Source organism: Janthinobacterium fluminis, from assembly GCF_028595325.1.
Taxonomy (GTDB): Bacteria; Pseudomonadota; Gammaproteobacteria; order Burkholderiales; family Burkholderiaceae_D; genus Janthinobacterium; species Janthinobacterium fluminis.
The window spans coordinates 281,498-326,809 of sequence record NZ_JAQQXR010000007.1 but is presented as its reverse complement, the minus strand read 5'-3'; the positions used below and the strand labels follow the sequence as shown (position 1 = coordinate 326,809).

The following is a 45,312-nucleotide window of genomic DNA, read 5'->3' as shown; positions in this document are numbered from 1 at the left end:
CTGGCCGCGGCCGAGGCGGGCCTGCTGGCCGCCTCCGCCCAGGCCGAGGCGGCCGCCGACGCCGCCCCCGGCGCCTGGGCCTGGCGCCGCGGCGGCGCGCCGCAGCTGTCCGGGCGCTGCCTGCAGATGCTCGGCTACGCCGACGCGGCGGCCGCGCCGGCGCCGTCCCAATGGGCCGAGCAGATCCATCCGGACGACCGCGAGCGGGTGCTCCAGGCCATCGCCGCGGCCGCCGGCCCGGGCGGCGCCGTGCCGGGCGGCGAGTTCCGCCTGCGCCGCGGCGATGGCGACTGGGCCTGGGTGATGGCGCGCGGCGGCGTCGCCGAGCGCGACGCCGCCGGCCTGGCGCTGCGCGCCGCCGGCACGCTCGACGACATCAGCGCCCGCAAGGCCGACGAGCAGGCGCGCGTCTGCGCCATCCTCGAAGCGGCGCCGGAGGCCATGCTGCTGGCCGACCAGGACGGCCACATCCACTACGCCAACCAGATCGGCGCGCGCTGCTTCGCCTACCCGGCCGACGCCCTGCCCGGCCTGTCGATGGAGCAGCTGGTGCCCGACACGATGCGCGGCCCGCCCGGCCAGCGCGAGCTGTTCTCGCGCGCCAGCATGCCGGGCCGGGTGCTGACGGCGCGGCGCCGCGACGGCTCGCACTTCCCGGCCAAGGTCAACCTGTCGCCGCTGCGCCTGGCCGGGCAGAATTTCTCCATCGTCGCCCTGCGCGACATGACGCAGCGCCAGCGCGCCGAGGAAGCCCTGCACGCCAGCAGCGAGCGCTACCGGCTGATCGTGCAGACGGCCGCCGAGGGCATCTGGATGACGGACGCGGACGGCAAGACCACCTTCGCCAACCCGAAGATGGCGCGCATGCTCGGCTACACGGTGCAGGAAATGCTCGGTCGCGCCATGCAGGAATTCATGGACGCGGACGGCCACCTGCAGCTCGAACAGCACCTGCAGCGGCGCCACGCCGGCCAGCCCGAGCAGGGCGACTTCCGCTTCTTCCGCAAGGACCGCTCCAGCCTGTGGGGCCTGCTGTCGACGACGCCCATCCTGGCCGACCACGGCGGCCACGGCGGCACGCTGGCCATGATCACCGACATCACCGAGCGGCGCCTGGCCGCCGTCGCGCTGCGCCTCTCGAACCAGCGCATGGCCTCCGTGTTCAACGCCGTCACCAACGGCCTGGTGGTGCAGGACAGCGCCGGCCGCATCCTCGAAAGCAACGCGGCGGCGGCCCGCCTGCTCGCCGCCAGCGCCGGCAACGGCCGGCTGTGGCCGGCCGTGCGCGAGGACGGCAGCGCCTTCGACGAGGCCAGCCACCCGGTGCACCTGGCGCTGACGACGGGCCGGGCCGTGCGCGACGTCGTCATGGGCGTGGCCCAGCTCGACGCCAGCCTGTGCTGGCTGTCCGTGAACACGGAAGCCATCGCCGACGAGCACGGCAAAATCGGCCTGGTGGTCTCCAGCCTGACCGACATCACCCACCACAAGCGCAGCGAGGCGGCCCTGCGCGAGCTCAACGAACACCTGGAGGAGCGCGTCGCCCAGCGCACCGAGCAGCTCGACCAGGCCAAGCAGGTGGCCGAGGAGGCCAGCCAGGCCAAGGGCCAGTTCCTCGCCAACATGAGCCACGAAATCCGCACGCCGATGAACGGCGTCATCGGCATGGCCTACCTGGCGCTGAAGACGGAGCTGGAGCCGCGCCAGCGCGACTACCTGGAAAAAATCCGCTTCGCCGGCGAGCACCTGCTGGGCATCATCGACGACATCCTCGACATCTCGAAGATCGAGGCGGGCAAGCTGGAGATCGAGCGCGTCGACTTCAGCCTCGACCATGTCATGCAGACCCTGACGACGGTGGTCGCGCCCAAGGCGGCCGGCAAGAACCTGCGCCTGGTCTTCGAGCTGGACCCGCTGCTGCCGCCGGTGCTGCGCGGCGACCCGCTGCGCCTGGGCCAGGTGCTGATCAACTACACCAACAACGCCATCAAGTTCAGCGAGCAGGGCAACATCACCGTCACCGTCACCCGCGTCGTCGGCGACGAGCACGACTGCCTGGTGCGCTTCGCCGTGCGCGACCACGGCATCGGCCTGTCCGAGCTGGAGATGGGCAAGCTGTTCCAGTCCTTCCAGCAGGCCGACACCTCGACCACGCGGGCCTACGGCGGCACCGGCCTGGGCCTGGCCATCTGCAAGCAACTGGCCCAGTTGATGGGCGGCGAGGTGGGCGTCGACAGCCGCCCCGGCGAGGGCAGCAATTTCTGGTTCACGGCGCGCCTGGGCGTGTCGAGCGCGCCCGTGCCGGCCGTGCTCGACCACGTCAAGCAGGCCGCCGCCGCGCTGCTGGCCAGCGCCAACACGGCCGCCGTGATGGCGGCCCTGAAGCACGCCCGCATCCTGCTCGTCGAGGACAACACCTTCAACCAGCAAATCGCCCTGGAGATGCTGGAGGAGGCCGGCGCCTCCGTCTGCCTGGCCAACAACGGCGCCGAGGCCCTCGACCTGCTGCGCCAGGCCCAGTTCGACTGCGTGCTGATGGACGTGCAGATGCCGCTGATGGACGGGCTGGAGGCGACCCGGCGCATCCGCGCCGACCCGGCGCTGGCGGCCCTGCGGGTGCTGGCGATGACGGCCACGGCCACCAGCGAGGACCGGGTGCGCTGCGTCGAGGCCGGCATGGACGACTTCATTTCCAAGCCGATCCAGCCCGGCATGATGTACCAGACCATCGCCAACTGGCTGCCCGAGCGCGAGCCGCTGGTGGCGGCGCCGCCGCCGCGCCCGCCCGTTTTCAAAGCCACCCTGGCCGGCGACCCGGACGTGATCGACCTGTCCATCCTCGCCAAGCTGCTCGGCTACAACCCGCAGAAAGTGCGCAAGTTCGCCTTCAAGTTCCTCCAGACCACCCAGGAGGGCTTCGCCGACATCGAGACGGCGCTGGCGCGCGGCGACGTCAAGCAGGCGCGCGAGCTGGGCCACCGCATCAAGTCCTCGGCGCGCACCGTCGGCGCGCTCGGCATGGCCGAACTGTGCCAGAGCCTGGAAACGCTGCCGGTGTCCAGCCCGGCCCAGGAGGCGGCCCAGGCCGGCGCCATCGTCGGCCAGTTGTGGCCATTGCTGGAACGGGTCACCGAGCAGATAATGCAGAATACCAGTTTTGCCAACGATGACTAAATGGTATGATCAAACCAGACCAATTTGAGGGTGCACGATGAATGACACTAGCCTGACCCCCGCCGCGCCGCTGCGCGTGCTGCTGCTCGACGACGACACCTTCACGCTCGCGCTGCTGGCCGACATGCTGGGCCAGCTGGGGCAATGCGACGTCGTCAGCGAGTCGCACGGCGCGCCGGCGCTGGAGGCGCTGCGCCGGCACCGGCCGCAGCTGCTGATCTGCGATTTGTCGATGCCGGACATGGACGGCATCGAATTCCTCGACCGGGCCGCGGCGGCCGGCTTCGACGGCGGCGTCGTGCTGCTGTCGGGCATGCACGCGGCCGTGCGCAAGGCGGCCGAGCGCCTGGCCCTGGCCCACGGCCTGCGCATCCTCGGCGCCTACCGGAAACCGATGCAGCCGGACGACCTGCTGCACATGGTCGCGCTGCAACGGCAGGCCGAGGCGGCCGCTTGCCAGGCCCAGGCGGCCTGAGATGGCCGCCCCGTCGCGCCTGCGCGTGCTGCTCGTCGACGACGACGCCTTCATGCTGGCCACCATAGGCGAACAGCTGCGCCAGCTGGGCGTGAGCGACATCCGCGACGCCGCCGACGGCAGCGCCGGCATCGCCGCCTACGACGCCGCCGAGCCGAAGCCGGACCTGGTCATCGCCGACCTGCACATGCCCGGCCTGGACGGCTTCCAGCTGCTCGCCGGCCTGGCCGAGCGGCGCTACGGCGGCGGCGTCATCCTGCTGTCGGGCCAGGAAGACCGGGTCTTGAACTCGGCCAAGCTGATGACCCAGTTCCACCAGCTGCGCCTGCTGGCGGCCCTGCCCAAGCCGCCCGAGGCGCAGGCGCTGGCGCTGGCCATCGCCCGCCTGGGCTGAGGGCGGCGGGGGCGCCGGGCTTGCGGCGGCGCGGGCCAGATCAAGTTTTTCCGCAATAATCGCCACACCGGCGGAAAATGGGTTATTATTTCAGCCATCCCCGCCTGCACCCCCTCTGGTCGCACCTTCCAAGAATATTGAATTTGCGCACCTCGCCCCCACCTGCAGCCAGCACCCCAGGACGCGTGGAAGGCGAAACCAGATCGAACATGGCTGAATCTCCAGGCATTATTGTTGACCCCACACCCTCGATTGAGGAAAATATGAGCGAAAATATCAAACACATTACCGATGCATCCTTCGAAGCCGACGTCCTCAAGGCGGACCGTCCCGTGCTGGTCGATTTCTGGGCGGAGTGGTGCGGCCCGTGCAAGGCCATCGCGCCCATCCTGGAAGAAGTGGCCAAGGAATACGACGGCAAGATCCTGATCGCCAAAATGGACGTCGACAGCAACCAGGCCGTGCCGGCCAAGCACGGCATCCGCGGCATCCCGACGCTGATCCTGTTCAAGAACGGCGTGGCGGCGGCGCAAAAAGTGGGCGCGATGGCAAAGGGCCAATTGACCTCTTTCATCGACAGCAATATTTAAGTATCATAGGCGGCGGTGCGCCCGCAGCGCCGCCTGACAATCCGGGAACCGGGCCCATTCAGCCCGCCCCCATGTGATCAACACCACGCAGCTCCCTCCCCTACCTTTACTTCCCGTCTCGGGACACTCAACACACTATGCATTTATCTGAATTAAAGGCCCTACACGTATCCGCCCTCCTGGAGATGGCGATCGGTCTTGATATCGACAACGCGGCCCGCCTGCGCAAACAGGAACTGATGTTTGCCATTCTGAAGAAACGCGCGAAATCAGGAGAACAGATTTTTGGCGACGGCGCCCTGGAAGTGCTGCCGGACGGCTTCGGCTTCCTGCGCTCGCCCGACGCCAGCTACATGGCGTCGACGGACGACATCTACATCTCGCCGTCGCAGATCCGCCGCTTCAACCTGCACACCGGCGACTCCATCGAGGGCGAGGTGCGCACGCCGAAGGACGGCGAGCGCTACTTCGCGCTGGTCAAGGTCGACAAGGTCAACGGCGAATCGCCGGAGATGTCGAAGCACCGCATCCTGTTCGAGAACCTGACGCCGCTGCACCCGAACGAGCCGCTGCGCCTGGAGCGCGAGATGAACGGCCAGGAAAACATCACCGGCCGCATCATCGACCTGATCGCGCCCATCGGCAAGGGCCAGCGCGGCCTGCTGGTGGCCTCGCCTAAGTCGGGCAAGTCGGTGATCCTGCAGCACATCGCCCACGCCATCACGGCGAACCACCCGGACATCACCCTGATCGTGCTGCTGATCGACGAGCGGCCCGAGGAAGTGACGGAGATGCAGCGCTCGGTGCGCGGCGAAGTGGTGGCCTCGACCTTCGACGAGCCGGCCACGCGCCACGTGCAAGTGGCCGAGATGGTGCTGGAAAAAGCCAAGCGCCTGGTGGAAATGAAAAAAGACGTGGTCATCCTGCTGGACTCGATCACCCGCCTGGCGCGCGCCTACAACACGGTGATCCCGGCCTCCGGCAAGGTGCTCACCGGCGGCGTCGACGCCAACGCCCTGCAACGCCCGAAACGCTTCTTCGGCGCCGCCCGCAACATCGAGGAAGGCGGCTCGCTGACCATCATCGCCACGGCGCTGATCGAGACGGGTTCGCGCATGGACGACGTGATCTTCGAGGAATTCAAGGGCACCGGCAACATGGAAGTGCACCTGGAGCGCCGCCTGGCCGAGAAGCGCGTCTACCCGGCGATCAACCTGAACAAATCGGGCACCCGCCGCGAGGAACTGCTGATCAAGCCGGACCAGCTGCAGAAGATCTGGATCCTGCGCAAACTGCTGTACTCGATGGACGAGATCGAGGCGATGGAGTTCATCCTCGACAAGATGAAGGCGACCAAAAACAACGCCGAATTCTTCGACATGATGCGCCGCGGCGGCTAAACGCCGCGGCACAGCCGGGGACAGACCACCATTTTCGAGAAATGTTTTCTTGAAAATCGTGGTCTGTCCCCGGCTGCTTTCCATCGGCGCGAAAGGGCTGTATAATCTGCGGTTGCATTATTTAACCCTGGCAAGTGATCGGCAATCGGGTCAAGGAGTTTGACGACCGACGAAGTGCTGTTTGGCTACCAATCTATTAGAGGCACACATGAAACTCGATACCCATCCAGAATACCGCGAAGTTGTTTTCCACGACCTGTCGTGCGATTTCAAATTCGTCACCCGCTCGACGATCCAGACCCGCGAAACGATCAACCACGAAGGTAAAGACTACCCTCTGGTCAAGATCGAGGTGTCTGCTGAATCGCATCCTTTCTTCACCGGCAAACACAAAATCGTCGACACGGCCGGCCGCGTCGAGAAGTTCCGCCAGAAGTTCGGTTCCGTGGGTTCGAAAACCCAAGTCGCAGCAGGCTGATTTTTTGCCGCTTTGCGAACAAAAAGGCAGCTGCGGCTGCCTTTTTTCGTTGATACTCCGTCCACTCCCACTTTTTCCCGCCCCCTGAACGATGAAGCCTGTCCGCCTTCCCGCCGCCGCCACCCTCGCGCTGCCACGTTGGGCCTTGTTCGCGCTCGGCTTGCTGTACATCCTGCCCGGCCTGATCGGCCGCGAACCGTGGAAGAATGACGACGCGGCCAGCTTCGGCATCATGTGGACGATGGCGCAGGGCGGCTGGCAGGATTACCTGTGGCCGAACATCGCCGGCCTGGCGATGCCGCAGGAGGGGCCGCTGGCGTTCTGGCTGGGCGCGCTGTGCATCAAGCTGTTCGGCTGGCTGGTCGGCGACGTCTTCGGCGCCCGCATCGCCACCATCGGCATCTTCGCCGCCGGCGTGCTGTCGGTCTGGTACACGGCCTTCAACCTGGGCCGGCGCCACGACGCCCAGCCGCTGCGCCTGGCCTTCGGCGGCCAACCCGAGCCGAACGACTTCGGCCGCACCCTGGCCGACGCCGCCGTGCTGATCTACCTGGGCTGCCTGGGCCTGCTCAACGAGAGCCACCAGAACACCGCCGAGTCGCTGCAGGTGACGCTGCTGGCCTTCATGCTGTACCGCGCCGTGCGCTATGTGGAACTGCCGTCGCTGCGCAACGCCGCCCTGGTCGGCCTGGCCCTGGGCGCGCTGACGCTGGGCCGCGGCTGGGTCACGCCGCTGGCGCTGACGCTGGCGCTGTTCCTGTGCACCCGCTTCCTGCGCCTGCCGGCCCTGCGCGTGGCGCGCGACCTGGCGCTGGCGCTGGCGCTGGCCGCCGCGCTCACCCTGCTGTGGCTGCTGCCGGCCCAGTTGCTGCAACCGTTCGGCAGCTCGCCGCTGGCGCCGTGGCTGGCCTGGAACCAGGCCCAGTTGGGCGCCCCCGGCCTGCCCGCGCTGAAATTCTTTTACCGCGTCGGCATGTGGTTCTTCTGGCCCGCCTGGCCCTTCGCCGCCTGGGCCGTGTACGCCTGGCGCCGCCAGCACCACGTGCTGCACGTGGTCGTGCCGGTCAGCTTCGTCAGCATGCTGGCCTTGCTGGTGCTGTGCCACCCGGCCGCCGAACAAAGCCAGTTGCTGCCGCTGCTGCCGCCGCTGGCCGTGATGGCCGCCTTCGGCCTGCTGACGATGAAGCGGGGCGCCATCAACGCCATCGACTGGTTCTCGGTGATGGTGCTGACCGCCTGCGCCGCCGTGTTCTGGCTGTTCTGGCTCGCCAAGCTGAGCGGCTGGCCCGCGCAATTCGCCAAGAATGTGCTGAAACTGGTGCCCGGCTACAAGCCCGAACTGGACTTGCTGGCCTTCTTCGTCGCCGCCAGCGCGACGGCCGGCTGGATCGCGCTGGTGCACTGGCGCATCTCGCGCCAGCCGGCCGTGCTGTGGCGCGCCGTGGTGCTGTCGTCGGGCGGCCTGATCCTGCTGTGGGTCTTGCTGATGACGCTGTTCCTGCCCGAGCTGAACTACAGCAAGAGCTACGCCAGCGTGTCGCGCCAGATCGCCGAGCGCCTGCCGCCCGGACTCAATTGCATCGAGACGAATGCCGGGCCGGCCCAGCGCGCCTCCTTCGCCTACTATGGCAAGCTGCCCTTCACCGGCATGCGCGGCGGCCAGTGCGACATGCTGCTGCTGCAGGACAGCATCAAGCTGCGCGACGAGGTGGAAATTGCGCCCCGCTACCGCGGCAAACAGTGGAGCAAGGTGTGGGAGGGGCGCCGCCCGTCCGACGATTCCGAGCGCTTCCGCCTGTACCGCCGCGCCGACTAACGCGCCCGCCGATACTCGGGGCTGTGATACGGCAGCCGTATCACAGCCCCTGATTGATTCTTTTTACTCTTTTTTACAAATTTTTTTATTATCAAATAGGAATATAAGTTGTTTTGTAGATATAATGTTGTTTTCTTGATTTCGGTGACCGTGTTCTGACGCCCGAAGCCCACTACTTCATCTATGAGCCAGCCTATGACATCGATTTCCTTTGCTACCCGTCTTTTCCCCGCCGTCGCCGCAGCCCTGTTCAGCGCCGGCGCCGCCAATGCCGCCGCCACGGTCGTCGACCTGGGCCCCGCCAACGGCTACTCCGCCTTCATTTTCGGTAACGTCGGCAGCGGCGGTTTCTCCGGTTTCCGCGACGTCGAAGGCCGCCTGGCAGCCGGCGGCAATGTCTTCCTGAGCGGTTTCTCGGTCGGCCAGAAGAGCCCGACGGGCGCGCCCGTCCTGGTGGCCGGCGGCAACCTGAAAATCGGCACCGGCAACATCCAGCACGGCAGCGCCGTCTACGGCAACACCGTCAAGGCCGACCAGTGGTTCCCTTCGGGCACCTTCGTGAAAGGCAAGCCGATCGACTTCGCCGCCGCCAAGACCCAGTTGACCAATCTGTCGAACACGGTTGCGCAGCTGAAGTCGACCGGCACCGTGGTCATGCAGAATAGCGGCTACACCCTGATCGGCGACAAGAACGCCGACGTCAACGTCTTCAACATCGATTCCTCGTCGCTGGGCAACCTGACGCTGGACCTCGGCTCGCTGAAAAGCACGGCCCACATCATCATCAACGACAGCGCCACCAGCGTGAACCTGTCGGGCGGCTTCAACGGCTTCCAGGGCTTCGGCGACCGCACGCTGTTCAATTTCTCGGCAGCCAAGAACGCCAGCCTGACCACCTACGCCTGGGGCAGCATCCTGGCGCCGCTGGCCCAGTTCTCCGGCAGCGGCCACCTTGAGGGCAGCCTGATCGCCAATTCCGTCATGGCCAGCGCGCGCGACCATTCGACCGTGGAAATCGGCGCCCTCGGCTTCAAGCCGATCTCCATCTCGCCGGTGCCGGAACCGCAAACCTACGCCATGCTGCTGGCCGGTCTGGGCCTGATGGGCTTCGTGCTGCGCCGCAAGGCAGCCTGAGCCGCCGCCACGGCAAACGTGGCGAACTGAACAATAACGCCCCGGCCGCGCCAGCGCCCGGGGCGTTGTTGCATGCGCGGCAAGCCGCTGTTGCGCAAGCCCGGTTTTTCTGATCGGCGCCAACACAAAGGCCGCGCATCGCGTTATAGTCGCCCTATTACGCATTGCCGCACGGCACTGAATTCTTGGCGAAAAGGCAGCGGCGCCGCCGCCCTGCCCGCCGCCCGCGCCCCGCCCCGCGCACCCCCGCCCGACAACTGCGTCCAAGCAGCGCCCGCACCCCGCCGCCCTGACTGCTGAACCATTGCCACGCCACCGTCGAGCCTTGCCATGCCCACACTCTACAAACTCCAGCTTGCCCTGAAGAACACCTATGTCCGCGTGGCCCTGGCCGTGCTGCTGGCCGCGGCCGCCGCGCTGGCCGCCTACTGGGGCGGCGACGTGGCGCAAGACGCCAGCCCCGTGCTGCGCTCGCAGAACATCGCCGCCATCACGGCCCTGCCGGGCCAGCGCGCCCGCCTCGACTACCTGCTGGTGGCGAAACCGCTGTCGGAGGCGCCGCGCTACATCTTCAAGTTCAAGGACGGGCCGCAGCTGCACGTGGTCAAGGTGCCGAGCACCTCGCACCTGAGCCTGGAGCGTGAAATCCTGCTGCGCCACGCCCTCCCCTACGGCATCGCCAGCGACGACTTCCTGGCCGCCCACAAGGCCGCGCTGCAGGACGACGCCGGCGGCCCGGCGGCGGCCGCCGCCTTCCTCAAGCGCCACGCCTTCGACATCGGCGTGCTCCTGCTGCTGCTGTTCGTGCTCAAGTTCGGCCTCCCCGGCATGGGCGTGAGCGCCACCGTGACGACGCCCGACCAGCTCAAGGGCAGCATGGACGACCTGGTCGGCATGGACGACATCAAGCAGGAGGTGCTGCACCTGGAAGACATGATCCGCCACCGCGCCGTGTATCGCTCGCACAATATCGACAAGCCCTTCAACGTCATGCTGACGGGGCCGGCCGGCACCGGCAAGACCAAGCTGGCCGGCTACCTGGCGAAGAAACTCAACCTGCCGCTGATCCAGGCCTCCGGCTCGGCGCTGGAATCGGGCTACATCGGCGGCGGCGCGAAAGCCTTGAACGCGCTGTACCGCAAGGCTTGCGCGCGCGGCAACTGCATCATCTTCCTCGACGAGGCGCAGACGCTGTTCATGCCGCGCGGCCGCGGCGAGAAAAAATGGGAGGACGACACGGCCAACACCCTGCTCGGCCTGCTCGACGGCGTCAAGAGCGAACAGGGCAGCGGCGTCATCTGGGTGGTCGCCTCCAACTTCGACGAGGCGTCCAGCCCGATGGACGAGGCGATGCTGCGGCGCTTCTCCGTGAAGATCAACTTCCGCCTGCCGAACCAGGCCGAGCGCACGGAACTGCTGCGGCGCTTCCTGGCGCGCAAGGCGGACGGCTGCGTCGCCTGGGACCGGCTGGCGCTGGACCAGGTGGCCGAGATCACGGCCAACCTCAGCCCGGCGCTGCTGGAAACGGTGGTCGACCGCGCCAGCATGCTCGCCATCCAGGAGCAGAGCGTGATCGACACCGAGCTGCTGTTCCGCGCCTTCGAGCGCGCCACCATCGGCCTGACCGACCGCGCCACCACGGCGGCCAAGCAGCAGCAGCGCGAACGCATCGCGCTGCACGAGCTGGGCCACTTCTTCATGCAGATCGACCCCTATCTGCGCCAGGGCATGAGCCTGGCCGAGGTCAAGAAAAAATCGCACCTGCTGAAGATCAGCACGGAGTCCGTGTCGAAGCTGAACGCGCTCGGCTACGTGCTGTCGGCCGGCGACGACGTCTCGCTGCGCACGCTCGAAGAGATGGAGCGCGACGTCATCCAGCTATACGGCGGAGTCGCGGCGGAGGAACTGTTCTACGGCGCGCGCGGCATCTCCGTAGGCAGCCAGAACGACATCCAGAAGGCCACGGCGATGCTCGACACGATGGTCAACCGCCTGTCGATGTACTCGCGCTCGAAGCTCGACTACAGCCAGTTCAAACAGGACGGCAACGGCGAGCACACGCTGCGCCAGGTCGAGGCCAAGGCGGACGAGCTCTACAGCTACACCCTGGGCGCGATCGGCGACTACAAGGAGCTCATCGCCGCGCTGCAGGGCGTGCTGCTGGAGCGCTACGTGCTGTCCAAGGACGCCATCTTCGAGCTGCTGGAAGAGCGCATGGCCCGCGACCTGGCGGACGGCTTCGCGGCCCGCGGCGCCGCGGCGTAGCAGGGCCGTTTTTCAGGCGCCGCCGTCCAGCCCCAGATCGCCGGCGGCCTGCTGGCGCAGCACGAACTTCTGGATCTTGCCGGTCACCGTCATCGGAAAGGCGTCGACGAAGCGGACATAGCGCGGCACCTTGTAGTGCGCGATCTGCCCGCCGCAAAACGCGCGGATCTCCTCGGCGTCGGCCTGCGCGCCGGGGCGCAGGATGATGCAGGCGCACAGCTCCTCGCCATACTTCGGGTCCGGCACGCCGACGCACTGCACGTCGAGCACCTTCGGATGCCGGTACAAAAACTCCTCGACCTCGCGCGGATAGATATTCTCGCCGCCGCGTATCACCATATCCTTCGAGCGCCCGACGATGCTGCAAAAGCCGGCCTCGTCGATCACCGCCAGGTCGCCCGTGTGCATCCAGCGCGCCGCGTCAATCGCCTCATGGGTCCGCTCCGGATCGCCCCAATAACCCTGCATCACCGAATAACCGCGCGTCAGCAGCTCGCCCTTCTCGCCGCGCGCCACAACGCGCCCCTCGGCGTCGACGATCTTCACCTCCAGATGCGGATGCACCCGGCCGATGGTCGAGACGCGCAGCGCCAAGGAATCGTCGACGGAACTCTGGAAGCTGACCGGCGAGGTTTCCGTCATGCCGTAGGCGATGGTGATCTGCGCCATGTGCATCGAGCCGATCACCCGCGTCATCACCTCGATAGGACAGGGCGAGCCGGCCATGATGCCGGTGCGCAGACTCGACAAATCGTAGTTGCGGAACTCCGGATGGTCGAGAATGGCGATGAACATCGTCGGCACGCCATGCAGGCCGGTGCAGCGCTCGGCCTGCACCGTCTCCAGCACGGCCCTGGCGTCGAAGCCCTCGCCCGGATACACCATCGCCGCGCCGTGCGTGAAGCAGGCCAGGTTACCCAGCACCATGCCGAAGCAGTGATACAGCGGCACCGGAATGCACAGCCGGTCGGCCGCCGTCAGGCGCATCGCCTCGCCGATGAAAAAGCCGTTGTTGAGGATATTGTGGTGGCTCAGCGTGGCGCCCTTCGGCGCCCCCGTCGTGCCCGAGGTGAACTGGATGTTGACGGCGTCGTCGAACTGCACGGTGGCGGCCACATTGGCCAGGCGCCGCGCGTCGTCGGCGTCTATGCCGTCGAGCAGCGCGTCGAAATTGAGCATGCCCGGCGTGGCCTCGCCGCCCAGGCGGATCACGTGGCGCAGGTGCGGCAGGCGCGCCGAGCGCAGATTGCCGGCGGCGCAGTGGTGGATTTCCGGCACCACATCCTGCAGGATGGCGATGTAGTCGCTGGACTTGAAGGCCGGCGCCAGGATCAGCGCGCTGCAATGGACCTTGTCGAGCACATACTCCAGCTCGGAGCGGCGGTAGGCCGGATTGATGTTCACCATGATCAGGCCGGCCTTCGCCGTGGCGAACTGGGTCAGCACCCACTCGCTGCAATTCTGCGACCAGATGCCGACGCGCTCGCCGGGATTCAGGCCCAGCTTCAGCAGGCCGGCGGCGAGGCGCTCGACGCGCCGGTGGAATTCGCGGTAGGTCCAGCGCACGTTCTGGTGCGCGACGACGAGGGCGTCGCGTTCGCCGAAGCGCGCGGCGACGTCGTCGAGATAGGCGCCGATGGTCGAACCGATCAAGGGCGTGTCGTGGGCGCCGTGTACATAACTAAGCTGCTGCATCCGATCTCCTCATGGCGGCGGCGAACGCGGCCGGCATGGCCTGCGCTGCGCGCTCTAGTGAGGAAAGCATAACCGCTTTTGCTGACAGCTGGATTACGGCGCCAATCGGGCGCGCCCCCTTCAGGCCATCGCCTCGACCATCGCCTTGATCTTGACGGCCTTCTCGAAATGGTCCAGCTCATGCGTGACGATCCACCACTGCGCGGCCTCCATCAGCAACGGCGGATTGTCATTCTTATTGGCGAAAAACGCGTAAAACGACAGGCCGACGGTCGGCCCCTTCTTGGCGATCTTCTCGTCGCATACCTCGATGATTTTTTGCCTTAAACTTGCCTTCATTGCCGCATCTCGCCTTAGGAAAATGGCCGCGGGAGGCGAAGCAGCGATAAGCTGGCCCCCGAGGCAGAACGCGGGCTGCTGCACCGCTTTCAGAGTATAGCGTGCAAGCGATACAAGCCGCCCTACACCTTCATCGGCAAAATCACCATCTGCAAACCTTCCAGGTGCAAGCGCCGTTGCACCGCCAGCGCCGCCTGGTTGTGCAGCAGGCGCGTGAACCAGTTATCGGTCGCGAAAATCAGCTTGCTGGTGAAGAAAATCGCATTCGGGAACTCGTTGCTGATCTCTTCGCACAGCTTGGTGATCTCATCGACGGCGTCCGTGCCGAAACCGATGTAGGACGCCGACGCCATGCCGTGGCTGTGGCAGAAATCGACGAAATACTCCAAGGTCTCGGCCGCCTCCGTGCGCATCTTTTCCAGCGCGCCCTCGCCGCCGTAGGCGTGCGAATCGACCGTCCGGGCGTTGACGAAGATGAAGTTCTTGAAGTGGCCGGGGAACATGCGCTGCACCCACAGCAGCGCGTGCAAGCCGCCGCCGCGCGAAGTGCCGACGATGAACACGGCCGTCTGCTCGTCCGGGTTCGGCTCGATCGGCTCGGCGCCCGGCCCGAACGGCTGGCTGGCGAACACCTCGTCGACGGAATGGATGGCCCGCTTGGTGTGGGCGTAATGCTTGCGAATAAAGATGCACAGGGCGGCGATGGCGGCGATGATGACGGCCGTGGCCCAGCCGCCCTCGGCGAAGCGCTCGATGACGAGAATGATCAAAATGCCGGCGCAGATGACGAAGCCGAGCAGCGACAGCAGCAGGCGGCGCAGCCAGTGCGTGCCCTGCACGCGGTTGCGCATCCAGTACAGGCACAGGCCGAACAGCGAAATGGCGAAGGTCAGGAACACGGAAATCGAGTACAGCACCACCAGCAGCGTGACGCTGCCGGCCGTCCAGAACAGGATCGCCAGCGCGGCCAGGCCCATGACGAGGATGCCGTTCTGCGTCACCAGGCGCGTCGACAGGTAGCGGAATTTGTGCGGCACCCAGGAATCGGCCGCCATGTTCGACAGCACCGACGGCCCGCCCAGGAAACCGGTGTTGGCGGCGACGAACAGCAGGCCCGCCTCGAAGGCCAGCACGATCACCAGCAGCGCCTGGTTCAGCAGCGGCCCGCCCAGGCCCATGCTGGCGATGATGCTCTTGAAGGTGGACGCGTTGAGCGTCTCGCCCGGCGTCGGCATGGCGTCCCACAGCAGGTACAGCAGGATGATGCCGCCGGCCGTGAACGCCAGCGACAGCGCCATGTACAACATCGTCACCTTGCCGGTGCGCACGCGCGGCTCGGCCAGCAAGTTGACGTTGTTCGACACCGCCTCCAGCCCCGTGTAGGTGCCGCCGCCCTGCGAATAGGCCAGCAGCAACATGCCGGCGACGCCGGTCCAGCCTATGCTTTTGGCCAGCTCGCCGGTTTCGACCAGGGTGTTCGGGACCAGCTCGGGCAGGTGCGAGGCGTGGGCGAAAATGCCGTAGACGATCAGGATCAGATGCGTGGCGACGAAGCCGAGGAAGATCGGCAGCAGGATCTGGATCGCCTCCTTCAGGCCGCGCAGGTTCATCACGATCAGCAGGCCGATGAAGAACACCTCCGCCCATAGCTTGTAGGGCTGGAAGCCGAGCGGCAGGAAAGAGGCCAGCGCGTCGACGCCGGAGGCAATCGAGATGGCGATCGTCAGCACGTAGTCGAGGATCAGCGCACAGCCGGAGATCAGGCCCATGTAGGGGCCGACCAGCTTGCTGGCGACGCGGTAGCCACCGCCGCCGGTGGGGAACAGCTCGATCACCTGGTTGTAGGCCAGCGCGATGATGAAGACGGTGACGGCGGTGGCGATGGCCATGTACAGGCCGAGGTGGGCGTGGCCGCCCAGCGCCTTGAAGGTTTCCTCCGGGCCGTAGGCGGACGAGGACAAGCCGTCCGCGCCCAGACCGACCCAGGCCAGGAAGGCCACCAGCGCCATCGAATGGCGCGTCTCCAGCTTCATCGGATCGAGCGCCTTGCCGAGAATGATTTCGCGGATTTTCTTGTTTTTCATGCGTCTGGCCTGCCGGTAGGGGCGGCAGAGTGCTTAAGGGTAGGCGAGATGATACGCCCAATCCCTGAGCGGAATACTTGTGCAAATATAAAAACAAGTTAAAGGGTTGCCGGAATGCGTCAAATCGGTGAGCGCGCGCCGCCCTCGCCGGGATGGCGGAATAGCCAGACGCACGGGACTCACCATCCCGCGTCGGAAACAGCCTGCCCCCTCGCCGTCATTTTGCACACTGGCACAGCCGGCGGAACCGGAGGCGGCGGGACGCGCTCTAACGCTTACTCGCCGAATCCGTCGGCAGGACGATGTGTATTCGCCGGAGCTAAAAAATGACAATCCGCGCCTGCATTTTTTCCCGCTTGTGCACCTACACCTTGTGCGTGCTGATGGGCCTGTCGCCTGCCACCGCTGGCCTGGCCTATGCGCAAACAGGGGGCGCGGGCAAGACCGAACCAGCACCGCCGCCGCCATCCGAGTACCCGCGCGGGGACAGGCACGGCGACAGCCGCGGCGAAGCCCTGCTCCCCGCCCTGATCACCGGGCTGTTCGCCATCTTGGGCCAGCAGCAGAATACGGGCAAGGACGACAAGCGCGGCGCCAATGAGGAGGATCTGGCCTTGAACGGCCCGCGCATGCTCGACTCCTATCCTGTCGGCACCTTCGCCGTGTATGGCTTCACCAACGACGGCTGGCCGCTGGTGGTCGATTTTCTTCCCAAGCCAAACAGTTGCACCTGGCTCGACGTGATGCTGAATCAAGAGCGGGTGTTTTCCCGCCTGCTCGACATGGACGGCCGCTCCGGCCGCCGCCTGGTGCGGGTCGATCTGCCGCACGGCATCACAAAGCAGGCGCGCGCCGCGCTGTACATCGTCCAGTCCGAACAGCGCAGCTGCGACGCGGGCGCCGCCCCGCCGGCGCCGGTCGAAGTCTACGGCATCGGCGCCGGGCCGCGCGCCATCGGCTCGGTGGCCGTCGACCAACTGCTGTTTGAACCGGCGCTGCCCCGCGTTCCGCAGGAGCCGGCGCGCATCAGTTATCGCGTCAAGTCCAATTTCAACCACGCCTCCGTGGAAATCTTGCGCTACCTCGCCAGTCCCTCCGGCCTGATCCAGGTCCAGCGCGTGCGCGCCAACCGCGCCGACGCCTTGTCGCCGGGCCTCATCGTGGGTCAGCCATGGGATGGCCAGGACCAGTCCGGCAAACGCTCGCTGGGCGTCCATCGCCTGCAGGTGCGGGCCTGGTTCAACGAAGGCGACCCGAGCTGGGTCGGCGCCATCTCGCCCGCCTCCGTCACGATCGCCCCGCGATGAAAACGGGCCAGCGGATAGGCGCGCTGGCGGCCTTCGTCGCGGCGGCCCTGCTGTTCCATTACGTGAGCCACCTGCCCGTCGCGCGCCCGCTCGATCAGGCGCAGGCGTGGACGGCGGAGACCGGCGAGCAATTGATACTGCGCCTCCTCGACGAGGCGCCATCGCTTCCCGTTTTCGCCGTCGAAGGCGCCGACAACGAGGGCGTCGACGTGCGTTTCGACGCGGCCGCCGTGGAGGCGGCGACGGTCGCAAGTGTGCGGCGCGACTTCCATCTCGACATTCCTGCGGCGCAGGGCGCGCTACTATGGACCGGCAAGCTCAAGGGCAACGGCCATACCATGATAGAGGTGCGCCTGCTCGGCACGGGCGGCGCCCCGGAACTGCAGATCGGCCACATCGGCGAAGGCTCCCATCCGGGCCTGAGCCTGAGCACGCGGCACGCGCAGGCGCTGGTGCAGCTGAGCGTTTTGCTCGGCGACGATGCGCCACTCGCGCAGGCCGAGCAAAAGACCCTCAAGTTCGCCGCAGGCGCCAGCGTGGCGCTGCCCGGCGCCGTGCCCATCAACGTCGTGGTGCCCGAGGGGCGCCGTTTCACCCTGCTCTTTCCGGTCGAGCAACCGAAGTCCAACTTCCGTCTCGGCGAGGCGGCCGTCGATCCGCACAGCGAGCTGCCCTTGCGCGACATGACGGTGCGCCGGCCCGACCAGCGCGACAAGTTCTTCGTCTGCGCCGCCGGCCCGGACGCGCATTTCAAGTGGCCGCGTGGGCTGCGGCCCGGCGATTGCGACGACGCGCCGACCTTGTGGGCGAGCCGCTTCACGCTGTCGCCGACGAATCTCGCCATTTTCCTGCGCGGCAACGCCTACATCGTCAAGGATGGCGCCGCCGAGAGCGACGACTGGCTGGAGAAACTGCAGAAGAATGTGCCGCTGGCGGTGCTCTTCAGCCTGCTGTTCGGCGCGCTCGGGAAGTGGGTCTGGTCGGCGTTTTCGCGCACCGGCGAGGCGCGCCCCCGCCCCCACGATTCGGGCGAATAGCGGACGCCGGAGCAACTGCGTTTCCTGCGCGCTGAAATCCTGGCCCCGGAACGAGGCCGGCGCGCGACTACGCCCCATCCCCGAGCGAAATACTTGTGCAAATATAAAAAACAAGCTAAAGGGTTGCCGGATTGCGTCAAATCAGTGATAATGCGTCTCGCGTTGCCGGGATGGCGGAATAGGTAGACGCACGGGACTCAAAATCCCGCGCTGGAAACAGCGTGCCGGTTCGATTCCGGCTCCCGGCACCATGAACACAGCAGTGGAAGTTCAAAAAACATCTAAGAACCCGCATTCTTTATAGGATAGCGGGTTTTTTGTTGTCCATGCTCGTACACTGGCCTACATTCAAATCCATGAACTTTTTGGTACTTTTTTCTGGATTTAGGATTTTCTCTAAAAAAAAACACCGTCAGGGAGAGCTGCCCGTCATCCCGAGTACAAGGGTACGCCCAGCGGCGACAACTATTCTGACACTGGGGGCATTTTCTGTTCCGCAATTTGCTATTCTCAGGGGCCGCTGTCAGTTGCGGATTCAAGCGCTCAACGACGACAATCGGCCGGCACACGACTTACGTTATGTACCAACCGAGTCAGCAAGGGTTAGGGAAACGCTCAAGCGAGCCAGTACCTGAGAAATGCCGTCACCTGATGCTTCTATTTCGCGCAAGCAGACTTAACTTGCGCAAGCGGTAAAGCCTGCTGGCTTGATTCGTCCAAAATACCAAACGAGCAAGTGCCATTGTCGAACAAGCCGGCCAAACCGGTTGGCACATCGCTGCCGCCGTAGAGCGAGTAGTTTTTTCCCGCTTCAAAACGTCCTCGCGCATAGACATCGCAAGTCCGGTTCCCGGGAAGCGTGGCGTTGTAGTGCAAGGTGACCAGCTTTTCGGCGAACATGGCTATAGGCTTTGCAGACTCCTCCGGTTTGCTGTATTTGCTCACATAGAACAAGGAAGTCGAGGCGCAGGACTTGTCGTCCACCACGGACAGGCTCGTCGAGTAACGGTTATTGCTTATCACTGGCAATCGGCTGTACAGCAAAGCTTGCGGCGTGCCTGCCACCGGTGCAATGTACGGCGGTGCCTGCACGTACTGCGAACTCGCGCATCCGATCAGCGCGAGGCAGGAAATAAAAGATAACAATTGCTTAGCCATCGTGATTTCCCAATGTTGTAGTCCGGCAATTGTATGGTGACCAGTCGAGCATTGTAAAGGTTGATTGGCGCTGATCTTCATCTTTGCCGAACTATGCGGCCGGCCAATGGCCCAACGCTGCGGATACCAAGGAGGGGGATCATGGCAAAGTGGTCACATATGAATCCTTTGTCAAACGCCAGTGTCCACTCCTGGTCCAGACTGTGTAAAAACCGAAATACGCGGGGCGGTTTTCAATAAATAATCCGCTAACCGCCAGACGGCCCTGTCAGCGCATTGGATCAGCAGGGTGGTACTTGCTTCATGTGTTTTCGGCGAATGGCGAGTGCGCCGTGGATACCGGCACGCTGCACTGGCCCAAATACCCTCCGTTCAATCCATCATCGCGGTTCTGCATCGATTCGAGGCCCCCCTCATGCTCCCAGCGGGTCATGCGTCGATTCTGGCTTGGCGTGCATTGCTTCTTTAGCACGCACTGCTGACAGTGCGAACTCCAGTACTTGTGCAGTTTCATGCCGCGCTCGCTTCATCCTCGCCCCCCGGAAACCGATGAGATGTTTCCATAACGTTTAGCGACAAAACTCGTTTACACTGGCGTTAACTTTCTGCCACGTTACATGGCATCGTGCGCCAAGCCGTTTTTACACAGTCTGGGTCAGAAACCGCCATTAATAAGCTAGGATGACAAACGAATGCAACGTTTCAGAAAACTGCTCTTTGTTACGATTCTGGGAGCCGTTAGTTGTGCTTTTCCGAGAATAGCACTCTGCGCGGGCAATCTTGGCGCCGAGCAAGAGCTTAAGGAATTTGCTGACTATAACCTTACCATTTGTGGAACCGGTGCTAGACGAGCCATAAATGAATGGCGCGCTGGCCGCCAAGTTGATGAGCAGTATGAGTTTGGGGACTGCATTGCCGAGGCCCGCACAGAAGGAAAGAAACTGTACACCACTGTACTAGCTAAGGTTTCAGGGAAAAATCAAGCTGAGGCGGCCTTAAAAGACTACTTCGCCACCTGGCTTACGGCGCTAGCAAATGTCAAACCTAACGGCTATGAAACAATCCGTTCATACAACGATAGGCAGTCTGAATACGCAGTGAAGGTAGATTTGATGTGGAATAAATTTGAGCTTGAAAATTGAAGCGAGCCCGAGCGTGGCCAATTGCTGTCGGTTTGTGATGTCGCCTTGCTGTTTGCGCAAGAAGTCGAGCTAAATGTCAGGTACTGATTGCGGTGGTAAAGGTTAGGCGATTGCCGAACGGGTCTTTCACCGACATGTCGCGACTACCCCATGGGGTATCGTCCAAGGTGGGACGCGCATACTTAAACTGCTTTGAGGTCAACTCTGCATGCAGCTCGTCGATCCCGTCCACTTCAATCCGTATGGCCGAACCGGGGCAGCAATCGCCGTGATGTTCGGACAGGTGAAGGATGCAGCCATCGCGCGAGACTTGCAGGTAGAGCGGCAGGCTCGGCTCGAAGCGGTGATCCCAGTCGACCTTGAATCCAAGAAAATCCACATAGAATTCTTTGGCTTTCGCTTCATCGAAGATACGGAGGATGGGAGTGGTGCTATGAATTTTCATGCGTTGGCCCTTTGCGATTGAAATGATTATATAGCAATACAATTTTCATTAGAACGATGTCCCACTGCAGATCAACCCCAAACATGAACTACAATTCGGACTGTCCTGCCTGGGGGAATTTGACCTAGGAGCGTGCGCGGCAGACAGAATTTGAACTGCGTATGTTGACGCATTTGCTGCCGGATCCGGCGGCGATTGCGGTTTCGCGCGCGAAAGCCGGGTGATATTGGGTCGGCAGAGGCGAAATCGGCCGCTGCCTCCCTTTGATGGGCTTACGTGTATAGCATTTTCGCCATTCTTCGCAGGTTCAGCGCGGTGCAGACGAGTTGCCACTCGGCCCGGGCCTTGGCCAGTTCGCGCATGCTAAATTGCCGGAACCCCAGCACGCTTTTCACCCAGGCATTGGGCGGTTCCGAAATCCATTTGCGTTTTCGATAGGTCGCCGGCGTCGCGCTTGACCGCGGCAAGCACCATCGCCAGTTGCCCGCTGTCGGCCGCGCTGTTGACCAGTTCGGCCGCCACGACGATGTGGGCGGTTTCGTCGACGGCGGCCTAAGCGTTGTACGCGTAGTCGAAGCCGCCTCCGGCACGCTTCATGATGCGGCTCTCCGGATCGGTGAAATTTTACTGGGCGTCCGGTCTGGGTTCGCCGAACTTGTGCTTGAAGCGCGGCTTCTTTTTCGCCTTACCCGAGCCATCCGGTGGCGCATCGTCGTCGCTGCGGCCGCGCGCAATGTCGGCCTGGCGCTGGCGTTCTTCAAGGCGTGCGCGGGCGGCGCGGATCACGGCAAGGCGCTCTTCGCGCCGCGCGATCTCCGCCGGGAGATCGCGCTCCGGTTCGTTCCTTTCGGCCGCGTCTGCCACCCTGGCCTTGGCCAGCAGCGCGTCGACTTGTTCCTTCAGTGCACGCTCCGCCTGCTGCATACGGTCGTAACTCATCGCCTTGTGGCGTGAGGCGTTGGCCTTGATCTTGGTGCCGTCGACCCCGATCATGCCGAGCTTGACCAACCCGCATTCCTTCGCCAACTTCACCACTTGCACGAACAGGTCCGCCAGCTCCTTCAGGTGAAACGCGCGGAAATCGCAGATCGTCCGGTGCGCCGGATAATTGTCGGCAGCGAGCTGCGCGAAACGCGATGTCTTCGTGCAGTTTCCTGGCCAGCTTGCGCGACGAAAACACGCCTGTCGCGTAACCGTACACGAGCACCTTGGTGACCATGTCCACGCCGACGTGGGCTTTCATCCCAAAATGCCAATCGTTGTCCTTCTTGGATTGATACATTTCAGGATCGCGTTTACCATCGCGGTTCTTGGTCGACGGCGGAGCGGCGATCAGCGTTGCGTCGACGATGATTCCTTCGCGCATCGTCAATCCTTTGCTGGCCAAGTGGGCATTGATCTCGTTGAAGATACGCTTGGTCAGATTATTGAAAATAGAAAAGCAGCGAGCCACGACACGATCATGCATAACAAGTCCCTGAGATATCTGCATTTACGCCCGGATAGCCCCATGCCTGTATGGGATGACATGCACCCATTCAAGGTGGTGCTCGTCATCGAGGCCGAGCTCTTGCAACTGTGGCAGTGGGACGTGAGCCGTTGGCTGGTGTCAGCCGGCTGCCGCTACCTGCTCGCATGGGGCAAGGACGCCGGCGCCTGGGAAGAGTCAGTCGATGAGGCCAGCCTGGAGGCCGCCGATTACGAGGATGCCCCGGAAGATCAGCTCGTGATAACGACATCGCACGTCGACGAGGATCTCGACGAAGTCTTTTGGTTTGCCAAAAATCGCGCCCAGCATCCCCTCCACGACCTTAGGCAAACCCTGATCCTGCACATTGCCGACGCGGAGCAGCGCGATGCGCTGGAAGAGCGCTACCGCCAGGCATAAGGCCGGTGCGCGCAGGCGCGCCGCGCGCGGCGCCATCCCGGCGTAGTGAAGCTGGCCGGCAGGCCGCTTGCGCCAACTACAGCAGGCCGGCCGCCATATGCCGCGCGCGCGGCGCCAGCCGGCGCCGCGCCCCGCTGATGCCGGCGGCGGCGGCGCGCCCGCTGCCCTCGGCGCAATGGTCTAGCGCCTGGCGCAGCATCGTGTCGACGTTGCGCATCGACACGCTGTAAAAACTCGCCACTTCCTGGCGCGTGCGCTCTTCCAGCCGCAGCGCCACCAGCACGGCGCGGTGCAGGCGCGGCAGGCATTCCAGCGCCGCCGCCACCCGCGCCAGCGTGGAACGGGCGTCGGCGACCACGTCGGGGCCGGGCGCCTCGTCGGCGATGAGCTCCAGCTCGACGTCGGCATCGCCGCCGTACAGCTCCGGCCGGTTGGCGTGCAGGCGGTCCAACGCCTGGTTGCACGCCACCCGGTAGACATAGGCTTCCGGATGCTGGATGCGCGCGTCGGCCGTCAGTTCGCCCAGCCGCAGCCAGGCGTCGTGCAGGCTCTCGCTGGCCAGGTCGGCGCAGCCGAGGTGGTGCACGAGGCGGCGGTGCAGCCGCGCATAGTTCGCCACCAGGCAGTCGCGCAGCACCACGCCGCCGTCCGCGCCGGCGGCGGGCTGCCCCAGGCAATGCAATTCGCTCATGTCCATGCCGCTCTTCCCTCCGTGTTCCACAGTGAAATCCCCCGCGCGTCCGCCGCCCGCCTTAGCGCTCCTGCAGGCTGCGCCGCTCCTCGTCCGTCAGCAGCGCCAGTTGCTTGGCGTCGTAGCTGCCGCCAAGGCCGAGCAGTTGCACGGGATGCGCCGCTTCGTAGCGCGGCGCCACGCCCGACTGCAGCTCGGGACGGCCCGCCGGCGCCTTGGCCGCCTCGCCGCCCTCCTCGGCCTCGCCGCCGAAGCCCGTCACGCGCACGGTGAAGATCGACGGCAGGGCCTTGCGGGCCGCCGCGCGTTCGCGCTGCCCGACGTCCTGCGCCGCCGCCGTCGCCTGCGAGGCGGCCGCGCTGGCGTTGCTCAGCGCGCCCACGTTGACGGCCGCGACGGTCGGGATGCCCGCGGCCGCCCCCTTCACCAGGATGTTTTCCGCGTTCAACACCTGCGGGGCGCCGATGTTGACGTTGCCCGAGACGCGGATGCCCGCCTCGCCGGCGTCGATGGTGCCCAGCGGCGCGATCAGGTCGATGTCGCCGCCCGGCACTTCGGGTATCGGCGCCAGCGTGGCGATGCCGGCGCCCGAGCTGGGCACCTGCGGCGACAGCGTCACGTTGCCGAGGTTGTCGTAGACCCGCTTCGGCGGCGTGTAGACCAGCGTCGTCTTGGCGCCGCGGCCGGCGTTGATGTCGCCCTGCTCCGACCAGGCGAAGATGTCGCCGCCGAAGGTGGTCATGATGCGCGACAGGCCCAGCAGCAGGCTGCCCTCGCTAAACAACTGGATGTGGCCCTGGCCCTGGGTCATGACGCCGGCGCTGCCGCCCGGCGCCTCGCCCTGCACGCCGACGACGATCTGGCCGCCCGGCGCCAGCATCTGGATGTCGCCGCCGAAATCGGTGTGCACGCCGGAGCCGCCGTACATGACGATGTCGCCGCTGCGGGCGATCAGCTTGCCGTCGGCGTCGCGGTCGGGGAACAGCGTGGCGATCATTTCGCGGCCGCGCAGGAAGGAGCCGTAGCGCTTGCTGTCGACGTTGTTGTATTCGCGCCCGCCCTCGCGCAGCTCGGCGAAGTAGACCGAGCGCAGGAAGATGCGCTGCTGCTCCGGCGCCAGCCCGTTGAAGTAGGCCAGCGATTCGGCCGCCGTGCCCTGGAAGGCGAAGCGGTGCTTGAGCCAGGCGCCCAGTTCCGGCGCGTAGCTCTTGGCCACCTTGCCGGCCTGCCCGGCCAGCGGCGCGGCCGCGTCGGCCACATTGGCCGGGTCCAGGTAGCGCTTGGCCAGGGCCGAGTAGTCCGGCCCCTTGGCGCCGGCGCCGGCCGTCATGGCGATGTCGGCGCCGGGCCGGCTGTCGCCCTGCACCAGCGCGCCGATGCTGACGACGCTGGCGCGGTTTTCCTGCAGCAGGTTGCGCCCCGCCGCCATCTCCAGCGTGCCCGGACCGGCCACCTTGATGTTGGCGTACAGGATGTCGCGCCCGGCCTGGACCAGCGACACGTCGTTGGCGTTGTTGTGCACGAACAGGCTGCTGCCGCCGACGATGTCGCGGCCGGCCTGCACGCGCGCGGCCGTGGCCGCACGGTACCAGGGGAATTGCTGGGTGGACGAGGCGAGGTGGACCATGCCGCTGCTCAGGCCCAGGATGTCGCCCTTGACGGCGTAGAACAGGGCCGCCGACGGGTCGCCCGCGTGCAGGGCCGTGGCGCCCTGGGTGTCGGGGCCGAAGGCGAACAGCGGATACCGGTCGAGGTAGCCCAGGACGGTTTCGCTAGTGAAGCCCCCGTCCGTCAGGGAGCCGTTCGGGCTCAGGTTGGACGACGACGCCACGAAGTTGCCGCCTGGCGTGAAGCCGGCGAACGCCGGCCTGAACGGTGTCGGCAGCGGCGTGTCGGCGCCCGACATGCTGACCGGAAGGCCGCCGCCGAACAGCGAGGTGCCCGCCAGGAATTCCAGGGCGCCGCGGGACGACGGCGCCAGCAGCAGGGAACGCTCGGTCGGCGCCGTGCTGGAGCCCGGCCCGGCCGAGTAGCCGAAGTACACGCTGCCGCTGGCCGCCGTCGCACGCAGGATGGACGGGTAGACGATGACGGTGTCGCCCTTGTCGGTATTGCCCAGCGACACCTTGCCGTCCGCGATGTCCGTGTTCGGCGTCAGATTGCCGCCGGCCGAAAACAGGTTGATGGCGGTGCGCTCGGTCCACAGGCTGAACCAGCTTTGCCCACCGTTCTTGTACTGCACGCCGCGCGTCGTGAACGCGCTCTTGTTGGGCGTGTACACCCGCCCCGCGTCGGCCGCCGTCGCCAGCACCAGGTCGCCCATCGTGTCGAGGTAGAACGCCGAGTCGCCCGGCACCACGTTGATGCCGCCGCTGCTGACGCCGATGGTGGGCGTGAACGGGTCGATGGGGCGGACGTCGCCGGCGTCGCCGTCGTAGCCGGGGCGCTGGTCGAGCAGTTCCCGGTAGCGCAGCTTGACGGCGCCGATGGCGCCGGCCGCCAGCGTGGTCATGCCGCGCAGGTTGATCAGCGCGCCGTTCAAGTCTAGCCTCTGGCGGTTGTCGACGATGCTGGTGGCGTTTTGCAAGGCGTCCAGCGCCGGGTTGACGGCGCCGCCGGCGCGTATGCGCAGGTCGCCGCCGCCGGTCAGCGTCAGCGTGCCGTCGTCGGCCACGCGGCCGCTGCCGCCGACGGCGGCGACCAGCGCCTGGCTGCGCGGGTAGTCCGCCGCGTTGATGTCGCCCCGGCGCGCCGTGGCGCCGGCGTTGCCGCCGGCCGCGATCGTCAGGTTGCCGCCGCCCAGCGTGCCCACGCCGGTGAAGCCGACAATGTAGGGCTCGGACGAGGCGTCGCCCGGCTGCGCGGGCGCGTAGGCGCCGAAGTTGATCCACCACGCCGCCGGAATCGCGGCGGCGCCGCCGGCCGTGCTGCCGGTGCCCTGGCGCCACAGCCAGTTGCCGACGCCGGCGCTGGGGGTCTGACTGCGCTCGGGCGGCGAGAAGCCTGCCCACACGTCGCCGATGACGTCGCGGCCGACGGCGATGCCGACGTTGCCGCCGTGCTCGGGATACCAGGCTTGGTAGCCCGCCAGCGCCGCGCCGTAATCGGCGCTTTGTTTGCCGATCGGGCTGCCGTCCGTTTGCCCGCGCGGCTGGTTGTAGCGGTTGACGCCGCCGGCGTCGAGGATGGCGGCGGCGCGCGTGCCGGCCGTGTAGATGCCGAACGGCGACTGCATGCGCAAGTCGCCCGCCGCCGTCATGTCCAGGTCGCCGGTGCCGGTGCGCAGCACGCTGAACATCGGCGACAGCAGCGTGTAGGTGGTGACGTCCCTGGCCGGTTTGACCACCGCGACGCAAGTCTCCGGGCTTAATTCGCAGTAGAACAGCGCCCACTCCGGCACAGGCTGGCCGACTACAAAGTCCGAACTCCAGCCGGGGGCCTCCGGCCCCCACGACATCGCAATGCGGCTCGGGTCGATCACGCAGGATCCCGGAACGCTGTCGCAGTTGCCGTCGTCGAGCCACTTCTGCCCGACCGGCGTGCCGACCGGGAAGCCCTGGTTGTTGGGGCCGAAGACGAAGCCCGTGCCGCCCAGCTTGGTGACCACGCGCGTCATCGAATGCGTGTCACCCAGCAGCAGCGAGGCGCTCGACAGCGGATTGACGGCGCGCCGGTCGGCCGAGCCGAGGTCGGCGCCGGCGTTCAGTTGCAGGTCCCAGCTGGTGGAACCCTCGCCCAGCATCGGCGCCAGCGCCCAGTTCTGCCCCTGTTTGCCGGCGCTTTCCGGGCGCAGCTTGACCGGCTCGTCGTTGAGCAGCTCGACCTTGGTCATGGACGGGATCAGCGCGCCGCGCGGCAGCGCGATGCTGGCGCCGGCCGCCATCGCCATCGGCAACTTGACGCCCTTCGGCCAGACCAGCGCGGCGACGGCGGCGTCGCCGCGCAGCACCGTGCCGGCGCCCAGTTTCATGCCGACGTCCAGCGTCACGTCGGCCGCCAGCACGGCGCCCGCCGCCAGGGCGACGCTGCCGTCGACGCGGTAGACGGGCGCGGCCAGCACCGTGCCGGCGCGCAGCGTGTGGGCGTCCGTCAGCGTCGCCTCGACCGGCACGACGGTGCCGGCCGGCAGCGTCAGGGCGGCCGCCGGCAGGTCGTAGTTGAGCACGGCGTCGCGCGGGAACAGCGTGCCGGCCTCCAGCGCCACGCCGTCGACGCCCACGACGATGTCGCCGCCGTAGGGCGTGAGGGCGTCGCCGCCGAAGCGGCGCGTCTCGCTCAGGTACCAGCCCCGGTCGTCCGGCGTGGCCGGCGGCGGCGCGAAGCCGTCGTTGATGCTGCCATGCACGCTGAGGTCGCCGCCGGCGCGTATCACCAGCACGCCCGGTTCGCCGTAGCCGCGGCGCGCCGGGTCGGCGCGGTTGGCGCCGGGGCCGTAGCGGTAGCCCGACAGGTCGAGGTCGCCGGCCACCGTCAGGTTGCCGCCCGGATTGCCGGCGGCGCTGACGATTTCCACGCCGGGGCGCAGGTGGTAGGCGCCCAGCCCGGCCAGGCGCCGGCCCAGGTCGGCGTTGGCCAGCGCGGCGTCGATGTAGAGCCCGTTGTCGGCGTCGATGTCGTCCAGATAGGTCTGCGTGATCAGTTGCGGCCGCTTGCCCGACACGTCGGGCAGGCTGGCCAGCGGCGCGTCGTCGTAGCTGCGGAAGGCGTTGACGGCGACGCTGGCCGCGCCGGCGATGGCGGGCCGGCCGGCCACGCTCAGCGCGACGTCGTTGGCGTGCTCGCCGCTGCCGTCGCCGGCGCCGCCGAGGCGCGGCGCGTTCAGGCTCAGCGTGCCGCGGGCGGCGCCGTCGTTGCCCTTGGGCGTGGCGGTGCCGGCGCGCAGGTCGACACTGGCGCCGCTGCCCAGCGCCAGCGTGCCTTCGCGCGTCGTCAGCTCGACGGTGGCGCGGTTCGGGCTGTCGATGATCTTGCCGTAGCTGTCGACGCGCAAGCCGCTGCCGTGGGCGTCCAGCGCGCCGTTGAGCAGCAGGTCGCCGCGCGCCGCCAGGCGGATCGAGCCGACCTGCACGCCGCTGGCGTCGATGCGGCCGTTGACGGTCAGCTTGCCGCCGTCGACGGCGACGTCGACGCGGCGCGCCTTGAGCTCGTCGCCGATGAGCAGGTCGCCCTGCTTGATCTGGAAGCGGCGCGCGCCGAACACCTTGCCCGTGTTCAGGCGGGCGTTCAGGCCGGCGAAGTCGGCCAGCGTCTGCGCCCGCAGGGAAATTTCCGCCGCGTCGTAGGGCACCATGGTGCCGCCGGCGTCGTGCTCGCCGCCGCCGCCGCCGAGGATGCTGCCGGCCAGGTCGATGCGGCCGGCGCCGGCGCCCAGGGCCACGGCGCTGAGCGTGCCGCCGCGGTGCTTGCCGGCCGACAGGTCGATGCTGGAGCCGGCGTGCTGGACGATGTCGCCGTCGCGGCTGTTCAAGACCAGGTCGCCGCCCCAGCTGTGGCGGGTTTGCTCGAAGAACTTGACGGCGCGGCCGGCCAGGTCGATGCGGGCATGCTCGCCCAGGGTGAGCGCGTCGGTGGCCGACAGCGTCAGCTTGCCCGACGGCAGCGCGACGGCGCTGTCGACGCGCACGCTGCGCCCGGCCAGCTGCAGCTCGGCGCCGAGGGCGTCGACGGCCGCGGCCGCGGCCGCGCCGGCCGGCGCCCGCACGTCCAGCGCGCCGCCGGCCGTGATGCGGTTGACGGAAGCGGCCTCGCCGGTCAGCAGCGGCGCCGTGATGAACAGGTCGCCGCCCGTGTACTGGTAGCCCTGACCGGCCAGATAGGCGCCCTGGCGGTGGTAGACCTCCAGCGTGCCCTTGCCGTTGGCGCTCAGCTGCTCGCTGGCGTTCAGCCTGACGGCGCCGAAGCCCAACGCCAGCCGCTGCGCCGGCAAGCCGGTGCCCGGCTGGGTTTGCGGGCCGTAGCCGAACAGGATGCGCCGCGCCGAAATGTCCAGCGTGCTGTCGCCCAGCAGGGCGCCGATGGCCGCGCCCGGATGGTTCGGCAGGTAATAGCCGGTGTAACCCGTCGACTGCGGCGCGCTGCCCGTCCAGATGAATTCGTCGGTGGTGATGCTGGCCTTGTCGCCAGCCGCGCCATAGCCGTAGATGGCCGGCGTGCCCAGCACCAGGCGGCCGACGGCGGACTTGGCGCCGGCCGGATTGAGCGTGTTGAGGGCCACCGCGCCATAGATGTTGACGGATTCGCGGGCGTTGAGGATCAGCGACTCGACGGCCGGCACGCCGGCGCCGGCGTTGCCGCTCAGCAAACGGTCGAGCACGCCCTGATTCAGCGACAGGCCCACCGGCAACTGGCCGGCGGCGGCGGCCCGGTCCAGCGCCGCGTTGCTGCCCAGGTTCAGCGCGGACACGGACAGCAACAGGTTTTTCGCGCCGTAGCGCGCATTCTCGGCCAGCGTGAAGGACTTGTCCGTGGCGATCGCCAGCGTGCCTTCGCCGTACAGCGTGGTGTCGCCGGTGCAGGGGGCGGCGGCGCATTTGCCGATGTCGATGCTGCCCGGCGCCATGCCGCCGCTGGAGGTGGGCGGCAGCAGGTTGATGACGCCGTTGGAGACGCCCAGCACGCTGGCCACGCCGGCCGAGTAGACCAGGCCGTTGGCGGCGTCATACGAGGGTTTGCCCATGCCCGTGGTGTTGATCGAGGCGCCCTGCTCGACGACGATGCCGCCCCATGGCGCGCTGGTCAGCAGGAACACTTCGGCGGCGCGCAACTGCGCGCCGCCGCGCAGGGTGACGTTGCGCGCCGAAGCCTTGAAGGTGGCGAAGTTGTCGCCGGGGGCCATGTCCAGGCTGCCGCCGACCAGCATGCGCTCGGCGCCGAAGGCGTTCAGGTCGGCGGCGCGCAGCGAGGCGCCGAAAAACGCCGGCGTCGGCGCGGTGCCGTTCGCCAGCACCTCGACGTCCGTGGCCTTGACCTCCAGCGTGCCGCCGAAACCGCCGGCGGCCGGCTTGAACAGGGCCTTGCCGCCGAACTGCAGCATGGACTGGCCGGCCACCGTCCGCACGGCATCGTAGTCGAGCCGCAGGCTGCCCGCGTCCGCCGGCAAGGCGCCGCGCAGGCCGCCGCGGCGCGCCGCGTCGGCCGCGACGAAGCCGGCGTACGAGGTTTCGTTGTAGGTCGCGTACTTGCGCACGGCGGCCGCCGGCGTGACGATCACCTGGTTCGGCAGGGCCGCCAGGATGTCCGTGTTGGCCACGCCCAGGTAGCCCGGCGCCACGAAGGACGGGCCGGCGGCGTTCACCACGCCGTCCTGGCCGCCGGCCGCGCCCACCTCGACGCGGAAGGCGCCCGGCAGCAGCGCGTAGTTCGACGGCATCAGCGTATACGTGCCCGCCTTCAGGCCGGCCACGTCCTGCTTCAGCGTCAGCTGGCGGCCGACCATGGGCGCGCCGGCGCCGGCGTCGGCCGCGACGGGCGCATACGCGGCGCCCAGGCCCGGCACGATGGCGTACACGGCGTTGCTGGCCTTGCTGACGCCGAAGGCCGGATTGGCGTTGGCCAGCGGCGTGCGCAGGATGTCGACGGAGCCGCCGCGGCCGCTGACGAAGGCGGCGCCCGTCAGTTCGCCGCCGCCCGACAAATCGAGCACGGCGCCGTCGTGGCCGACCACGCTGTCGCCGGCCAGGGTGATGCCGGCGCCGCCGAGCGGACGGGCGGCGACCGGCTTGCCGGCGTAATCGTAGGCGATGCCGTCCACCGTGCCGCCGTAAGGCATCAGCACGCCGGCGCCGCTGACGGAGGTCAGGCTGCCGGCGCGCAGTTCCACCAGGCCTGCGTGGGCCGTGCTGGCGCCGCGGCTGTCGCGCCCCAGCAGCAGCCGTCCCAGGGGCGCGCGCAGCACGCCGCCCTGGCGCACCGTGGCGGCGCCCAGGGTCAGCGAGCCGAACACGGACAGCGGCGCGGCCGCCTGCGTGTCGCCGTAGCGGCGGATGTCGAGCGTGCGGCCGTCGCCGTAGCCGGCGACGATTTGCGCGTCGACGCCGCTGGCCGGGTAAATCTGCGCGGCGCTGATGCTCATGTCGCCCAGCGTCGCCAATTCGGTGGTGGTGGCGCCCGACAGGCCGCGCCCGGTGCTGCCGCCCAGCAGGCGCAGGTCGCCGCGGCTGACGATGTCGACGGCGTCGAAGCCGCGCCGGTCGATTGTCTGCGCCGTGCCGTCCTTCATGCCGATCTGGCCATGCGCGCCGAAGCCGACGCGGTCGCGCACCTCGACCAGGTCGGCCGTGGCCGTGAAGCGCGCCTCGCTGGCGCGCTCCGAGGCGCCGTTGCGCCAGCCCACGCCGAACAGCACCTCGCTATCCTTGGCCTGCCGCGTGGCCGCGGCCAGCCGCAGGTGGGACGAGGCCAGGTGCACCTGCGCGTCGGCGGGCGCACCGTCGGCCAGCGCGTAACTGCCCGCGTACAGGCGCATGCTCTGCTGCGTCGCCAGGCGCACGTCGCCCTCGAAGCTGAGGGTGCCGTCGACCAGCAGCGACAGGTTGCCGAAGCCGCCCTGCCCGATGCGCTCGGCGCTCAGCCGGCCGGCGCCGTACACCAGCGCCGCGTCGGCCTGCCCCGGCAGCAGGCCGGCCGACAGGCCGCTCATCTGGTGCGTTTGCGAGACGCGCAATTCGCGCTGGGCGCGCACGGCGTCGTCCGGCTGGTAACTGACGGAAAAGACCGGCGCGGCCAGCGCCACCGCCAGCGTGCCGCCGGCCGCGCCGGCGCCGCCGGCGCGCGCGCGCAGCGCGCCGTCGAGGTAGAGGCTGTGGGCCGACTTCAGGACGATCTCGCCGCCGTCGCTGGCCAGTTGCACCGGGCGCCAGGCGTCGCCGGCGGCCAGGTCCACGGTGGCGCCGGCGCCGGAGGCGTCGAGCAGCGCGCCCGGGCGGACGACGATGGCGATGTCGCTGGCCGCCGCCTCGCCCTTGCCCTCCCAGTCGTGGGCGCCGCCGATGGCGATGTTGCCGCCCTGGCGCACCGTGCCGTAGCGGCGGCCGCGCTCGTCGGTGGCCGTCTGCGCCCGCGCCGCCACGTCGAGCACGCCGCCGCCGCTGATCCACACCGAGCGCGTGTGCGCCTTCTGCGACAGGTTCACCGGCGAGTTGGCCGGCGGGCCGTCGATGTCGATGGCGATGTTGCCGCCCCAGGCATTGAGCGCGCCGTCGACGACGATGCTGCTCATGCCGCCGCCGAGCAGGCTGATGGAGCGGCCGGCGTCGACGGAGACGCTGGCGCCGGCGCCGATGACGATATTGCCGCCCTCGGTGGGGCGGCGCTGCGAGCGCAGCACCAGGTCGGCGCCCTGGCGCTGCAGCACCTGCCGCTTGACGCCGTCGAACTGGAATTGCGGCGGCGTCCACAGCTCCAGCGCCACCTCGGCGCTGCCCGGCACGTGGCGCAGGACCGGCACGGCGACGTCGACCTGGGCGCCCGGCAGCACCGTCACGCCGGCATGGCCGTTGATGTCGTAGCGGGAGAAGCCGGACTGGAGGCGGGCCGCGTCTAGCCGCAGCGCGTCGGGCGCCGTCGGGCCGGCGCCGATGTGGATGGCCGTCCCCGAGGCCAGCGCCAGCGTGCCGCCGCCCAGCACGCCGTGGGCGCGGATGGCGCCGTCCAGCGCCAGTTCGCCCTTGTCGTTGCCGGCCGTGGCGGCCGAATCGGCCAGCAGGGCGACGCTGCCGCCCCTGCCGCCGCGCTGCTTGCCGTTGGCCAGCAGCGCGGCGCCGGAGGAGACGTCGATCAGGCTGCCCCGCTGCGTCGCGACGCCGCGCGTCGATTCGAAGCGGACGGCGCCGCCGTCGAGGTAGGCCAGGCGGGACGCCTGGTCCGGCTGCACCGCCAGATTGCTGCGCAAGCCGCTCAAGTCCAGCGTGGCGCCGTCGCGCAGCACGATGGCGGCGACGCCGTCCTTCGACAGCGCGCGCGGCGCGAGTTCCTTGATGGCCGACTGGAAGATATTGCTGGCGTTGACCTTGCCGCCGTGGGCCGTGACGTCCGCGCCGAAATCGACCACCGCGGCGGTGGCCTCGAAGCGCCCGCCGTCGGCCAGCGTGACGGCGCCGCTCAGCGTCACCGTGCCGGCCGTCGCCACGTCCACCGCGCCCAGGCGCTGCCCGCTGAGCAGGCTGCTGTCCAGCCACAGCGTGCCGATGCGCTCGGCGCCGAGGGCGTCGGCGGCCGCCATCTGCCGCGTCGTCTGGCCGACGTCGCCGAAGCGCACCTCGGTATCGAACAGCCCGACGCGGCCCAGCGCCGAATAGCGCCCCAGCGCCAGCGTGCCGGCCTGCGCCACCGCCGTCTGCGACTGCTTGTAGGCGTCGGCCGTGGCGGCGCGCGCGCCGCCCTGCTGGGCGCCGTTGAACACGCGCGCCACGATGTCGCCCTCCAGCACGGCGGTCGGCGCCGAGACGATCAGCGTGCCGGCGTCGCGTCCCGCCGTGTAGCCGTTCTCCAGCTGGCGCTGGCGGCCCACCAGGGGGTTGTTGTGGTATTCGGTGGCGTCCTTGCCCCAGCGCGCGTGCTCGACCTCGCTGCCCCGGTAGACGCCGGTGAACAGCGTGTCCGCCGGGGCCTGGTTGGCATTGTAGAGGCGCCCGTCGGCGCCCTTCAGCCAGGTCTGGTTCAAATAGCCGGTCTGCACGTCCAGGCTGCCGCCCGACAGGTTGATGGTGGAGCCGGCCTGGGTGACGACTTCCTTGCCGCCCAGCGTGATGGTGCCGCCCTGCGCCGACCACTCGCCGATGCCGTGGCCCTGGTTGCCCAGGTAGCCGCCCACCTCCAGCAAGCCGCCCGCCGTGTACCAGCGCTCGCCCGCGTAGCCGCCCGTGCCGGCCGGCACATACGTCAGCTTGCGGCGGTCTATCCAGACGTTGGCGTTGATCAGCTTGCCGCTGTCGCGGTTCTCCGCCGCGTCGCGCTGCTCGTTGCCCTGGACGTTGACCTTGATGTTGTTGCTGTCCATCGCCAGCTTGACGCCGACGGCGCCGGAAACGTCCATCTGCGCGCCGTCGGCGACGAAGCTGCGCCGGCCCGCGCTGGCGGCGATCTGGCCGCCAGTGGCCAGCGTCAGCGCGCCGCCCTCGAAGACGATGTCGCCGCCCGAGACGATCTCGACGCGCGACTGGTCGCGCCGGTCGGCCAGCAGCGACAGGTTGTCGAAGGCGCCGGCCGGCGTGGTGTCGCGCAGCTTGTCGAGCTCGGCCGAAGACTTGAGCAGCGCGTCGCGCTGGCTGTCCAGCGCCGTGCTCTTGCCGTCGTCCTCCAGCACCACGGCCGTGGTCGCGCCCTTGCCCAGCGCCACCTTGCCCTGCGCGTCGGCGGCCGAGTTCAGCAGGTGCAGCGTGCCGCGGGTGTTGACGCTGGTGGTGGCCAGCGCCACGCCGTCCTGGCGCAGCGCGCGGCCGGCCAGCGTGACGTCGCCCTCGCGCGCCACGATCAAGCCGCTGTTGACGACCTTGCCGGCCAGGCTGTCCGCATTGAAGCGCGGCGCCACCTCGTTGCCGCGCGTCGTGGACGCGGCGTTGCCGTCGCTGCCGACGCCCTTGCGGATGATGAAGTGGTCGCCGGCGGCCAGCAGAGTCTGGCCCTTGGCGCTGGCGATCTCGCCGGCGTTGCTCACTTCGCTGCCCAGCAGCAGCACATAGCCGCCGCCCTGGGTTTCCGAGGTCGGCGCCCGGGTCGCGATGCGCGCGCCGGCGCGCACGTCGATCTTGCCCAGCGCGTCGGTGAAGGTGGGGACGATGGCGTCGGCGCCGTAAATCCCCCGCGCCAGGAACTGGCTGTCGGCGATGCCGGCCGCCGCCGCCACCAGGTTGCGCGTGTCGACCTGGCTGCCGCCCGAGAAAACGACGCCGTTGCGGTTGACGATCAGCACCGTGCCGTCGCCCTTGATCTGGCCCTGGATCTGCGACGGCCGCGCCAGCGGATCGTTGACGCGGTTCAGCACGGCCCAGTCGCGCTGCTGCTGGAAGACCAGCGTCGTATCCTTGCCGACGTTGAAGCTCTCCCAGTTCAGGATGGCCTTGTCCTTGGTCTGCTCGATGCTCACCGTGGTGCGGCCGTCGGCCACCGTCTGCTGCGGCGCCTTGGCGTTCAGCCAGCCGGCCGTCAGCGAGCCGGTGTCGACCTTCAGGCCGCCGTCGGCCAGTCCCTCGGGCACGGGCGCGTCCTTCAAACCGGCCTGCCGCGCCGCCGCCTGCGCCGCCTGCTGCGCGGCGATCGCCCGCGCCACCAGGCCCAGGTTGTCGATGGAGCGCTGCAGTTGCTGGCTGGCCTGCTGCTGCTGGCCCAGGGGGCTCGTCAGCGGCGCCGCCGGCGCGCCGTTGGGCAGCCGGCCGGTGGCCGCCGCCGTGTTCTGCGTCGCCCCCTTGGCGCTGAACCAGGCGCCGCTGAACGCCTGCTGGGCCCGGGCGTCAAGCACCGCGCCGCTGGCGGCCAGGGCCAGCGCAATGGCGTGCGCTACAGGCGCCAGCCGGAAGCGTCCCTCGCCCGCCTGTGTGGTTGTCCGATTTTTCCCGCCGCGCCCGCATGCATTCATTTGAAGTTCCAGCCAATAGTTGAGTCAATAGCGAATCGGCTACCCGCGCCGCGCGGGCCAGCCATGTCTTGGGGCTTGCGCACAGCGCCGCGCTTGGCCGCCGGCGGTGCGAAAACATTCCCGATGCGCTAAGACGGAATCAGCACGGACAAAACCGCAAACTTTTTTTCGTTATGGTGGTGGAATGGCCGGCGCGGGCGCGCCGGCGTCAGCTCAGCAGCAGCAAGCCGCCCGGCAGCGCGCGGGCGCGCAGGTCGAAGTTATGCTGAAGCTGGGACAGCGCCGAATCGAGCGCCTTGATGACGAAGCGGCCGCTGACGCGGCTGTTGCGCACGGCCTCGTTCAGCAGCACCACGCGGCCGGCGCGGTAACGGTTGATTTCATCGAGCACCTCGGCCAGCCGGGCGTTGCTGAACACCAGCTCGCCCTTGCGCCAGGCCGACAGCGCCAGCGGCTCGATGTCCGCCGCGCCGCCCACGGCGGCGGCGTCGTACACAAGCTGCTGGCGCGCCCGCAGCGCCCGCACCCCGGCCGGATGCTCGACGCGCACGGCGCCCTCGACGCAGGTGACGCACACCGCGCCCGTCAGGCGGCGCACCTCGAAGCGTCCGGACAGGCCCACGCTGCGGCCGGCGCCGGCCGTCACGGCGAAGGGCCGGCCCGCCGCCGGCAGGTCGACGGCCGCCTCGCCGGCCAGCAGGTCGATGCCGCCGTCGTCCTGGCGGCGCACGCTGGTCTGGGTGTTGAGCGTCACGCCGACGGCGCCGGCCAGGGTGACCGCGCTCTGTTCGCCGACGGCCGTGCGGAAATCCGCCCCCCATTCCGTCGGCGCCGGCCACAGGCCGGCCGGCGGATGCAGCACGGCGACGCCGGCCACGGCGGCCGCGCCCACGGCCGCGCCGAGGAAGGCCCGGCGCCCGGACGGCGCGGCGTGCAGGCTGCGCTGGCGCTGGCGCGCCGCCTGCGCGTTGCTGCGCAGCAGCTCGCCGACGCCGGGCCTGAGCTGCTCCCAGCGCTGCCTGACGGCGTAAAACGCCTCCTTGTGGGCGGCGCTGGTGGCGAGCCAGCGCCGGAACGCCTCGGCGTCCCAGGGCTTGACGTCGCCCGACGTCAGCGTGCGCAGCCAGACCCGCGCCTGCGCCTGGAGCGCGGCGGGCGTCGTGGTGCTGCTGTCGGCCGGTCTAGTTCTTTTCATCGTCTCGCTTGGTTCGGGGTGGTGCCACATAGTCTAAGACGGATCGAGCCCCACAAAACCGCAATTATTTTTTTTCATCGGCCATCCGGGCATCCAGATAATCGTGGGCGCGCTTCAAATCGAGCTCCACCGTGCGCAGCGACACGCCCAGGCGGCGCGCCACTTCCTTCTGCGCCATGCCCTCCCAGCGCACCAGCACGATCACCTCGCGCTGCCGCGCCGGCAGGCGCTCCAGCAGGCGCACCAGCTGGCCCAGATCGGAGCGCGCGCCGGCCACCTGCGCCGGCCCGGGCGCCGGGTCGGCCAGGTCCAGCAGCTCGCTGATTTCCTCATGCGCCAGCGACTGGCCGTGGCGGCGCCGGATATCGACGGCGGCGTTGGCGGCCATGCGGATCAGGTAGGCGCGCGGGCTGCGCACCACCAGCCCCTCTTCCGGCTGGCTGTGCAGGCGCAACCAGGTGTCCTGCAAGGCGTCGCCGGCCAGGTCGGCGTTGCGCAACACCCGCGCCAGGCGCAGCTTCAGCTCGCCGTAGCGCCGGGTCAGATAGTCCAGCAGGGCCGGCTGGGTGTTCTCGGGCACGCTCAAGATACCCCGCCGCTGCGGCAATGCGGCCCGGCGCCGGCGACGCGCCGCTCGTCCGGCAGCACGATCACGGTCAGCGGCTGCGGCATGTCGGCCGGCGGCGGCGCCGCCATGCGCACGCGCCGCAGCGCGTCCAGCATCGCCGCGTCGCGGCGCGCGTCGCCGGTCGAGCGCAGCAGGCGCGGGCGCTGCACCGCGCCGCCGCCATCGACGTAAAAGCGCAACAGGGCGCGATAGGCGCCCGGCGCCGTGCCGGCGTGGGCGCACAGCGCGTCCCAGATGCGCGCCTGGACCAGGCCGGGGTAGGCGCCGGCGCTGGCCAGGGCCGTCTGCATCGCGGACGCGGGCGCGGCCTGGGCCTTGAGCACGAACACGTCGGCCGGGCCGGAACTGGCGCGCTCGGCAAGCAGGCCCGTGCCGGCCAGCAGCAAGGATAGCGCCGCCTCGGGCGTGAAGCGGCCGACCACGGCGGACGAGGTCCGTCCGGCGACGACCTCGCTGCGGAACAGCGCGGCCCGCTCGGTCAGGGAAGCGTAGCGGTTCAGGGCGGCGGCCAGCGGCTGCGCCGCAATGTCGAAGTCGAACAGCCGGCCGGGCGCGTCCGCCGCGGCGGGCGGCGGGCCGGCGGCGCCGTCAGCGGCCGAGGCCGGCGCGGCGAGCCCGCAGAGCAGCGCCAGCACCGCGCCGAGGCGGCTCAATCGCGCGGCGTAACAAGGCATGTCGGCCGGCTTCCGCGTCCCGCATTGCCGCGCACGTCGCCAAGCCCGCGGCGCAGGCGCGGACGACAGGATAGGGTGGCAATTCGAGTCGACAAAGGATATACACCATTTTGTAATCTTTTATCATGACAGCAGAATGTGACGCCCTTATTACAGCCCGCGCCGGCGCTGGTAGATCACCAGCGCGCGTTCGTCGCGGCCCGTCTGGCCGGTCAGCGCCACGGTGCGCACCCTGGCGTAGTGGACGCCGTCGTCGAGCAGGGCCTGGAAGTTGCGCATGCTCGGCTGGTCCGACAGGTAGCCGGGCTGGGCCACCACCGTGGCGACCTTGTGGCGGTCCAGCATGGCGAGGATGGCTTGCCGGTCCAGATTCCGGTCGCGCACCCCGAGTTCGCGCATGATGTGGATTTCCACGAACAGCTTGTCGGCGCGGCACACGCCGATATCGCGGCGCCGGCCCAGGGTGCGCAAGGCGTAGATGAAATTGCCGTCGCGGTGGGCGGAAATCAGCACGTTCGCCTGTTGCGGCGTGAGCGCCTGGGCGGCCGCCGCCGCCTCCGGAAAGCCGCCGACGACAGGCACGGCGGGGGTGGCGCCCAGTTGCAGCAGCAGCCACGCCGCCAGCGCGGGCAGGAACAGGCGCGCCGCCGGCGCGGCGCACAGGTAGAGGCCGTGGGCCGCCAGCACGAACAGGAACAGCATGCCGGGCAGGTTGAAGCGCGGGTCCTTGTTGGAGACGACGCTGAAGAAAATCCATGCGCAGACCGTGTAGGCGGCCAGCACTCGCAGCGCCGGCGTCGCGCGCCCCGTGGCCGCCGCCCTGGCCGCGGCGGCCAGCCCGGCGACGGCCAGACACAGGGCCGGCCAGCCCAGTTGCAGCGGCAATTGTCCGGCGTACCAGGTCCAGTTGGCCAGGCTCCACAGCGGCGGCATGCCCGGCGCGGCCGTCGCCAGGGCCTGGTTCACCTTGCTGAAGTAGGCCACCATCAGCATGGCCGGCAGCGCGATCAGGCCGGCGATGGCCGTCGCGGCAATGCGTTTGCCGAGCGCTGGCCGGCCCGCCCCGCCCCGGCCGAAGACGAAGAACAGGAAGACGGGTACGGCGAACACGCCCTGGACCCGGGTCAGCATCGACAGGCCCAGGCAGACGGCGGCGGCAAACAGCCAGCCCTGGCGTTGCGTCTCAAGGTGGCGGATCAGCAGCCCGGCGGTGAGGAAGTGCATGGCCGCCGCCGGCACGTCGAGCTGCACCTGGCGCGACCAGAGCGCGACCGGCGCGAGCAGCAGCACGCACAAGGCGGTGGCCAGCGCGCTGGCGTGGTCCATCGCGCGGCGGCAGATCAGGCAGACCAGCGCGCCCAGCATCAGCGTGTACAGGGCCACCGCCGCCTGCGCCACGGCGTGGCTGGCGCCGAACAGCAGCAGCAGCGGCACGGAGCTGAGGTAGAAGAAAGGAGGATAGAAGCCGATGTTGATGGCGGGGTATTGCTCGTAGTAGGCCCTGGCGTAACGCAGCGGATGGGCCAGCCCGCCCTCGCTCAGCAGGTCGCTCAGGAACACGCCGTTCATGGCGTGGCGCGGCGCGTCGTACCACCAGAAGTCGCCGCCGGTGGGCGAGCTCAGGAAGTAGTACAGCACCAGGCCGCCCAGGCACAGGCAAGGCGCCGCGCGCCGCAGCATGTTCGTCATCGGATCGCTTCCTTCAGCATGGCGCGGCCGCCGAAGCGCGGGCTTCGCCGCAGATGCCCCATCTTCATGATACAAGGACATGCGCCGCCATCTTTGCTGTTCCACAATCATTGCCGGGAACGGGATGCCGCCATGCCCTCACGCGGCGAAGACGTGCCGGCGTATCGTCGCCATCATTTGCTCGACGTCGATGGGCTTGGCGATGAAATCGTCCATGCCCGTCGCCAGGCAGTGCGCCCGCTCGGACGCCATGACGCCGGCCGTCATGGCCAGGATGGGCAGCGTCGCCGCCAGCTCGGCGCGGATGATGCGCGTGGCCTCGACGCCGTCCATCACCGGCATTTGCACGTCCATCAGCACGGCGTGGAAATGGCCGGCGCGGGCGCGCAGGATGTCGACCGCCTCCTGGCCGTTGTTGACGCAGCTGATGGTGGCGCCGGCGAACTCCAGCATGCTGCGCGCCACCAGCTGGTTCAGGGCGTTGTCCTCGACCAGCAGCAGGTGCACGCCGTCCAGGCGTTGCAGCGGCATCCCGTCCGGCTCGGCCGCCGGCGCCGCCGGCAGGCCGGCGCGGTGGGCGATGGCCTCGTGCAGGGTGTCGAACAGGCTGGACGCCGTCACCGGCTTGATCAGCAGGGCGTCGGCGTCGGCCGCGGCGGCGAGCCGCTCCAGCTGGTCGCGGCCATAGGCGCCCACCATGATCACCACCGGCAGCGCGGCCGACGGCAGCGCCGCCCGCAGCGCCGCCATCGTCGCCAGGCCGTCCATGCCGGGCATCTGCCAGTCGGCCAGGACGATGTCGTAGTCCTGGCCCGCCGCGCGGCGCCGTTGCAGTTGTTCGAGCGCCTCGGCGCCGGACGCGGCGGCGTCGGCCTGCCAGCTCCAGGAGTGGATGGTCTTGCACAGGAAGTCGCGGCTGGTGGCGTTGTCGTCGACCACCAGCACGCGCAGCTTGCGCCGCCCGCCGTCGGCGGCGCCGTCCGTGTCCTGCAACACCGTCAGGGCCACCGTCAGCGCAAACTCGCTGCCCTTGCCGACGTCGCTGCGCACGTCGATGCGCCCGTCCATCAGCGTCGCCAGGCGGCGGCAGATGGCCAGGCCCAGGCCGGTGCCGCCGAAGCGCCGCGTGGTCGAGGCGTCGGCCTGGCTGAAGGCCGTGAACAGGCGCTCCTGCTGCTCGGCGGCGACGCCGATGCCGCTGTCGCGCACGCTGAAGCGCAGCGTCGCCACGGCGCCCACGCGCGCCGTCTGCTCGACCAGCAGCGACACTTCGCCGCGCTCGGTGAACTTGACGGCGTTCGACACCAGGTTGGTCAGCACCTGCTGCAGGCGCATGGTGTCGCCGAACAAAACCTGCGGCACGTCCGGCTCGACGCCGATGGCCAGTTCGAGGTCCTTGTCGGCCGCGTTCAGCGTCATCACGGTGGCGATCGCGTTGATGACGTCCTTGAGCTGGAACGGCACCGGCGCCAGGTCCATGCGCCCCGCCTCGATCTTGGAAAAATCGAGGATGTCGTTGAGGATGGCCAGCAGGGAATTGCCCGAGCCGCGTATCAGGTCCAGGTATTTTTTCTGCACCGAGGACAGCGCCGTATTGCCGAGCAACTGGGCCAGTCCCAGGATGCCGTTCATCGGCGTGCGGATTTCATGGCTCATGTTGGCGACGAATTCGCTCTTCGCGCGGCTGGCCGCCTCGGCCTGCTGCTCGCTGGCCGCCTGGCGCAACTCGGCGTTCTTGCGCTCGGTGATGTCCAGGCCCATCAGGTAGATGCCCTTGACCTTGCCGTCGGCGCCAACGTCGGGGATCAGGTCGAGCATCAGATGGATCAGCTTGCCCGCCGTTTGCGTTTCGCGCTCGTAGTGCAGGCGCTCGCCGCCCAGGGCCCGCGCCAGGTCCGCCTGCCACACCTGGGCGACCTCGCCGAACACTTCGGTGACGGTCTTGCCTATCATCGCGGCCGGGTCGACTCCCCAGACGCGCCGGTAGTGGCTGTTGCTGAACTCGAAACGGGCATCCTGGTTCAGATAGGCGATCAGGGCCGGCAGGTTGTCGGCGATGGTGCGGATGTGCTTTTCCCGCGCGGCGATCTGCTCTTCGAAGGCGATGCGCTCGGAGACGTCGTGGATGAAGGCGTTGGCCAGATAGCCGCCCTTGCAGGGCATGGCGGCGACCGACAGCTCCACCGGGATTTCGTGGCCGTCGCGGTGCTGGGCCGGCACCCGCACGCGCTGGTTGACGACGGGGCCGCCGCCGCTGACGGCGAACACCTTCAAGCCGGCGTGGTGGGCGCCGCGCAGGCGCTCGGGGATGATCAGTTCGGCGACATTGCGGCCGATCGCTTCGGCGCGGCCCCAGCCGAACATGCTTTCCGCCTGCGCGTTCCACTCCCGCACCGTGCCGTCGATGTCGCAACTGACAAAGGCGTCCGGCGCGCGCTCCAGGATGGTGCGCACCAGCAGCTCGCTGGCCCGGGTGCGCGCCTGCGCCTGCTCGCGCCCGGCCATGGCCTTGTGGAAGGCGCCGCCCAGCTCGCCGATCTCGTCGCGCTGGCCGGTTTGCAGCACGTCGATGCCGGCGCGCCCGGCCAGGATGTCGGCCAGTTGCCGGCGCAGGCGCTCCAGCGGCCGGAACAGCCGGCGGATGCCGGACCAGGCGACGCAACCGGCGACCAAGGCGAACAGCGCGGCGGCGCCGGCGGCGGCCAGGCGCTGGCGTATCAGCGGCGCCAGCGCCTCCTCCGTCGGGAAGCGCGTGGCGACGATCCAGCCGGTCGAGCGCAGCCGCTTGTACGAGTAGATGCCGGGGCTGCCCAGGTGGTCGCGCTGCTCGCGCCAGCCCTCGAAACCGCGCGGCGCCAGTTCCGCCGCGCCGGCGCCCGGCCGGCCGTCGACGCGCTGCAGGATCTTGCTCTTGTCGGGGTGGCTGATGACGACGCCGTCGCCGCTGGTGATGAACATATAGCCGCTCAGGCCCGGGCGCAAATCGCCCAGCGGCTCCAGCAGGCTGGAGCGCATCAGGTTGATGCCGCCGCTGACGACGAGGGCGACCTCGCCGCGCGCGTCGAACACGGGGGCGGTGAGGATGACCACGGGCTGGCCCGACAGCAGGCTTTTGAACGGCGCGGAAATGATGCCCTTGCGCGCCGCCAGCGTGGCGTCGAAATAGGGCCGGCCCTTGGCGCTGAGCAGGCGCGACGTGCTGCCCTCGTAGAGCAGTTCGAGCGGCACGCCGTTGCGGTCGAACACGGCCAGCCCCGAGAATTCCCGGCGCACCGTGGTCTGGCTGGCGAGGAAGCGGTGCAGGGCCTGCTTGTCGGACTGGGCGGCGGCCGGCATGGCTTGCGCCAGCGCGTCGAGCAAGTCGCGCTTGGCGCCGATGTGTTCGTCGATATAGGCGGCCGCCCCCGTCAGCGAGGCGAATTGCTGGTCGCCGATGACGCTCTTCATGCCGCGCTCGGCCAGCATCAAGGACATGAGGGTGACGATCACCGTCGCGCCCAGCACCAGCAGGACCAGCAGAGTCGTCAGCCTGAATTGCAAGGTCGATGCACCCAGGCGCGTCTTGATGTTTTCCATACGTGTAGAAGAGTGCCCCTCACGGAATCGACTGCTTAGCGTGACGATCTTATCATTGTCGCCGGTCCATTGACAGCGAAATACCGGCGGCGCGGGGCGCGAACGCGGGGCGCGGAAATACTGTCCGTTTTTGAACAGTCGGCCTTGTACAGTTGCGGACAGCGGCGCGGCGCCGGCGCAGGATTGGCCGCCGCAGGGGCTGGCACGGGGATTGCTGTAGCACGCCTATGCGACAATTCCCCCCTCTTCTCCAGGATCACCCATGACATTCCGCGATTTCCGCATCGGTTGGCGTTTGCTGCTGCTGCAACCGGCCCACTCCGCCATTGTCGTGCTTGGCATGGCGCTGGGCTTGGCCGTCAGCTTTCTGATTCTGGCCCAGTTGTATTTCAGCTTCACCGTGGACCGCCACGTGCCCGGCGCCGAGCAGGTGTATGTGGTCAAGAGCCGCGCCAACTGGGACGACGCGCGCTGGTCCGCCAGCGCGCCGATGCCGGCCAAGGAAGTCGCCGAGCAAAGCGGCCTGGCGCTGGCGGCCAGCCGGGTCGTCGGCCTGAGCGTGCCGATGCGCGTCGGCGACGTCGTGCAGAACGTCGCGCTGAACGCCGTCGACGCCAGCTACGCCGAGGTGTTCGGCCTGCGCGCGCGGGAAGGCGATTTGCGGGCGGCGCTGACGCGGCCCGACGCGCTGGCGCTGACGCGCGAGACGGCGCGGCGCCTGTTCGGCGACAGCCGCGCGCTGGGGCGCAGCGTGCTGATCGCCGGGACGGCCTTCCAGGTGGCGGCCATCCTCGACGACACGCCCGACAATGCCAGCCTGCCGCTGGCGGCCCTGGCCGGCATCGGCACGGCGGCCTGGGACGGGGCCGAGCGCCGCAAGATGCTGGCGGACTGGGGCGACACCCAGGGCTTGCTGTACCTGCGCCTGGGCGCCGGCGCGGCGCCGCAACGGGTGGCGCAATTGCTCTCGGACGCGGCCGAGCGCTCGCCCTTGCGCGCGCAGCTGACGCCCGAGCAAAGCGCCCGGCTCGGCGGCGCGCGCCTGCTCGACGTCGCGCTGGGGCCGCTGCTCGACGCCTATCTCGACAAAGTCGCCCGCAGCAGCCAGGTGAAGGTCAAGAAAGGCAAAACCATCCTGCTCGCGGCGATGGCCGGCGTGGCCGTGCTGGTGCTGCTGCTGGCGACGATCAACTACGTCAACCTGGTGACGGTGCGCACCATCGGCCGGCAGCGCGAAATCGCCGTGCGCAAGGTGCTGGGCGCGAGCGGCTGGCGGGTGCTGCGCCAGATGCTGGCCGAGTCCATGCTGGTCTGCCTGCTGGCCGGCGCGGCGGGCATGCTGCTGGCCTGGCTGCTGCTGCCCGGCTTCGGCGCGCTGGTCGGCCTGCGCCTGGACGCGCTGTTGACGCCGGACAAGCTGCTGGCCGGCGCCGCCGCCGGCATGGCATTGGCGCTGGCCGTCGGCGC

At 68.3% G+C, this 45,312-nt stretch carries 28 protein-coding genes, 1 tRNA gene and 2 pseudogenes (1 of these 31 running past the window's edge); 15 read left to right on the top strand and 16 right to left on the bottom strand.

Translation table 11 applies throughout. From position 1 onward, the window contains the following. The 9 genes from OIK44_RS19045 to OIK44_RS19005 all read left to right on the top strand — a co-directional run. On the top strand, positions 1–3,174 hold a 3,174-nt coding region (locus tag OIK44_RS19045), incomplete at its 5' end, for a PAS domain S-box protein (RefSeq protein ID WP_273672976.1). A 37-nt stretch (positions 3,175–3,211) separates the two neighbouring features. Then, positions 3,212–3,649: a response regulator gene (locus OIK44_RS19040; RefSeq protein ID WP_273672975.1), complete on the top strand. Its 438-nt coding sequence runs from the start codon at positions 3,212–3,214 to the stop codon at positions 3,647–3,649. A gap of 1 nt (position 3,650) precedes the next feature. After that, complete coding sequence (locus tag OIK44_RS19035) at positions 3,651–4,043, top strand: response regulator transcription factor (RefSeq protein WP_273672974.1); 393 nt, start codon at positions 3,651–3,653, stop codon at positions 4,041–4,043. 263 nt (positions 4,044–4,306) lie between these two features. Beyond that, entirely contained in the window at positions 4,307–4,633 is a 327-nt protein-coding gene (trxA, locus tag OIK44_RS19030; protein WP_273672973.1) for a thioredoxin TrxA, read from the top strand. Between the two features lie 137 nt (positions 4,634–4,770). Further along, on the top strand, positions 4,771–6,033 hold the full coding sequence (gene rho / locus OIK44_RS19025; protein WP_035787757.1) for a transcription termination factor Rho: 1,263 nt from the start codon (positions 4,771–4,773) through the stop codon (positions 6,031–6,033). A gap of 208 nt (positions 6,034–6,241) precedes the next feature. Beyond that, entirely contained in the window at positions 6,242–6,511 is a 270-nt protein-coding gene (locus OIK44_RS19020) for a type B 50S ribosomal protein L31 (RefSeq protein WP_273672972.1), read from the top strand. Positions 6,512–6,602: 91 nt separating this feature from the next. Beyond that, the gene (locus tag OIK44_RS19015) at positions 6,603–8,327 is read left to right on the top strand and encodes an ArnT family glycosyltransferase (protein ID WP_273672969.1); all 1,725 of its coding nucleotides are present in this window, start codon (positions 6,603–6,605) and stop codon (positions 8,325–8,327) included. A 195-nt stretch (positions 8,328–8,522) separates the two neighbouring features. Beyond that, positions 8,523–9,461: a choice-of-anchor A family protein gene (locus OIK44_RS19010; protein WP_273672967.1), complete on the top strand. Its 939-nt coding sequence runs from the start codon at positions 8,523–8,525 to the stop codon at positions 9,459–9,461. A gap of 330 nt (positions 9,462–9,791) precedes the next feature. Then, positions 9,792–11,726 carry an AAA family ATPase gene (locus tag OIK44_RS19005; RefSeq protein ID WP_273672965.1) on the top strand — a complete coding sequence of 645 codons (1,935 nt, stop codon included), beginning with the start codon at positions 9,792–9,794 and terminating at the stop codon, positions 11,724–11,726. Positions 11,727–11,738: 12 nt separating this feature from the next. Here OIK44_RS19005 and OIK44_RS19000 read toward each other — a convergent pair whose 3' ends face one another. The 3 genes from OIK44_RS19000 to OIK44_RS18990 all read right to left on the bottom strand — a co-directional run bounded on the left by OIK44_RS19000 (position 11,739) and on the right by OIK44_RS18990 (position 15,844). After that, positions 11,739–13,421, bottom strand: coding sequence for an AMP-binding protein (locus OIK44_RS19000; RefSeq protein WP_273672962.1), 1,683 nt, complete (start codon positions 13,419–13,421; stop codon positions 11,739–11,741). 120 nt (positions 13,422–13,541) lie between these two features. Next, a complete protein-coding gene (locus OIK44_RS18995) occupies positions 13,542–13,760 on the bottom strand; it encodes a DUF6500 family protein (protein WP_273672961.1) in 219 nt (72 codons plus the stop codon). Between the two features lie 122 nt (positions 13,761–13,882). Next, positions 13,883–15,844: an APC family permease gene (locus tag OIK44_RS18990; RefSeq protein WP_273672959.1), complete on the bottom strand. Its 1,962-nt coding sequence runs from the start codon at positions 15,842–15,844 to the stop codon at positions 13,883–13,885. Between the two features lie 326 nt (positions 15,845–16,170). On the opposite strand from OIK44_RS18990, the gene OIK44_RS18985 reads away from it, so the two are divergent. The 3 genes from OIK44_RS18985 to OIK44_RS18975 all read left to right on the top strand — a co-directional run bounded on the left by OIK44_RS18985 (position 16,171) and on the right by OIK44_RS18975 (position 18,439). Further along, complete coding sequence (locus OIK44_RS18985; protein ID WP_273672957.1) at positions 16,171–17,151, top strand: hypothetical protein; 981 nt, start codon at positions 16,171–16,173, stop codon at positions 17,149–17,151. Then, positions 17,148–18,188, top strand: a complete 1,041-nt coding sequence (locus tag OIK44_RS18980; protein WP_273672956.1) for a hypothetical protein — start codon at positions 17,148–17,150, stop codon at positions 18,186–18,188. The genes OIK44_RS18985 and OIK44_RS18980 overlap by 4 nt, the downstream gene beginning before the upstream one ends. A gap of 164 nt (positions 18,189–18,352) precedes the next feature. Beyond that, a tRNA-Leu gene (locus OIK44_RS18975) sits at positions 18,353–18,439 on the top strand. Positions 18,440–18,845: 406 nt separating this feature from the next. Here OIK44_RS18975 and OIK44_RS18970 read toward each other — a convergent pair. Beyond that, on the bottom strand, positions 18,846–19,427 hold the full coding sequence (locus tag OIK44_RS18970; protein ID WP_273672955.1) for a hypothetical protein: 582 nt from the start codon (positions 19,425–19,427) through the stop codon (positions 18,846–18,848). A gap of 298 nt (positions 19,428–19,725) precedes the next feature. Next, positions 19,726–19,869: pseudogene (locus OIK44_RS18965) on the bottom strand (IS5/IS1182 family transposase); the annotation flags it as partial. A gap of 169 nt (positions 19,870–20,038) precedes the next feature. Between OIK44_RS18965 and OIK44_RS18960 the strand changes: the two are divergent. Next, positions 20,039–20,488 carry a hypothetical protein gene (locus OIK44_RS18960; protein ID WP_273672953.1) on the top strand — a complete coding sequence of 150 codons (450 nt, stop codon included), beginning with the start codon at positions 20,039–20,041 and terminating at the stop codon, positions 20,486–20,488. A 76-nt stretch (positions 20,489–20,564) separates the two neighbouring features. Here the strand turns inward: OIK44_RS18960 and OIK44_RS18955 are convergent, their stop codons facing one another. The 4 genes and pseudogenes from OIK44_RS18955 to OIK44_RS18940 all read right to left on the bottom strand — a co-directional run. Continuing rightward, entirely contained in the window at positions 20,565–20,933 is a 369-nt protein-coding gene (locus OIK44_RS18955) for a glyoxalase superfamily protein (RefSeq protein WP_273672951.1), read from the bottom strand. Positions 20,934–21,205: 272 nt separating this feature from the next. Then, entirely contained in the window at positions 21,206–21,328 is a 123-nt protein-coding gene (locus OIK44_RS25655) for a transposase (protein WP_337587210.1), read from the bottom strand. Positions 21,329–21,557: 229 nt separating this feature from the next. Next, positions 21,558–21,941: a hypothetical protein gene (locus OIK44_RS18945; RefSeq protein WP_273673013.1), complete on the bottom strand. Its 384-nt coding sequence runs from the start codon at positions 21,939–21,941 to the stop codon at positions 21,558–21,560. Between the two features lie 181 nt (positions 21,942–22,122). Continuing rightward, positions 22,123–22,341: pseudogene (locus OIK44_RS18940) on the bottom strand (transposase); the annotation flags it as partial. A 54-nt stretch (positions 22,342–22,395) separates the two neighbouring features. Here OIK44_RS18940 and OIK44_RS18935 point away from each other — a divergent pair. Continuing rightward, positions 22,396–22,821, top strand: a complete 426-nt coding sequence (locus OIK44_RS18935; RefSeq protein ID WP_420213868.1) for a DUF7684 family protein — start codon at positions 22,396–22,398, stop codon at positions 22,819–22,821. Between the two features lie 76 nt (positions 22,822–22,897). Here OIK44_RS18935 and OIK44_RS18930 read toward each other — a convergent pair whose 3' ends face one another. The 7 genes from OIK44_RS18930 to OIK44_RS18900 form a co-directional block, all read right to left on the bottom strand. Continuing rightward, positions 22,898–23,518 carry a sigma-70 family RNA polymerase sigma factor gene (locus tag OIK44_RS18930; protein WP_273672945.1) on the bottom strand — a complete coding sequence of 207 codons (621 nt, stop codon included), beginning with the start codon at positions 23,516–23,518 and terminating at the stop codon, positions 22,898–22,900. A 55-nt stretch (positions 23,519–23,573) separates the two neighbouring features. Beyond that, positions 23,574–36,083, bottom strand: coding sequence for a filamentous haemagglutinin family protein (locus tag OIK44_RS18925; RefSeq protein ID WP_273672943.1), 12,510 nt, complete (start codon positions 36,081–36,083; stop codon positions 23,574–23,576). Between the two features lie 208 nt (positions 36,084–36,291). After that, positions 36,292–37,278 carry a FecR family protein gene (locus tag OIK44_RS18920; RefSeq protein WP_273672941.1) on the bottom strand — a complete coding sequence of 329 codons (987 nt, stop codon included), beginning with the start codon at positions 37,276–37,278 and terminating at the stop codon, positions 36,292–36,294. 64 nt (positions 37,279–37,342) lie between these two features. Beyond that, the gene (locus OIK44_RS18915) at positions 37,343–37,858 is read right to left on the bottom strand and encodes an RNA polymerase sigma factor (protein WP_273673010.1); all 516 of its coding nucleotides are present in this window, start codon (positions 37,856–37,858) and stop codon (positions 37,343–37,345) included. Positions 37,859–37,860: 2 nt separating this feature from the next. Beyond that, positions 37,861–38,580, bottom strand: a complete 720-nt coding sequence (locus OIK44_RS18910; protein WP_273672939.1) for an energy transducer TonB family protein — start codon at positions 38,578–38,580, stop codon at positions 37,861–37,863. Between the two features lie 150 nt (positions 38,581–38,730). After that, the gene (locus OIK44_RS18905) at positions 38,731–40,269 is read right to left on the bottom strand and encodes an ArnT family glycosyltransferase (protein ID WP_273672937.1); all 1,539 of its coding nucleotides are present in this window, start codon (positions 40,267–40,269) and stop codon (positions 38,731–38,733) included. A gap of 138 nt (positions 40,270–40,407) precedes the next feature. Then, entirely contained in the window at positions 40,408–43,845 is a 3,438-nt protein-coding gene (locus OIK44_RS18900; protein WP_273672935.1) for a response regulator, read from the bottom strand. Positions 43,846–44,107: 262 nt separating this feature from the next. Here OIK44_RS18900 and OIK44_RS18895 point away from each other — a divergent pair, with 262 nt between their 5' ends. Then, positions 44,108–45,312, top strand: partial view of an ABC transporter permease gene (locus OIK44_RS18895; RefSeq protein WP_273672934.1) — the 5' portion only. It continues 1,204 nt past the right edge of the window; the window shows 1,205 of its 2,409 coding nt (coding positions 1–1,205); it begins with the start codon at positions 44,108–44,110; the stop codon falls past the right edge of the window.

Coding starts and splice junctions, on each gene's coding strand:
- OIK44_RS19040 (WP_273672975.1), top strand. CDS start 3,212: ATGAATGACACTAGCCTGACCCCCGCCGCGCCGCTGCGCGTGCTGCTG.
- OIK44_RS19035 (WP_273672974.1), top strand. CDS start 3,651: ATGGCCGCCCCGTCGCGCCTGCGCGTGCTGCTCGTCGACGACGACGCC.
- trxA (WP_273672973.1), top strand. CDS start 4,307: ATGAGCGAAAATATCAAACACATTACCGATGCATCCTTCGAAGCCGAC.
- rho (WP_035787757.1), top strand. CDS start 4,771: ATGCATTTATCTGAATTAAAGGCCCTACACGTATCCGCCCTCCTGGAG.
- OIK44_RS19020 (WP_273672972.1), top strand. CDS start 6,242: ATGAAACTCGATACCCATCCAGAATACCGCGAAGTTGTTTTCCACGAC.
- OIK44_RS19015 (WP_273672969.1), top strand. CDS start 6,603: ATGAAGCCTGTCCGCCTTCCCGCCGCCGCCACCCTCGCGCTGCCACGT.
- OIK44_RS19010 (WP_273672967.1), top strand. CDS start 8,523: ATGACATCGATTTCCTTTGCTACCCGTCTTTTCCCCGCCGTCGCCGCA.
- OIK44_RS19005 (WP_273672965.1), top strand. CDS start 9,792: ATGCCCACACTCTACAAACTCCAGCTTGCCCTGAAGAACACCTATGTC.
- OIK44_RS19000 (WP_273672962.1), bottom strand. CDS start 13,421: ATGCAGCAGCTTAGTTATGTACACGGCGCCCACGACACGCCCTTGATC.
- OIK44_RS18995 (WP_273672961.1), bottom strand. CDS start 13,760: ATGAAGGCAAGTTTAAGGCAAAAAATCATCGAGGTATGCGACGAGAAG.
- OIK44_RS18990 (WP_273672959.1), bottom strand. CDS start 15,844: ATGAAAAACAAGAAAATCCGCGAAATCATTCTCGGCAAGGCGCTCGAT.
- OIK44_RS18985 (WP_273672957.1), top strand. CDS start 16,171: ATGACAATCCGCGCCTGCATTTTTTCCCGCTTGTGCACCTACACCTTG.
- OIK44_RS18980 (WP_273672956.1), top strand. CDS start 17,148: ATGAAAACGGGCCAGCGGATAGGCGCGCTGGCGGCCTTCGTCGCGGCG.
- OIK44_RS18970 (WP_273672955.1), bottom strand. CDS start 19,427: ATGAAGATCAGCGCCAATCAACCTTTACAATGCTCGACTGGTCACCAT.
- OIK44_RS18960 (WP_273672953.1), top strand. CDS start 20,039: ATGCAACGTTTCAGAAAACTGCTCTTTGTTACGATTCTGGGAGCCGTT.
- OIK44_RS18955 (WP_273672951.1), bottom strand. CDS start 20,933: ATGAAAATTCATAGCACCACTCCCATCCTCCGTATCTTCGATGAAGCG.
- OIK44_RS18935 (WP_420213868.1), top strand. CDS start 22,396: ATGCATAACAAGTCCCTGAGATATCTGCATTTACGCCCGGATAGCCCC.
- OIK44_RS18930 (WP_273672945.1), bottom strand. CDS start 23,518: ATGGACATGAGCGAATTGCATTGCCTGGGGCAGCCCGCCGCCGGCGCG.
- OIK44_RS18925 (WP_273672943.1), bottom strand. CDS start 36,083: ATGAATGCATGCGGGCGCGGCGGGAAAAATCGGACAACCACACAGGCG.
- OIK44_RS18920 (WP_273672941.1), bottom strand. CDS start 37,278: ATGAAAAGAACTAGACCGGCCGACAGCAGCACCACGACGCCCGCCGCG.
- OIK44_RS18910 (WP_273672939.1), bottom strand. CDS start 38,580: ATGCCTTGTTACGCCGCGCGATTGAGCCGCCTCGGCGCGGTGCTGGCG.
- OIK44_RS18905 (WP_273672937.1), bottom strand. CDS start 40,269: ATGACGAACATGCTGCGGCGCGCGGCGCCTTGCCTGTGCCTGGGCGGC.
- OIK44_RS18900 (WP_273672935.1), bottom strand. CDS start 43,845: ATGGAAAACATCAAGACGCGCCTGGGTGCATCGACCTTGCAATTCAGG.